The sequence below is a fragment of the Acinetobacter brisouisimilis genome, from assembly GCF_000368265.1.
GTDB lineage: Bacteria > Pseudomonadota > Gammaproteobacteria > Pseudomonadales > Moraxellaceae > Acinetobacter.
Genome location: NZ_KB851219.1, coordinates 197591 through 255261 on the forward strand (window position 1 = coordinate 197591; position 57671 = coordinate 255261).

The 57671-nt window shown below is 39.7% G+C and carries 51 protein-coding genes and 3 pseudogenes (2 of these 54 running past the window's edge); 35 read left to right on the forward strand and 19 right to left on the reverse strand.

Going from position 1 to position 57671, the window contains the following annotated elements:
• Nucleotides 1-1403 carry the 3' portion of a glucose/quinate/shikimate family membrane-bound PQQ-dependent dehydrogenase gene (locus tag F975_RS04620; RefSeq protein ID WP_004750850.1) on the forward strand. Its footprint begins 1033 nt before the window's first position, so the window shows 1403 of its 2436 coding nt (coding positions 1034-2436); its start codon lies off the left edge, out of view; it ends in the stop codon at nt 1401-1403.
• Between the two features lie 360 nt (nt 1404-1763).
• Here the strand turns inward: F975_RS04620 and F975_RS04625 are convergent, their stop codons facing one another.
• On the reverse strand, nt 1764-1961 hold the full coding sequence (locus F975_RS04625) for a heavy-metal-associated domain-containing protein (RefSeq protein ID WP_034426131.1): 198 nt from the start codon (nt 1959-1961) through the stop codon (nt 1764-1766).
• A 193-nt stretch (nt 1962-2154) separates the two neighbouring features.
• Between F975_RS04625 and F975_RS04630 the strand changes: the two genes are divergently transcribed.
• From F975_RS04630 to F975_RS04640, 3 genes are all read left to right on the forward strand, one after another.
• Nucleotides 2155-4632, forward strand: a complete 2478-nt coding sequence (locus F975_RS04630) for a heavy metal translocating P-type ATPase (protein WP_004750854.1) — start codon at nt 2155-2157, stop codon at nt 4630-4632.
• A complete protein-coding gene (gene cueR / locus F975_RS04635; protein WP_004750856.1) occupies nt 4629-5027 on the forward strand; it encodes a Cu(I)-responsive transcriptional regulator in 399 nt (132 codons plus the stop codon). The genes F975_RS04630 and cueR overlap by 4 nt, the downstream gene beginning before the upstream one ends.
• A 79-nt stretch (nt 5028-5106) precedes the next feature.
• Nucleotides 5107-6306: an amino acid aminotransferase gene (locus F975_RS04640; RefSeq protein ID WP_004750858.1), complete on the forward strand. Its 1200-nt coding sequence runs from the start codon at nt 5107-5109 to the stop codon at nt 6304-6306.
• Between the two features lie 269 nt (nt 6307-6575).
• On the opposite strand, the gene F975_RS04645 is transcribed toward F975_RS04640, so the two are convergent.
• Nucleotides 6576-7754 (reverse strand): YbfB/YjiJ family MFS transporter, encoded by a 1179-nt coding sequence (locus F975_RS04645; protein WP_004750860.1) that lies wholly within the window; start codon nt 7752-7754, stop codon nt 6576-6578.
• A 170-nt stretch (nt 7755-7924) separates the two neighbouring features.
• Between F975_RS04645 and F975_RS04650 the strand changes: the two genes are divergently transcribed.
• Both F975_RS04650 and F975_RS04655 read left to right on the forward strand, forming a co-directional pair.
• On the forward strand, nt 7925-8986 hold the full coding sequence (locus F975_RS04650; RefSeq protein ID WP_004750862.1) for an RNA-guided endonuclease InsQ/TnpB family protein: 1062 nt from the start codon (nt 7925-7927) through the stop codon (nt 8984-8986).
• 182 nt (nt 8987-9168) lie between these two features.
• Nucleotides 9169-9747: a DJ-1/PfpI family protein gene (locus F975_RS04655; protein ID WP_004750863.1), complete on the forward strand. Its 579-nt coding sequence runs from the start codon at nt 9169-9171 to the stop codon at nt 9745-9747.
• 88 nt (nt 9748-9835) lie between these two features.
• Here F975_RS04655 and F975_RS04660 read toward each other — a convergent pair whose 3' ends face one another.
• Nucleotides 9836-10501 carry a hypothetical protein gene (locus tag F975_RS04660; RefSeq protein ID WP_004750865.1) on the reverse strand — a complete coding sequence of 222 codons (666 nt, stop codon included), beginning with the start codon at nt 10499-10501 and terminating at the stop codon, nt 9836-9838.
• Nucleotides 10502-10652: 151 nt separating this feature from the next.
• Entirely contained in the window at nt 10653-11558 is a 906-nt protein-coding gene (gene lpxO / locus F975_RS04665) for a lipid A hydroxylase LpxO (protein WP_004750867.1), read from the reverse strand.
• A gap of 664 nt (nt 11559-12222) precedes the next feature.
• Here lpxO and sbmA point away from each other — a divergent pair.
• Nucleotides 12223-13419, forward strand: a complete 1197-nt coding sequence (gene sbmA / locus F975_RS04675; protein WP_004750870.1) for a peptide antibiotic transporter SbmA — start codon at nt 12223-12225, stop codon at nt 13417-13419.
• Between the two features lie 140 nt (nt 13420-13559).
• Here sbmA and F975_RS15810 read toward each other — a convergent pair whose 3' ends face one another.
• From F975_RS15810 to F975_RS04685, 3 genes are all read right to left on the reverse strand, one after another.
• Nucleotides 13560-13703 carry a hypothetical protein gene (locus F975_RS15810; RefSeq protein ID WP_004750872.1) on the reverse strand — a complete coding sequence of 48 codons (144 nt, stop codon included), beginning with the start codon at nt 13701-13703 and terminating at the stop codon, nt 13560-13562.
• Between the two features lie 84 nt (nt 13704-13787).
• Nucleotides 13788-14309, reverse strand: a complete 522-nt coding sequence (locus F975_RS04680) for a chromate transporter (RefSeq protein WP_004750874.1) — start codon at nt 14307-14309, stop codon at nt 13788-13790.
• Nucleotides 14306-14860, reverse strand: coding sequence for a chromate transporter (locus F975_RS04685; protein WP_004750876.1), 555 nt, complete (start codon nt 14858-14860; stop codon nt 14306-14308). The genes F975_RS04680 and F975_RS04685 overlap by 4 nt, the downstream gene beginning before the upstream one ends.
• A gap of 101 nt (nt 14861-14961) precedes the next feature.
• On the opposite strand from F975_RS04685, the pseudogene F975_RS04690 reads away from it, so the two are divergent.
• Together F975_RS04690 and F975_RS04695 are read left to right on the forward strand one after the other, a co-directional pair.
• Nucleotides 14962-15875 (forward strand): annotated as a pseudogene (locus F975_RS04690) (LysR family transcriptional regulator).
• Nucleotides 15876-15925: 50 nt separating this feature from the next.
• Nucleotides 15926-16432, forward strand: a complete 507-nt coding sequence (locus F975_RS04695; protein WP_004750879.1) for a hypothetical protein — start codon at nt 15926-15928, stop codon at nt 16430-16432.
• A 345-nt stretch (nt 16433-16777) separates the two neighbouring features.
• Here the strand turns inward: F975_RS04695 and F975_RS04700 are convergent, their stop codons facing one another.
• The 4 genes from F975_RS04700 to gatC form a co-directional block, all read right to left on the reverse strand.
• The gene (locus tag F975_RS04700) at nt 16778-18487 is read right to left on the reverse strand and encodes a DUF262 domain-containing protein (protein WP_004750880.1); all 1710 of its coding nucleotides are present in this window, start codon (nt 18485-18487) and stop codon (nt 16778-16780) included.
• A gap of 72 nt (nt 18488-18559) precedes the next feature.
• Entirely contained in the window at nt 18560-20035 is a 1476-nt protein-coding gene (gene gatB, locus F975_RS04705; protein ID WP_004750881.1) for an Asp-tRNA(Asn)/Glu-tRNA(Gln) amidotransferase subunit GatB, read from the reverse strand.
• Nucleotides 20035-21513, reverse strand: a complete 1479-nt coding sequence (gene gatA, locus F975_RS04710; protein ID WP_004750882.1) for an Asp-tRNA(Asn)/Glu-tRNA(Gln) amidotransferase subunit GatA — start codon at nt 21511-21513, stop codon at nt 20035-20037. The genes gatB and gatA overlap by 1 nt, the downstream gene beginning before the upstream one ends.
• A gap of 92 nt (nt 21514-21605) precedes the next feature.
• Entirely contained in the window at nt 21606-21917 is a 312-nt protein-coding gene (gene gatC, locus F975_RS04715) for an Asp-tRNA(Asn)/Glu-tRNA(Gln) amidotransferase subunit GatC (protein ID WP_004750883.1), read from the reverse strand.
• A 131-nt stretch (nt 21918-22048) separates the two neighbouring features.
• Here gatC and F975_RS04720 point away from each other — a divergent pair, with 131 nt between their 5' ends.
• From F975_RS04720 to F975_RS04745, 6 genes are all read left to right on the forward strand, one after another.
• The gene (locus F975_RS04720; protein ID WP_004750884.1) at nt 22049-23095 is read left to right on the forward strand and encodes a rod shape-determining protein; all 1047 of its coding nucleotides are present in this window, start codon (nt 22049-22051) and stop codon (nt 23093-23095) included.
• Between the two features lie 14 nt (nt 23096-23109).
• The gene (gene mreC, locus F975_RS04725) at nt 23110-23967 is read left to right on the forward strand and encodes a rod shape-determining protein MreC (RefSeq protein ID WP_004750885.1); all 858 of its coding nucleotides are present in this window, start codon (nt 23110-23112) and stop codon (nt 23965-23967) included.
• Nucleotides 23954-24445, forward strand: coding sequence for a rod shape-determining protein MreD (gene mreD / locus F975_RS04730; protein WP_004750886.1), 492 nt, complete (start codon nt 23954-23956; stop codon nt 24443-24445). The genes mreC and mreD overlap by 14 nt, the downstream gene beginning before the upstream one ends.
• Complete coding sequence (locus tag F975_RS04735) at nt 24433-24999, forward strand: Maf family nucleotide pyrophosphatase (protein ID WP_004750887.1); 567 nt, start codon at nt 24433-24435, stop codon at nt 24997-24999. The genes mreD and F975_RS04735 overlap by 13 nt, the downstream gene beginning before the upstream one ends.
• A 38-nt stretch (nt 25000-25037) precedes the next feature.
• On the forward strand, nt 25038-26492 hold the full coding sequence (gene rng / locus F975_RS04740) for a ribonuclease G (RefSeq protein ID WP_004750888.1): 1455 nt from the start codon (nt 25038-25040) through the stop codon (nt 26490-26492).
• Between the two features lie 127 nt (nt 26493-26619).
• Nucleotides 26620-26799 carry a PA1571 family protein gene (locus F975_RS04745; protein WP_004750889.1) on the forward strand — a complete coding sequence of 60 codons (180 nt, stop codon included), beginning with the start codon at nt 26620-26622 and terminating at the stop codon, nt 26797-26799.
• A 57-nt stretch (nt 26800-26856) separates the two neighbouring features.
• On the opposite strand, the gene F975_RS04750 is transcribed toward F975_RS04745, so the two are convergent.
• Together F975_RS04750 and F975_RS04755 are read right to left on the reverse strand one after the other, a co-directional pair.
• Entirely contained in the window at nt 26857-28254 is a 1398-nt protein-coding gene (locus F975_RS04750) for a WS/DGAT/MGAT family O-acyltransferase (protein ID WP_004750890.1), read from the reverse strand.
• Between the two features lie 169 nt (nt 28255-28423).
• On the reverse strand, nt 28424-29161 hold the full coding sequence (locus F975_RS04755; protein ID WP_004750891.1) for a phosphoadenylyl-sulfate reductase: 738 nt from the start codon (nt 29159-29161) through the stop codon (nt 28424-28426).
• A gap of 589 nt (nt 29162-29750) precedes the next feature.
• Between F975_RS04755 and F975_RS04760 the strand changes: the two genes are divergently transcribed.
• Nucleotides 29751-30941, forward strand: coding sequence for a sugar transporter (locus tag F975_RS04760; RefSeq protein WP_004750892.1), 1191 nt, complete (start codon nt 29751-29753; stop codon nt 30939-30941).
• On the opposite strand, the gene F975_RS04765 is transcribed toward F975_RS04760, so the two are convergent.
• Entirely contained in the window at nt 30942-31490 is a 549-nt protein-coding gene (locus F975_RS04765) for a helix-turn-helix domain-containing protein (RefSeq protein ID WP_004750893.1), read from the reverse strand.
• A gap of 121 nt (nt 31491-31611) precedes the next feature.
• Between F975_RS04765 and F975_RS04770 the strand changes: the two genes are divergently transcribed.
• Entirely contained in the window at nt 31612-32523 is a 912-nt protein-coding gene (locus tag F975_RS04770) for a DMT family transporter (RefSeq protein WP_004750894.1), read from the forward strand.
• Between the two features lie 174 nt (nt 32524-32697).
• Here the strand turns inward: F975_RS04770 and F975_RS04775 are convergent, their stop codons facing one another.
• Nucleotides 32698-33330 carry an arylesterase gene (locus tag F975_RS04775; protein ID WP_004750895.1) on the reverse strand — a complete coding sequence of 211 codons (633 nt, stop codon included), beginning with the start codon at nt 33328-33330 and terminating at the stop codon, nt 32698-32700.
• Between the two features lie 38 nt (nt 33331-33368).
• Here F975_RS04775 and F975_RS04780 point away from each other — a divergent pair, with 38 nt between their 5' ends.
• Nucleotides 33369-34058, forward strand: a complete 690-nt coding sequence (locus F975_RS04780) for an ABC transporter ATP-binding protein (protein ID WP_004750897.1) — start codon at nt 33369-33371, stop codon at nt 34056-34058.
• Nucleotides 34059-34062: 4 nt separating this feature from the next.
• A complete protein-coding gene (locus F975_RS04785; RefSeq protein WP_004750899.1) occupies nt 34063-36531 on the forward strand; it encodes an ABC transporter permease in 2469 nt (822 codons plus the stop codon).
• Here F975_RS04785 and F975_RS04790 read toward each other — a convergent pair.
• The gene (locus F975_RS04790; protein WP_004750901.1) at nt 36528-37340 is read right to left on the reverse strand and encodes a rhomboid family intramembrane serine protease; all 813 of its coding nucleotides are present in this window, start codon (nt 37338-37340) and stop codon (nt 36528-36530) included. The two genes, F975_RS04785 and F975_RS04790, sit on opposite strands and share 4 nt — an antisense overlap.
• Nucleotides 37341-37409: 69 nt before the next feature.
• Here F975_RS04790 and mtgA point away from each other — a divergent pair, with 69 nt between their 5' ends.
• The 6 genes and pseudogenes from mtgA to F975_RS04815 all read left to right on the forward strand — a co-directional run bounded on the left by mtgA (nt 37410) and on the right by F975_RS04815 (nt 43474).
• Nucleotides 37410-38087 carry a monofunctional biosynthetic peptidoglycan transglycosylase gene (mtgA, locus tag F975_RS04795; protein WP_004750902.1) on the forward strand — a complete coding sequence of 226 codons (678 nt, stop codon included), beginning with the start codon at nt 37410-37412 and terminating at the stop codon, nt 38085-38087.
• Between the two features lie 99 nt (nt 38088-38186).
• Entirely contained in the window at nt 38187-40295 is a 2109-nt protein-coding gene (gene ppk1, locus F975_RS04800) for a polyphosphate kinase 1 (protein WP_004750903.1), read from the forward strand.
• Between the two features lie 370 nt (nt 40296-40665).
• Nucleotides 40666-40824 (forward strand): hypothetical protein, encoded by a 159-nt coding sequence (locus tag F975_RS15990; protein ID WP_228127408.1) that lies wholly within the window; start codon nt 40666-40668, stop codon nt 40822-40824.
• A pseudogene (locus F975_RS04805) lies at nt 40825-41377 on the forward strand (NAD(P)H-dependent oxidoreductase).
• Between the two features lie 193 nt (nt 41378-41570).
• Nucleotides 41571-42598, forward strand: a pseudogene (locus tag F975_RS04810) (ArsO family NAD(P)H-dependent flavin-containing monooxygenase).
• Nucleotides 42599-42709: 111 nt separating this feature from the next.
• Entirely contained in the window at nt 42710-43474 is a 765-nt protein-coding gene (locus F975_RS04815) for a DUF4184 family protein (protein ID WP_004750907.1), read from the forward strand.
• 29 nt (nt 43475-43503) lie between these two features.
• On the opposite strand, the gene F975_RS04820 is transcribed toward F975_RS04815, so the two are convergent.
• The 3 genes from F975_RS04820 to F975_RS04830 are packed head-to-tail and all read right to left on the reverse strand — an operon-like array spanning nt 43504 to nt 47272.
• Nucleotides 43504-45711: a polysaccharide biosynthesis tyrosine autokinase gene (locus F975_RS04820; RefSeq protein WP_004750908.1), complete on the reverse strand. Its 2208-nt coding sequence runs from the start codon at nt 45709-45711 to the stop codon at nt 43504-43506.
• 18 nt (nt 45712-45729) lie between these two features.
• Entirely contained in the window at nt 45730-46164 is a 435-nt protein-coding gene (locus F975_RS04825) for a low molecular weight protein-tyrosine-phosphatase (protein ID WP_004750909.1), read from the reverse strand.
• A 7-nt stretch (nt 46165-46171) separates the two neighbouring features.
• The gene (locus F975_RS04830) at nt 46172-47272 is read right to left on the reverse strand and encodes a polysaccharide biosynthesis/export family protein (protein ID WP_004750910.1); all 1101 of its coding nucleotides are present in this window, start codon (nt 47270-47272) and stop codon (nt 46172-46174) included.
• An 863-nt stretch (nt 47273-48135) separates the two neighbouring features.
• Here F975_RS04830 and F975_RS04835 point away from each other — a divergent pair.
• The 10 genes in view from F975_RS04835 to F975_RS04880 are tightly spaced (at most 42 nt apart) and all read left to right on the forward strand, a layout consistent with a single transcriptional unit that may run on beyond the window.
• Entirely contained in the window at nt 48136-49677 is a 1542-nt protein-coding gene (locus F975_RS04835) for a lipopolysaccharide biosynthesis protein (RefSeq protein WP_004750912.1), read from the forward strand.
• Between the two features lie 42 nt (nt 49678-49719).
• Nucleotides 49720-50715 carry a glycosyltransferase family 2 protein gene (locus F975_RS15270; RefSeq protein ID WP_004750914.1) on the forward strand — a complete coding sequence of 332 codons (996 nt, stop codon included), beginning with the start codon at nt 49720-49722 and terminating at the stop codon, nt 50713-50715.
• A gap of 1 nt (nt 50716) precedes the next feature.
• Complete coding sequence (locus F975_RS04845) at nt 50717-51766, forward strand: polysaccharide pyruvyl transferase family protein (protein WP_004750916.1); 1050 nt, start codon at nt 50717-50719, stop codon at nt 51764-51766.
• 1 nt (nt 51767) lies between these two features.
• Nucleotides 51768-52847 carry a glycosyltransferase gene (locus F975_RS04850; protein ID WP_004750918.1) on the forward strand — a complete coding sequence of 360 codons (1080 nt, stop codon included), beginning with the start codon at nt 51768-51770 and terminating at the stop codon, nt 52845-52847.
• A 37-nt stretch (nt 52848-52884) separates the two neighbouring features.
• Complete coding sequence (locus F975_RS04855) at nt 52885-53922, forward strand: EpsG family protein (RefSeq protein WP_004750920.1); 1038 nt, start codon at nt 52885-52887, stop codon at nt 53920-53922.
• Entirely contained in the window at nt 53922-54818 is an 897-nt protein-coding gene (locus tag F975_RS04860; protein WP_004750922.1) for a glycosyltransferase family 2 protein, read from the forward strand. Before F975_RS04855 ends, F975_RS04860 begins: the two co-directional genes overlap by 1 nt.
• Nucleotides 54815-55933 carry a glycosyltransferase gene (locus F975_RS04865; protein ID WP_004750924.1) on the forward strand — a complete coding sequence of 373 codons (1119 nt, stop codon included), beginning with the start codon at nt 54815-54817 and terminating at the stop codon, nt 55931-55933. The genes F975_RS04860 and F975_RS04865 overlap by 4 nt, the downstream gene beginning before the upstream one ends.
• A gap of 19 nt (nt 55934-55952) precedes the next feature.
• Nucleotides 55953-56558 carry a sugar transferase gene (locus F975_RS04870; RefSeq protein ID WP_004750927.1) on the forward strand — a complete coding sequence of 202 codons (606 nt, stop codon included), beginning with the start codon at nt 55953-55955 and terminating at the stop codon, nt 56556-56558.
• Nucleotides 56551-57207 (forward strand): NeuD/PglB/VioB family sugar acetyltransferase, encoded by a 657-nt coding sequence (locus F975_RS04875; RefSeq protein ID WP_004750929.1) that lies wholly within the window; start codon nt 56551-56553, stop codon nt 57205-57207. Before F975_RS04870 ends, F975_RS04875 begins: the two co-directional genes overlap by 8 nt.
• A 26-nt stretch (nt 57208-57233) precedes the next feature.
• Nucleotides 57234-57671 carry the 5' portion of a DegT/DnrJ/EryC1/StrS aminotransferase family protein gene (locus tag F975_RS04880; protein ID WP_004750931.1) on the forward strand. It continues 738 nt past the right edge of the window, so only the first 438 of its 1176 coding nucleotides appear in the window; the start codon lies at nt 57234-57236; its stop codon lies off the right edge, out of view.

The window sequence follows — 57671 nt, forward strand, 5'->3', positions numbered from 1 at the left end:
GTTTTGAGGTCACTTCCGCTCCGACACTGGCAGGTACAACACTGGTTGTGGGTAGCCGTATTGCCGATAACGTTGCTGCAGACATGCCAGGGGGCGTAATCCGTGGTTATGATGTGATCACGGGTAAATTACGCTGGGCATTTGATCCACGTAACCCGAATCCAAACTATGTGTTAAAACCAGGCGAAACTTATAAACGTAGTTCAGCAAACTCTTGGGCGCCAATGTCTTATGACCCGAAAATGAATACTGTGTTCTTGCCAATGGGCAGTTCATCGGTAGATGTTTGGGGTGGTAACCGTAATGCACTAGATCACAAATACAATACTTCTGTGTTGGCGCTTGATGCGACAACAGGGAAAGAAAAATGGATTTACCAAACTGTACATAATGATCTTTGGGACTTTGACTTACCAATGCAACCAAGCTTGGTCGATTTCCCAATGAAAGATGGTACAACTAAACCTGCTGTCGTGATTGGTACTAAATCTGGTCAGTTCTTTGTTCTTGACCGTGTCACAGGTAAACCACTGACTAAAGTCATTGAGCAACCTGTAAAAGTTGCAGACATTCCAGACGAGCAGTATTCAAAAACTCAACCGCGTTCAGTGGAAATGCCGCAAATTGGCAATCAGACTTTAAAAGAGTCTGACATGTGGGGTGCAACACCATTTGACCAGTTGATGTGTCGTATCAACTTTAAATCTATGCGTTACGATGGTCTGTTCACTGCACCAGGGACTGATGTTTCACTCAGCTTCCCAGGCTCTTTGGGTGGTATGAACTGGGGTAGTATCTCATTTGATCCGACACATCGTTATATGTTCGTGAACGACATGCGTTTAGGTTTATGGATTCAGTTGATTAAACAAACACCTGAAGACATCAAAATTCAGGCGAGCGGTGGTGAGAAAGTCAACACAGGCATGGGTGCTGTACCAATGAAAGGTACGCCGTACAAAGTCAACAAAAACCGCTTCATGTCGGCTTTGGGTATTCCATGTCAAAAACCGCCATTTGGTACCATGACTGCGATTGACATGAAAACTCGTCAAATTGCATGGCAAGTGCCATTGGGTACAGTTCAAGACACTGGACCTCTAGGCTTCAAAATGGGCTTGAAAGCACCGATTGGTATGCCAACCATTGGTGGTTCAATGGCAACTCAAGGTGGCTTGGTGTTCTTTGCTGCAACACAAGACTACTACTTGCGTGCCTTTGATTCATCAACAGGGAAAGAGCTGTGGAAAGCCCGCTTACCTGTAGGTAGCCAAGGTACGCCAATCAGCTACATTTCACCAAAAACAGGAAAACAATATATCGTGATTTCTGCGGGCGGTGCGCGTCAATCACCAGATCATGGTGACTACGTGGTGGCTTATGCGTTGCCTGAGAAAAAATAAGTGATGTGCTGTTGTCGAGCTGCATGTTGCTAGACAACAGATACTGAACAAAAACGGGCTGATCATTTGGATTAGCCCGTTTTTATGTATATAAAAAGCGAATTCGTACAGCCAAACGTATAAATCCTCATTTCAACAGAAAAGGTAAAACACAGGATTAAGCACGCGAGTGTAAGAAGAAAAGATGTGTTCGAAGCAGACTAGAATAAGTAAAGATCAGCGAAAATCGCACACGTATCCCATAACAGATCATTTGGATGAAATAAAAAGGCGCCAGAAAAAGCATTTTTATTTGTAATGAAAGGCTTTATTAACATTAAACACTTTGGGTATGAGGTATCCCATACCCAAAATCAAGGCTTATGCTTTAAGAACAGGTGGAAAACCATCTTCTGTTAAAGCTTCAGTCAGTTGTTCAACACTGGCACTGGTTTGGACTTCAACCAGTTTGCTTGCAACATCAATATTCACCTGTGCATTTGGATCAAGATCTTTAATGGTTGCTGTAACGCTACGTGCACAGCCGCCACAAGTCATATTGGCAATTTCAAATTTCATGATTGCTGCCTGATTTAAAGAAGAGAATTGCATTGTAAAGCTTACCCTCATGGTAAGGTCAAGTGGCTTTAAATCAGAATATTTTAAATCTGTATCTTGACCTTGCTCTTATGTCAAGGTTTAAGCTGAACAGTATAAATGATCATCAACAGAACTGTAGACGCACTGCTTGGTTGCAGTACAAGGAGGCAGTATGAGCCAGTCACAACATCCTTATCATCAATCACTTGATATTGAGGGCATGACGTGTGCCTCGTGTGTTGGGCGGGTGGAGAAGGCATTAAAAAAAGTGGATGGTGTCGCAGAGGTTGCAGTCAATCTTGCTACCGAAAAAGCCGTGATCCATAGTGATAAGGCTGTGCCACGTGAAGATTTAGTGCATGCAGTCGAGCGGGCAGGCTATGAAGTTCGTACGCAGCCTGAGCAGCTATTTGAATTGAATATTCAGGGCATGACCTGCGCTTCGTGTGTCGGGCGCGTAGAAAAAGTCCTGAAAAAAGTTGAAGGCGTGAGTGATGCAACGGTCAACCTTGCTACCGAAAAAGCTGTGGTTCATGCACATTTAGCCGATGCCAATGCATTAATTGCAGCGGTACAAAAAGCAGGTTATGAGGCACAGTTACAGCCACAGCATGTAGCACAACCTGGCAATGAATTGAGCGAACGCCGTGAACAGGAAGCCAGTCAGTTAAAGCGCGACTTATTGATTTCAGCATGTTTAAGTTTGCCTGTGTTTATTCTGGAAATGGGTGGGCATTTGATTCCAGCGTTTCACCATTGGGTGATGCAGCACATTGGCATGCAAAACAGTTGGTGGCTACAATTTGTCTTGACCACGTTGGTACTGTTCTTTCCAGGGCGTCGTTTTTATCAAAAAGGCATTCCAGCCTTACTGCGTTTTGCCCCTGATATGAACTCACTGGTTGCGGTGGGAACACTGGCAGCCTATGGTTTTTCCTGCGTCGCCACCTTTGCCCCAACGTGGCTACCTGAGAACAATGTAAATGTGTATTTTGAATCGGCTGCGGTGATTGTGACCCTGATTCTGCTTGGGCGTTATTTGGAAGCCAAAGCCAAAGGACGAACTTCACAGGCGATTCAGCACTTGCTCGGCTTACAGCCAAAAACTGCACGCATTATTGTCAATGGGCAAGTGCAAGAGGTCGAAATTGCCCAAGTGCAACTCGGCATGCAATTACTCATTCAACCAGGGGAGAAAATCCCTGTCGATGCTACAGTGATTGAAGGGCAAAGTTTTGTCGATGAATCCATGATCACGGGTGAGCCGATTCCTGTGGCGAAAAATCTAGGCATGACCGTGGTGGCAGGCACAATCAACCAGCAAGGTTCGCTGACCATTCAGGCCACTGCCGTTGGTGCGAATACGGTTTTGTCACAAATTATTCGTTTGGTAGAGCAGGCGCAAGGTTCCAAGTTACCGATTCAGGCTTTGGTGGATCGAGTGACCATGTGGTTTGTACCTGTAGTGATGGGTTTGGCACTCCTGACTTTTGTGGTGTGGTTTTTCTTCGGCCCTGAACCTGCGCTAAGCTTGAGCTTGGTCAATGCTGTAGCTGTGCTGATTATTGCCTGTCCATGTGCAATGGGATTGGCAACACCAACTTCGATCATGGTCAGTACAGGGCGTGGTGCAGAACTGGGAATATTATTTAAACAAGGGCAAGCCTTGCAGCAATTGCAGGAAACCCAGATTATCGCTGTTGATAAAACAGGCACAGTGACCGAAGGTAAACCGACACTGACCGATTTTGTGGCGCTTGATCCAAATCAAACTCAACACATATTACAGGTGGTCGCTTCAGTTGAAGCCAAATCAGAACATCCTATTGCAGTGGCAATTGTGCAACATGCGCAGCAACAAGGTTTAGCCCTGCTTCCTGTTGAGCAATTCCAAGCCTTGACGGGTTATGGTGTTGAAGCAACGGTCAATCAGCAGCAGATTCATTTGGGTGCAGCACGCTTAATGCAACAGTTAGGTTTAAGTGTCGAGGTCTTTTCCGAACAGGTACAGCAGTTGGCAGAACAGGGTAAAACCCCGATTTATGCAGCAATTGATCGAGAGTTAATGGCGATATTGGTGGTATCTGACCCAATTAAGCCAAGTAGTTACAGTGCGATTCAAAATTTGCACCAACTGGGTTTAAAAGTCGCCATGATCACAGGTGATCATCATGTGACGGCGCAGGCGATTGCCAAGCAGTTGGGTATCGATGAAGTGATTGCTGAAGTGTTGCCAGAAGGGAAAGTCAACGCCGTGCAGGCTTTGCAGCAGAAATATGGCAAATTGGCTTTTGTGGGTGATGGTATTAATGATGCCCCTGCGTTGGCAGCAGCCGATATCGGTATTGCCGTGGGAACAGGAACGGATGTCGCGATTGAATCTGCCGATGTGGTGTTGATGTCTGGCAACCTGCAAGGGGTGAGCAATGCAATTGCCTTGAGCCAAGCCACCATTCGCAATATTCGCCAAAACCTGTTTTGGGCATTTGTCTATAACGCAGCACTTATTCCTGTAGCAGCAGGGGCGTTGTATCCAGCTTATGGCATTTTACTGTCACCCATGTTTGCAGCCTTTGCCATGGGCATGTCTTCAGTGTTTGTATTGGGGAATGCCTTGCGCTTGAAACGCTTTCGGGGAGTTTTTGCATGAATATCGGGCAAGTTGCCAAACAGACAGGGCTGTCGAGTAAGATGATTCGTTACTACGAAGAAGTTGGGTTGCTGTCCAATATTCAGCGAACGAGTGCGGGTTATCGAGTTTATACCGCGCAAGATCTTCAAGCCTTGCGTTTTATTCGCCATGCCCGAACACTGGATTTTTCAGTGGAACAAATCAAGGAATTACTCAGTTTATGGCGCAACCAGTCGCGGCAGAGTGCAGAAGTCAAACAGTTGGCACTGGCACATATTCAGCAGTTACAGCAGCGTATAGCAGCATTGCAAAACATGGTGGAAATTTTGCAGCATACCGCAGATTGCTGCGCGGGGAATGAAACCGCAGATTGTCCGATTCTTGAGCAGATTGAACATGGGAAAATGGATTGAATAGTTGGCTAAAAAATCAGCGCCAAAATGGTGCGATCTGTGTTTATAATGCTAAGGCAACCATCAGGATAGATAGTCTATGTTTCAGCATGTTGAGCCTTATGCAGGCGACCCGATTTTAACTTTAATGGAAAAATTCCAAAAAGATGAACGCAACAATAAAGTCAATTTAAGTATTGGTTTATATTACACCGAAGAAGGGATTGTGCCGCAGTTAAATGCTGTGAAACAAGCTGCACTGCGCACCAATCAAGACGTGGATAAAGCCAAACTGTATTTGCCAATGTCAGGCTTGAAATCTTACTGTGACATTACTCAAGAATTACTTTTGGGTGCAGACAGCCAAGCGCGTGCAGAACAACGTGCGGTGACCATTCAGACTTTGGGTGGTTCAGGTGCATTGAAAGTTGGTGCAGACTTCCTGCATAAATATTTCCCAAGCTCTAAAGTTTGGGTGAGCCGCCCAACATGGGAAAACCATATTGCGATTTTCCAAGGTTCAGGCTTTGAAGTCGCTGAGTACCCATACTTCGATGCCAATACCAACGGCGTGGCATTCGACGACATGCTGGCTTGCTTAAAACAAATTCCAGAGCAAGACGTTGTATTGTTGCACCCTTGCTGTCATAACCCGACAGGTGCAGATTTGACTCCTGCGCAATGGGATCAAGTGATTGCGGTATTACTGGAACGTAACCTGATTCCATTCCTGGATATTGCTTACCAAGGCTTTGCAGAAGACCTCGATAAAGATGCCTATGCAATTCGTGCGCTAGACCGTGCAGGTGCAAAATTCTTACTCAGTAACTCATTCTCAAAAATCTTCTCGTTGTATGGCGAGCGTATTGGTGGGTTGACTGCGATTTGTGAATCGACTGAGTCGGCTGAACATGTCTTGGGTCAGTTCAAAGCGACTGTTCGTAAAATCTACTCAAGCCCACCAACGACAGGTGCGGTTTTAGTCGATACCGTTTTGCGTGATGATGCACTACGTCTGGACTGGCAAGAAGAGTTGCAAGAGATGTGTGACCGCATTACCAAAATGCGTACCATCTTGCGCGATGAGCTAACCCAACGTGTACCAGGTCGTGACTTTAGTTACTTGGTGAAACAGCGTGGCATGTTCAGTTACACAGGCTTAACAGGCGAGCAAGCTGACATTTTACGTGACGAATTCGCGATTTATTTGCTTCGCAGTGGTCGTATCTGTGTGGCAGGTTTGAACCAGAAAAATGTGTATTACGTTGCTGAATCTATTGCAAAAGTTTTGACACGTTAATCGGTGTGAAAACCAAAAAAGATTAAGTTATTATGCCAATCAGTTGAAAAATTGATTGGCATTTTTCATATTTAAGATGGCAGATGTGTCATGGAAATGTCATGCGCTGTTTGAGGCAGCACGATCTTTAAAAATATGCTGTTTCTGCGATTTATTTGCTCAATGAATAATTTTGCCAAGTTTTGCGGTAGGTGGATTTCTTGCGAAGCTCAGCTTCTTATTTGGCGAAACGAAAGAACGGATGAGCTTCCAAAGTATATCTAATATTGTTAAATCGCTATTTTCTTTGGGGTACGCCATGTCCAAAACAGTCCCCAAATAAAAGCCAATAAACCCACTGCAAAACTTTGTTGCAATGAACCGCCATGTTCAATCCAGAGTTTTGCCAACCACGGGCCAAATAACTGCGCGCCTGCATAAATGGTAATCATGGCTGCGGAAAGTTTCGGCCCTTGATGCGGCTGGAAAAAACGTGCCAAACGCTGGGTACACATGACTGAGCCAAGAAATCCAGCACCGACAAAGACAGCACAGCCTAAAACACCCCAAATATTTGGCATAAGTAAAATCAGTAACACGCCGAGCGCTTGTATCCAGTATGAACCGAGCAATGCCTGACGATCTCCCCAACGTGCGCCTAAACTGTTCCAGATGGGAATAAACAGCGAACAGGACAGCGAGGTCATCAGCCAGACATTTTTCACCAAAAATGTATGTTCACCACCCACCTGATGTGCTAAAGCTGGCAAAAAGGTCATCGGTAAAATATAGCCCAAACCTGCACCAATATAAGAAATAAATAGAGGTGTGCTGTTGGTATCAAACAGCTTTTGGTTTGCATGTGCTGTTTTAACTTGCTGGTGAATCTGGATTTTTGAGATTTGATACAGGCTAAAGACCAACAGGGGAATGCAAGCGATGGCAATCGGTAACCAGCGCCATTGCCCAGTAAAAAACGGAGCTGTCCAGTCCACCAAAATACCGCTGACGATTAATCCCAAACCTACACCAAAGTACACGAGGCCGCTTAAACGCGTCAGTTGATGTTCACTGAGCCATTCCAAAATTAGGGCAGGCGCAAGTACAAACACCAGACCATTACTCATGCCATTGGCAAGGCGTAGCAATAACAGGGGTGTATAAGCAGCGCTCAAACATTGCAGTATGGTTAGTGTGGCATTGATCACTAAACCAAAGCATACATAACGTTTCAGTCGATCAGGTCGGTTTAAATAGACCGCCATTAATGCCCCAATCAAATAACCTAGATAATTACTGGTTGCGAGGTCTGCACCTTGGTTAATGCTGATGAGATGATCTTGGATGAAATAGGGTAATAGTGGGGTAAAGGCAAAACGCCCAATGGCATGCACAAGCATTAAACTGCTAATCCCTGCAGCAATATAACCATAAGCCTGATAACGCAGTGAATGATCGACTGATGCCATTGCTTATCCCTCAGCATTTATGTGATTTTTCCTATTTTTTATCGTTTGAAGCATAAAACCTTGAGGGTAGTTCAAGGATATAAGCTACTGCTGCAAGTCATGCGACACAATATGACGTTTAGCTTTGTTATAACAAGGGTTATGTTTTTTGCTTCAGCTATAATCTCTGTATGAAAACACTCAAATTACGCATAAAAGACAAACATTGCAAGGTGCTAGACCAACTCGCATCTGAGGTAAATTTTGTCTGGAATTATGTAAATGATTTGTGTTTTAAACATCTCAAAAAGACAGGTCAATTCTTTAGTGCCTACGATATTGCCAAGTACACTAAAGGCACTTCCAAAGAATGTCATTTGCACAGTCAAACCATTCAGGCTGTAACGGAAGAATTAATTACCCGTAGAAAACAATTCAAAAAAGCCAAACTTAAATGGCGTGTCACCAGTAAGAAATCAGCTAAATACTCATTAGGTTGGATTCCCTTTAAGAAAGTAGCAATTAAATACCAAAATGGACAAGTGAAATACGGTAATCACTGGTTTAGCCTTTGGGATAGTTATGGACTGTCGAAATATAATGTTAAAACAGGCTCATTCGTAGAAGATAGTCGAGGACGTTGGTATGTTTGCTTAGTTGTGGATACCCTTGAAGCAGACAAGAGTACAGCCACTAAGGCGATTGGTATTGATCTAGGCTTAAAAGACATTGCGACTTGTTCAGATGGCACAATTATTTCTAATCCTAAGTTCTATCGTCAGTATGAGCAAAAGCTTGGTATAGCCCAAAGAGCAAAGAATAAAAAACGCGCTCGTGCATTACATGCCAAGATTGCAAACTGTCGTAAAGACTACTTGCATAAAGCAAGCACTCAGCTTGTGAAAGAAAATGCACTGATTATAGTAGGTGACTTAAGTGCTAAAAAACTTGTAAAAACTAAGATAGCAAAATCGGTTTTGGATACAGGATTTTCAGCGCTCAAAACAATGCTCAAGTATAAATGCGAGAACGCAGGAGTATTGTTTGAAGAAGTCAATGAAGCCTATACCACCCAGATTTGTTCGTGCTGTAAGAAAATATCAAGCAGTAGTCCGAAAGGTAGGATAGATCTTGGAATAAGAGAATGGCAGTGTGTGGAATGCGGTACATTCCACGATAGAGATATAAACTCAGCACTGAATATTCTCGCGCTCGGACATGAGCGTCTAGAAGTAGGAATTCTCAGTCTTTAGCTGCGTTAATTGCAGCTCAAGACTGAGGAGGATGTCAAAGCATACGGTAAATAATTAAAGAAAAGAACCAGTATAAAAAATGGACAGGATCAACATTACATAAAGATATACAGGCAAAAATCCATTTTTCAGTGCAGTATGCTATTGTCTAAAAATTATCAAAAAACAACACGGAGAATAATATGAGCAAGCAGCTACTCATGCTCGTTGGCGATTATGCAGAAGATTATGAAACCATGGTGCCTTTTCAGTTTTTAACAGGACTCGGTTATGTGGTGCATGCCGTTTGCCCAAATAAAAAATCAGGAGATCATATCGCGACTGCGATTCATGACTTTGAAGGTGAGCAGACTTATAGTGAAAAACGTGGGCATAATTTTGCAATCAACTATGACTTCGATGCAGTTAATCCTGAGGACTATGTTGGTTTAGTCATTCCAGGTGGGCGTGCACCTGAATATTTGCGTATGTATGCACGTGTAGTCGAAATTGTACAAGCATTTGATGCTGCTCAAAAACCGATTGCAGCGGTCTGCCATGGGGCACAGTTATTGGCTGCTGCAAATGTATTGCAAGGTAAAACCTGTTCTGCGTATCCTGCCTGTGCGGCTGAGGTCAAACTCGCAGGTGGAACCTATGCCGATATTGCAGTAACAGACGCCGTAACCGATGGGCACTTGGTGACTGCACCTGCGTGGCCTGCACATCCTGCTTGGTTGGCGCAGTTTGTGAAGTTACTCGGTGCTGAAATTCGGATTTAAACAAGCGATCTTGAAAAAGATAGGATTGAAAAAACAGGCTGCATTGCAGCCTGTTTTTTATCGCAACAAATTGCCATTCTATTTTAAATTAAGGTTGTTGTTTTTTAAGCTCACGAATTAACTGGGCTTCATAATCATCCAGAACCTGATTGATATTGGCAATCCATTTGCTGCCATTGGCAATTTGGCCAGAATTGGTCACTTTACTATAAATATGAATGGGTTGGAATGATGTTTTATTATTGAGCACATCGCTGTCAATTTCAGAGTGAATTTTAATCGAGGTAAAACCAGGTTGAAACCAAGACCAGAACTTATTAATTTTTACAGTAAGAACCAAATTTGCAGTGGCTTTATTGGCGTCGGTATTTGGGAGTACCTGATAGCCTGATTGGGTTAAGGCACGTTCTACACGTGTTTTGACCACATCTGTCACTGTTCCTTGTTCTAATAAAATATCTCCAAGTGCCATGCCATAACCATTGCGCTTACGTGCAACTGCACGGGCTTTTTCATCTTGAGTTGCTTGTGCCAGACCACCTTTTAATGACGGGATATCTGGGGTTTTTGGGGCTTCTTGAAAAATACGGTCATCTTCAACCAGTGCAATCACTGCCGTATGTTGACTGCTTTGTTGTGGCGCTATTACTGGGAGAGGTGGCGTTGCTGGCAGTTGAATCAGTCCGCGTGACGTAGCACAGCCAGTGAGTGTTACAGACAAGAGCAAGGTCAAATTTAAACATATTTTTTGCATAATGATTTTCCATTGTTATTAAAATTGTAGATTAATTAATCATAATATATTTAAGCTGATCGATGAAACACGATTGATTCGTTATTTTCTGACAATAGAATATAAAAAACCGCATCTTTCAATGCGGTTCAAATTTATGTATTTTAAATGCTTACAATAAACTTGGTAATAAAATTGCACCAATAATCACTAAAAACAAAATCCATTTGATTAAATAATACATGCGACGGTTTTTAGCTTTAAGCTCGCGGCCTTTGGCATGAATTGCATAAAAATATTTAAAAATACGGTTAATAAAACCTGTCTGGTCTTGCGCATCGTTGGGTGACGCTGATGCTGACATCACATTGCGACCAAACCAGTGATTGAAGTTTTGTGCCCATTGCCATTTCATTGGGCGTTCAATGTCACAAAACAAAATAATACGGGTTTGCTCAGCCTTGTTTTGTGCCCAGTGTACATAGGTTTCATCAAATACAGTTGCTTCACCATCGCGCCAGCTATAACGCTCCTGATCAACTTCAATAAAACACTCATCACTATTGGGTGTGCTTAATCCCAAATGATAACGTACTGAACCTGCATAGGGGTCACGGTGTTTACCCAAGTAGCTGCCTGAAGGTAATTCGGCAAACATAGCGGCTTTGACTGATGGAATTTTCTCTAAGATTTCGACAGTTTTAGGGCAAAGTTGTTGAGCTGAAGGATGGCTGTCTTGATACCATTTGAGATAAAAACGCTTCCAGCCACGTTTAAAGAAGGTATTAAAACCTGCGTCATTATTACTTGAAGCCGCTTTAATTTGGCTTTGTAATGCAATGGCTTCATCACGAATGACCTGCCAGTTATCCTGTAGCGGTTTCAGCTCAGGAAAATCCTCAACAGGATAGAACGGTTGGGCTGGTAAACGGGAAAAACCCGTCATAAACATATTGACTGGACCTAAGAAGGTTGAATGATCAAATAGTTGGCGTGACAGCTTTAGGCGCTCTTTCCCCCGAAAATAGGTATAGAGCAAGCTAATCACAAAAATCGTTACAATAATAATCGCGTACATAGAGAAGAATCACCACCATAATCACAATCAATCCAGATTGTATTTTAGTTCATTCTAGCAGAATCAGGTTGTTGGCGGATTTTAAACTGAATTCGTCAGAATCATCATCGATAAATTGTAAAAAAATAATCGATTTTTTGATTAAATACAGCCATAAACTTGCAAAACAATGTCCTAAAAATGACACGGCATTTGCAGCAAGGTGAAGATATGTTGTGTTATAAAGCGACAAGCAAGAGACAGAATGATAAAAAGAATTCCGTTTTTTAGGCTTATTTTTATAGACCACACCAATCTGATACACACTACATTTAATTTTTCATGTAGATCATGGCGTGAATCCGATAACATCCAGAATCTAAAAGTAAAATAGACTTCGTTGATTAAGCTATTTTATTGCTCTTGCACTTCATTGAAATAGACTTGAATTGCTTAGAGAGAAAAACAAAGAGGCTGTATGTAAAGCCTGACGAAAAAATCGAATATGCTTTAAATTGTTCATGGATAACTAGGAACATATTTGTGCTTTTTTGATTGAGGTTTACAAAAAATAAAAACATCATGCCTAAGCGTTACTTACACTGTTTTTGCAACAGGCCCTCAGCTTAAACAGTTATAATCAGCTCAGGCAGAATTTCAAAATTAGATGGAATATCCCCACAGCATGTTTAAATCGTTTTTTCCTGCACCGCGTGCATTTTTTCTTTCAGTTGTCGCATGGCTGTCGTTTAACCTGATCTTGTGGTACTCAGGTGGAAAGGCGTGGGGCACTTTACTGGGCTGGGCACAGGGGTATGCAGAAGCGCCGTCTGCGATTGGCGTGAGTCGCTTTTGGTCACCTGCATTTCTATGGTTTTATATATGGTTCTTTATTGCAACCGCCATTTTTGCAGGTTTTTGGCGTTTTTTCTCAGACAATAAATGGCAACGCTGGTCAGTCTGGGGATCAGCCCTCATTTTGTTTAATATCTGGTTTGGTGTGCAAGTCAGTGTCGCGGTCAATGCATGGTATGGTCCATTTTGGGACATGATCCAGAAAATGCTGGGAAGTGGCGGTGGCGACATCAAAGACCTGTATATGGGGACATTAACGTTCTTATACATTGCCATGGTTGCAGTAACATTTGCAGTATTGAACTCATTTTTGGTGAGTCATTACATTTTCCGTTGGCGTACTGCCATGAATGAATATTACAGCGAGCATTGGTTAAAATTACGCAATATAGAAGGCGCATCACAGCGGGTACAAGAAGATACCATGCGTTTTGCAACCACAATGGAAGATTTAGGTGTCCGCTTTGTCAAAGCGATTATGATCCTGATCGCGTTTTTACCGATTTTATTTCAGCTTTCAGCACATGTTCCCGCACTGCCAATCATTGGTGAAATTAAACATTCTTTAGTGTATGCAGCAGTGGTCTGGGCGGCTTTTGGTACATTCTTGTTAATGTTTGTCGGTATTAAATTACCTGGCTTAGAATTTAATAATCAAAGGGTTGAAGCCGCTTACCGTAAAGAACTGGTGTATGGTGAAGATTGTATTGAACGTGCAGAGCCTGCGACACTCAGAGAGTTGTTCGGTCATGTCCGTAAAAACTATTTCCGTCTGTATTTTCACTACACTTACTTTAACTTGGTGAGTACGTGGTACATGCAGCTCGATGTCTTGTATAGCCTTGTGGTGCTGTTCCCATCGATTGCCGCAGGAAAAATGACTTTGGGTTTACTCAACCAGATTGGCAACGTATTCGATAAAGTACGTGAGTCATTTCAGTATTTGATTAGCTCATGGAAAACCATTATTGAACTGCTCTCGATTTATAAGCGTCTAAAAGCCTTTGAGTCGATTTTGCATAAATAAGGTTTTAAACGCCTAAATGAAAAAACCAGTCAATCAAAATATTGACTGGCTTTTTTTTGTGGAATCGGTGATTTATGGTCAGTATATTTTTAGTATTTTATAAAAGGCCATGATCATCAATCAGATGCATTTTGCATGCGTTAAAGGTGAAATACTTCACCTAAAAAATGTGCGATAGGGCGAAAAATACCCATCACCAAATTGGGAAGAAACTCAAAACATATATCGACCAGAAACTCTATCAAAGAGGATGGTTTATCTTTATCACGTTCTGACTCTTGCATAAATATCACCTAAATGATGAGTGAAGAATAAACAGTATTATCGTTTTAAGGATGATAAATCATGTTCATCAGTGTGACATAAACTTATAAAAAACACACGCCCAACACCGCACCCAGCAACATAACCCAAAGCGGATGCACTGTTTTAAATAAGCCAAGTCCTGCTGTTGCCAAAATAATCACAGTCAATAAAAGATTTTGTGCTGATGCTGAACCAATCAGCCATGCACTAACCAAGACCAGTCCAACTGTCACAGGTTTTAGGGCTTTTTCAAAGCGTGAATGTAAAGGATGATCTTTGACTTGTCGCCAGAACTTGAGTGCATAAACCGTAATCACTGAAGATGGCGCAAACATGGCAATCGAGGTCACCAGTAAACCTGCAGTCCCTGCAACATGCCAGCCAATCAAAGGGATAATCATCATGTTTGGGCCAGGCGCTGCTTGCGCCATTGCGAACAGGGCACTAAATTCTTCAGCAGTCAGCCAATGGTGGACATAGACCACCTGATACTGCATTTCAGGCAAAATTGCATTGCCACCGCCAAATGCCAGTAAAGATAATTCTGCAAATACCAATGCCAGTGACCATAACACCCAAATCATGCGCGTTTTGCTCCCAAACTTAAAACCCACATATTCAGACCCAGCAAAATGATCAGGGTAAATAACAATGGTATTTTCACCACGACCATGAGCATAAAGGTCAGCACAATACTGCTGGCCGTCAAATAACTTTTGGCAATCGGTTTAAGCATTTTTAAACCTGTGGAAAATAACAGACCTGCTGCCGCTGCAGCCAAACCTTGAATCGCATGCTGTACTGCAGGTAAAGTTTGAAACTGGCTATAAATCTGATAAATCAGCAATACAATAATGGTAGGCGCACAGATTAATCCTAAAATGGCACAGAGCGCACCCTTGACGCCATGAAACTCCATGCCAATCGCCACAGACATATTAATAATATTGCCACCTGGTAAAATCTGGCAGACTCCAAGCAGGTCGGTAAACTGAGCTGTACTTAACCAGCGGTTTTCTTCCACAATCATACGATGTGCAAGTGGCAGAACACCGCCAAAACCCATCAATCCCAATTTTAAGAAACCTAAAAACAATGCTTTGCATGTTGGTATGTTGAGTACTTGTTCGCTCACCAGATCACCTTAACCTGTCCCAAGATGTATATAGCATGCAGCGCTTATGCTATATTGACAAATGCTATTTTTACCTTAAACCATGCCTAAAAAGTATAGCAATGATTGAGATTCATAAACTTAATGCCTTTGTTGCCGTGGTTGAAGAAAGTAATATTTCTAAAGCTGCAAATCGTTTGTATATGCAGCAACCGCCTTTAACACGATTGATTAAAAGTCTGGAACAAGAACTTGGAACGGTATTGTTTAAACGCTTGCCGCGTGGGGTAGAAGTCACTGAGGCTGGGCGAGTATTGTATCAAGAGGCCGTGAGCATCTTGGCGCATGCACAGGCGATTCCCAAACGGGTGCAAAATATCGCACAGGGTCTGGAAGGGCAGCTTCATATTGGATTTACCCACTCAGTGGGTTTGCATCCTTTTTTACCTACGTTACTTCACCAGTTTCGTGAACAGTTTCCTGCAGTCACGATTCAGCTAGAAGAAGAAAGCAGTCGTGATTTAATTGATGCTGTTTTTAATGAAAAACTGGATCTCATTTTTTGCGTAAGCCCGCGCCACTTCGTGCCGAGTTGCAGAGTGTACATGTGCTGGATGAACCATTAATTGTAGCGCTGCCGAGTAATCATCCTCTGACAGAAAAAAGTGGGGCAATTCGCTTGCTCGATTTAGAACCCTATGAGTTTGTCTTATATCTGCGACTGGCAGGACAGGATTTATTCGATAATATTTTGGCGCATTGTTATCAGGCAGGTTTTAGCCCCAATATTGTTCAGGAAGCGCCGCGTTTAACCTCGAGCCTAAATCTGATCGCCGCAGGGATTGGCGTGTCGATTGTACCTGCTTCAATTCAGGACTTTTGGAATAAACAGATTGTATATAAGACCCTTAAAGCCGAGTCGCCGTGTATTGCCCCGATTTATACGGTGTATCGGGCAGATGCAAATGTTCGGGTACAGCACGTACTAGAATTGCTAGCTGCACCTGCCAGATCGATACAGAGTCATAACACCTAAGCATCATATCGTGTGCTAAAAAGAAGCCAATGACTGAATGGAGTTTAAGAATGTCCACACAACGTAAACATGTATCTTTGAGTCGAGCACTTTTGATGGCAGCTGCTGTCTTTGGCACAACCCAAGTCACGATGGCAAGCCCAACCGTTGATCGGCTCAGTGATTGCTTGATGAAATCTACTACTGCAACCGATAAAACTGCAGTGTTGCAGTGGACGTTTGTGTCTTTATCGAACCATCCTGATTTAAAACAGTTTAGTCATGTGACAGACGAGCAAAAAACTGCATTGGATAAAAACGTGGCGCAGGTATTGCAGCGCATTTTGGTCGATCAATGTCCGACACAGACCAAAGCAGTAATTCAGGCGGAAGGCGTACAAGCGGTAGGAGAGAGCTTCCAGCAGTTGGGGCAGATTACGGGTGAGGAAATTATTAAAAATCCTGAGGTGAAGCAGCAGCTCAATGGTTTGTTGCGTTATGTGGATGTAAATAAGCTGGTCGTGACGTTTTTGACGCCTGATATTTGGAATCAGTTGGGAACGATTCGAGGGAAGTAGTTTTAAATCCTCTCCATAGCCCTCACTTGCGCTTCGTCTTAAAGCAATGCTTTAAAACTTGCTCAGGAGAAGGGGATATTCATTATTAAATTGATTCCAGCATTTAATTTATAATGATTGCTCCTTCTCCCACTGGGAGAAGGCGGGGGATGAGGGTAACTATAAATCACGCATAAAAAAGGACTTTGAAAGTTGGATGCATCCTAAGTCTTCAAGTTTGGTGATTGAGGATACTTTTTTGATGGTCATATTGTTTTTGGTGTGAGGTATTTGAATAGGTTTTAGATTCTCCCTCACTTAAAAAGCGAGAATAGAGAATCTTATGACGATGTCTACAAAAGTAAATTAAATTTTCCAAATTTCTTTTGCATTTTCATATAAGAAAGATGCCCGTTCTCCTATATTTTGCTCATTCCATTTGTCTTCTGATAGATATTGGCTTATTGTTTCAAGTCCTGCAGCATATGTGTTCAAGCCTTTTTTATCAGCTTTACCCGCACGTTTAATTGCCCAATTCGCATCTCTGATTGTTGAGTTCAAAGCTTGCGTAATAATAGCTAAATTCCCTAAAGTGAGCAGTTTTCGATTGCGATTGATTTTATCTTCTTGTGTGGAAAGTTTATCCCAGTTGTTTTCCCATTTTTTTGGCATTAAATGTTCTAAGCTATATTTGCTAATTCCTAACAGTTGAGTTGATTGTAAACTTCTATTGCGGATTTTAGATTCTATAAAATATAGAATTCCAGCAGCTTGTTTATTGACTAAACACGAACTGTTAAATCCTTGTTTTAGTTCTTCATCCGAAGGTAAAAAATTTACTTTGTCAGCTTGCCCTTCTAAATACTCTAAAAACTGCTTTTTAGATAGAATTTCATTATTTATTAATCTGTCTGTAAAAAGTTGGTTATAATTTTTTGTATTAGCATGAACAACCATTCGTCGAAAAATATATGTTTCAATAAAATCAAACAGCTCATTTCGATAAGTATCATTTGGTACATTTTTCAAAATGTAAAGGGTATAAGGGATTAGGGTGGATGTATCTAAACCAAAAATTATTGCATTAATTCTTTCAATGCCTGACTGGGCTGTAAGCTCATTTTCAATAGTACTGAAATCAAAATTCTCTTGAAAGATTAATGCATACTCTTTAATTTCTTTAAGAATGCCATTTTTGTCATTGCCTAGATAGGTTTGGATAATTTTTTTGTAAGACTCGAATAAATTTTCAACTTTTGAGAACTCTATTTTATCCTCAGTTTTTATATTTAGTGCTTTGTCTTGAATTTTTATTTGTAAATAAGAAAAGAAAAATAAGTCAATGAAAGCTCTTTTAATGCGCCCAGTTGTTATTTCTCTGTCCCAATATTGCTTAGTCTCTTCATTTTTCTCGAAAATATTTTTCCAATAAACTTCATAAGTTGAAATCTCATTACGGTTGAAAAAATAGTTCTTCAAAAGTTCGGCAGTGGTTAATGTAACGCCTAATGAATTAATGGTGTCAAAAATTTGTTGCTCATCTTCATTTTCACTAAGATCAATGCCTACAAACAAAATTTTGGAAAGAATATTGTTTATATTTAATTTTTCAGGCTTTATATTTTCTTTGAAATAATGGTAGGCATTTGTGATGTTGTCGCAACCTTTAAGATTTTCTAATTCAATTAAATTCATTACTTTTTCATAAGCATCAATATCATTGTGATTATGCTGAATAGCAATCAAATCTCTTAACTTGAACATTCGATTAAATTCATAATCATCTTTAGTTTTGAGTGCTAAAACTTTGAAAAAGATTGAAAGAGTGGTTAATCTTTGTTGGCCATCAATTAGAGTTCGTTGGTCACCAACTTTATTTCCTGTGGTTGTTGGTTGTTGTTTAAGGATTACTGAACCTAAAAAATATGGTTTGTTTGATTGGCTTATGCTTTCCATATCTTCCAAAAGCCTTTCCCATTGAGTTTTATCCCAAACGTAAGAGCGCTGAAAAAAAGGAATTTCTAAGATTCGGTTCCCGTTAAAAATATCGTTAATAGTTCTTTTGCCTGCATCCATATTTGTCTCTAATAAAAAACCCCACATAAAGTGAGGTTTTTATATCATGAAATTAATTGACTAGCTAATAAATCAACCAATCAATTTCTTCATCAATTCATTGACTTGCGCAGGATTGGCTTTACCTTTTGCAGCTTTCATCACTTGACCGACAAGACCGTTAAAGGCTTTTTCTTTACCAGACTTGTACTCTTCAACCATTTTTTCATTGGCTGCAAGCACATCTTTAATAATCGCTTCAATCGCGCCTGTATCGGTTTCTTGCTTCAAGCCTTTTTCAGCAATAATGGCATCGGCAGTTTTGCCTTCTTCCCACATAAAACCAAACACTTGCTTAGCGATTTTGCCGTTAATGGTGTTATCGACAATACGCGCAATCATGCCGCCAAGTTGCTCAGCAGATACAGGAGAAGCCGCCAAGTCCAAGCCTGCTTTATTTAAAGCACCTGAGAATTCACCCATGACCCAGTTTGCAGACACTTTACCTTGAGCTGCACCACCTGCCGCCGCAACGACTGCCTCAAAAAAGTCAGACATTTCACGCGAAAGCGTAAGGACATGCGCATCATACTCAGTCACGCCAAAGTCAGCGACAAAGCGTTCACGACGTGCCGCAGGTAACTCAGGCATGGTGGCTTTAATCGCTTCAATTTGCGCATCTGCAATAATCACAGGCAACAAGTCAGGGTCAGGGAAGTAGCGGTAATCGTTCGCTTCTTCTTTAGAACGCATTGAACGCGTTTCCATTTTCACAGGGTCGAACAAACGGGTTTCTTGATCAATCGTGCCATCCCATTCCAAAATTTCCATTTGGCGTTCAATTTCAACATTGATCGCTTGTTCAATGAAACGGAATGAGTTGAGGTTTTTCAATTCACAACGTGTACCAAACGGCTGACCTGGACGACGCAAAGATACGTTACAGTCACAGCGGAACGAACCTTCTGCCATATTACCGTCAGAAATACCGAGCCAACGCACTAAAGTGTGAATCGCTTTAATGTAGGCAACCGCTTCTTCAACCGAACGCATGTCAGGTTCAGACACGATTTCAAGTAAAGGTGTACCTGCACGGTTCAAGTCAATGCCTGACATACCTTCAAACTGGTCATGGATTGATTTACCTGCATCTTCCTCAAGGTGGGCACGAGTGACGCCAATGCGCTTCACTGTGCCATCTTCAAGTTGAATGTCGATATGACCCAAGCCCACAATCGGGTTGTCCATCTGGCTAATCTGGTAGCCTTTTGGAGAGTCAGGATAAAAATAGTTTTTACGGGCAAACACAGACGCTTGGTCGATATAGGCATCGATACCCAAACCAAAACGGATCGCCAGATCAACCACTTCAGCATTTAAAACAGGCAAAACACCAGGCATTGCTAAGTCAACTAGGCTGGCCTGGGTATTTGGGTCTTGACCGAACTCAGTTGAAGAACCTGAGAAGATTTTTGATTTAGTTGCAAGTTGAGTGTGAATCTCAATCCCGATTACCACTTCCCAACCATCAATCAGGTTTGATTTAGGCTTTTTTTGAGCTTGTGCCATTATGCATTCTCCTCAGCAATTGCCGCACGTTGGGTGTGGAAGTCGGTGTTTTGTTGGTATTGATGCACAATCGACAACAATTGTGATTCAGACCAGTAGTTACCAATCAACTGCAAGCCGACAGGCAAGTTGTGATCATCTAAACCTACAGGTGCGTTAATCGCTGGCAGGCCTGCCAAGTTCACAGCAAGGGTGTACACGTCACCCAAATACATTTCTGTTGGGCTAAGGTTCGCACCGATTTTGTAGGCTGTAGTTGGTGCAGATGGCGCGGCAATCACATCAACATTTTCAAAGGCTTTTAAGAAGTCTTGTTGAATTAAACGACGAACTTTCTGTGCTTTGACATAATAAGCATCGTAATAACCCGCAGAAAGCGCATAAGTACCGATCAGGATACGACGCTTCACTTCTTCACCAAAACCTTCAGAACGAGAACGCTTGTACAGGTCCATCAAGTCCACAGGGTTTTCACAGCGGTAGCCATAGCGCACGCCGTCATAACGAGACAAGTTTGAAGAAGCTTCAGCAGGTGCGATTAGGTAATAGGTTGGCACATAAGCTTCAACCATATTAAGGTCAACTTCGACCAAGATTGCGCCCATATCTTCAAGTTTCTTCAATGACTCTTCAACACGTGCTTTAACGTCAGCTGCTAAACCTGCAACATTAAAGTACTGTTTAGGAATACCAATGCGTAAACCTTTCACCGAAGTTGCATTCAGGTTTGCAACATAGTCATCAACCTCTTTATCGACAGAAGTTGAGTCTTTGGCATCGTGACCTGCAATCACATTCATCAGGTAAGCACAGTCTTCAGCCGAGCGTGCCATTGGGCCTGCTTGGTCTAAAGATGAAGCGAACGCAATGATCCCGAAACGAGAAACGCGACCATAAGTCGGTTTTAAACCCGTCAAACCACAAAAAGATGCAGGTTGGCGAATTGAACCGCCTGTGTCTGTACCCGTTGCAAACGGTGCAAGGTCTGCTGCAACTACCGCTGCTGAACCACCTGAAGAACCACCTGGAACATAGTTCAAGTTCCACGGGTTTTTGGTTGCGCCGTAGTATGAGCTTTCAGAGGTTGAACCCATGGCAAACTCATCCATGTTCACTTTACCCAAAGTTACCAGACCCGCTGCTTTGGCTTTGGTCACGACAGTGGCATCGTAAGGTGAAATGAAGTTGTCGAGCATTTTTGAGCCCGCAGAGGTGCGCACACCCTGGGTACAGAAAATGTCTTTATGCGCAAGCGGAATCCCTGCCAGAGCCGTTGCATTACCTGCTTTGATCGCGGCATCGGCAGCATCGGCTTGGCTAAGTGCAAGTTCAGGCGTTACGGTGACATAACTTTTAACCTGAGCGTCAATTTTTTCAATACGCTTTAAATAATGTTGTGTCAGTTCACGAGAAGAAAATTTGCCTTGTTGCAAACCTTCTGATAACTCGCGAATAGAGAGACGATGTAAATTAGTCATAATTTAAAATCTGATCTAAAAAGTAGCACGATTTGGTTATTTCGTTGGAAAGTACGACAAAAGTGCGAGTATTTACAAAATGAAACAAAAGATTATTCGATCACACGTGGTACAAGATACAAGCCATCTTGGGTTGCAGGTGCAACAGCTTGATATTCTTCACGGTGGTTTGTTTCAGTGACCACATCAGGGCGTAAAGGTTGTGGATGGTCAAATGGGCTTTTTAATGGCTCAATACCAGTAGTATCAATGCCTTTTAAGGTTTCCATCATGCCTAAAATTTTATTTAGACTTTGTGCGTACTCTGCAGATTGCGTATCATTGAACGATAAACGTGCAAGATTGGCAATTTGCGATACGGTTTGAGCATTTAGATCTGAATGCTGAGCATCCGATGTAGACATAACATCACCTTGTCAGTATCAAAAAATTTCAAAATATCGTGCTATATGATAAGCGATTGACTTGTTCAAATCATCACATTTAGTTAAAGTTGCGACCTTGCGTCCACATTTGTAAAAACTGAGTACGACCCGTGATTTTAAAACGACTAATTGGCTTGTTTTCGCCAGATCTTGCGATTGATTTAGGTACAGCTAACACACTCATTTATGCACCAGGACGGGGCATTATCTTGAATGAACCGACGGTGGTGGCAATTCGCCACAGTGGTTCACAAAAAATTGTTGCAGCCGTTGGTCTAGATGCGAAACAAATGCTAGGTCGTACCCCTGCCAATATTTCTGCAATTCGTCCGATGAAAGATGGTGTGATTGCAGACTTTGAAGTCACCGAAACCATGTTAAACCAATTTATTGGTAAAGTGCATGAAAAACGTTTATTCCCACCAGCGCCGCGTGTTGTCGTCTGTGTGCCATGTAAATCAACACTGGTTGAACGCCGTGCCATTCGTGAGGCAGTTTACAATGCGGGTGCCCGTGATGTTCGCCTGATTGAAGAGCCTATGGCTGCAGCAATTGGCGCTGGTTTGCCAGTTGAGCAAGCATGTGGCTCCATGGTAGTCGATGTAGGTGGTGGTACGACAGAAATCGCCATCATTTCTTTACAAGGTTGTGTATACGCAGATTCTTTACGTATTGGTGGTGATGTCTTTGATGAACAGATCATTAACTATGTGCGTAAGGCGCATGGTTGTGTGATTGGTGAAACGACTGCTGAACTCATTAAGAAAGAAGTGGGTATGGCAGTTGAAGATGAACACACCAAGAAACTTGAAATTGAAGTGCGTGGTCGTAATCTGGCAGAAGGTGTACCTCGCTCAATTACAGTGACTTCTGAGGAAGTGATGCAAGCGATTGCAGATCCTCTACAAAGCATTGTCAGTGCGGTAAAATCTGCACTTGAGCAAACACCTCCTGAACTTTCTTCAGACATCGCCGAACGCGGCATCGTTTTGACAGGTGGTGGTGCATTACTACGTAACTTGGATAAATTATTGGCACAAGAAACTGGCTTGCCAGTGGTTGTGGCTGAAGATCCTTTAACTTGCGTGACACGCGGTGGTGGAAAAGTCCTTGAGTTCTTTGACAACCCAAACCATGACATGCTTTTTGTAGGATAAAATAGGACAGGGCGGTGCAACCGAATATTTTTTCAAGACAACCGCCATCTTTTCGCTCATTCATTATTGCAGTCATTACGTGTTTGCTAGTGCTTTTCTTTGATTGGCGCATGCCTCATGTAGTGAAACCTGCTAGGGATGTCTTGTACGCAGCATATAACCCCATTTATGCGCTTGCAAGCTATCCAGTCATGTCGCGAGAGTGGCTGAATCAACAAACCAAGTCTGAAGAACAACTGCGTCGTGAAAATACTGCAATGCATGCCGAGTTGTTACAAGCGCAAGTACGTTTGCAAAAACTTTCTGAACTTTCAGCCGAAAACGCCCGTTTACGTGGTCTGCTCGACACGCCTTTAATTATTGATGGTCGTATGGCAATTGCTGAAGTCATCGGGACTGATGTAGATCCATTACGTCATATTATTGTGATTAACCGAGGTAAAGCCGACCGTCTTTATCTGGGACAAACGGTGTTGGATGACCACGGAATTATGGGGCAGATTATTAACGTCTACCCACATAGTGCGCGCGTGCTCCTATTGTCTGATAAAGAAAGCTCTCTATCCATCCGGATTGAGCGCACAGGTATGCGCGCAATTGTGTCGGGTACAGGTGATTCTGGAATCTTGCAAATGCAATATGTTCCAACCAGTGCAGATCTTGTTGTTGGAGATCGTGTCTATAGTTCAGGTTTGGGTGAGCATTTTCCAGCAGGGTATCTGGTGGGTACAGTGTCGAAAATTCAGCGACATAATTCCGGGGAATTTGCCCAGATTGATGTCACACCAGCAGGTCAACTTGCAGGCGGACATTATGTTGTGGTGCTGTTTTCTGACTCACTAGCGAAGGAGCAGCCTTATGCTAGTCGCTAATTATCGCCCTCAGAAACCTAGAGATCCATTTATCTGGATTGTGATTTCGACAGTGTTGGCATCTGTGCTGGTGGTTTATCCATTGGCATATGATGCGTCCGCATGGCGACCATGTATCATGCTGTTGGTGATGCTGTTTTGGGTACTGTGTCAGCCAACATGGTGCGGTGTGTGGTTTGCTTTTGGTCTGGGTATTTTTACGGACTTGCTGCTTGATGCACCGCTTGGGCAAAATGCGCTGATTTATGTGGTGATTACTTTTGCAGCACGTTACTTTATTCGTGAACGTCGAGTTCTCACTTTTCTGAATTTATGGATTATTGCGATTCTTGCGATTTTGGCTTATGTCATTTTTGTTTGGGTGACACAGGTGATGGCGGGTATTAACTATCCTGTCATGCGCCGTTGGCCACCATTAATCAGCAGTGTTTTTGCTTGGCCTGTGTTATATTATTGCTTGAAAAAATGGCGCGCTTGATTTTGGCTTCAAGCTCACCACGTCGTCGTGAGTTGCTTTTACAGCTTGGTTTACAATTTGAGGTATTTAGCCCTGAAATTGATGAAAGCATCTTGGAAGGTGAGTTAGCCTCTGAGTATGTTGCACGGCTCGCACAAGCTAAGGCTCAAGCAGTATTACACAAGTTTTCAGATGCAACCGTGATTGCTGCTGATACCAGTTTGTCTGTCGATCATGAAATTATCGGAAAACCTGAATCAAAAGCACATGCATTTAGCATTTGGCAAAAACTGTCAGGACGTTGTCATGATGTATTGACTGGTGTTTGCGTGGCAAATGCTCAACAGATTTTATATCAAGTGGTGCAGACTCAAGTCGAGTTTCAGCCACTTACGCCGAATGATATGGAAAATTATTGGGCTACAGGCGAGCCTGTGGGGAAAGCAGGTGCCTATGCCATACAAGGGCAGGCAGCGCAGTATATTCCCCGTATTGTAGGCAGTTACACCAATGTTGTTGGACTGCCGTTGCATGAAACAATCAAGCTATTAAAAGCGGTTAATGCATCAAACTGATCGCTTTACAAGAATTCTTATAATGTTTTGAGTTTATTATGTCAGATGAATTGCTGATTAATGTCACGCCGATGGAATGCCGCGTCGCATTAATTGAAAATGGAACAGTAAATGAGCTTTTTGTCGAACGTACGGTAAAACGTGGTTTGGTTGGCAATATCTATAAAGGCAAAGTCGTGCGTGTACTTCCTGGTATGCAGGCTGCTTTTGTCGATATTGGTTTATCGAGAACTGCATTTTTACATATTAACGATATGGTCTGGTCACGTAACCAGCCAACGCCCAATGTTTTTGATCTCCTTCAGCCTGGGCAAATCCTGACGGTTCAGGTGATGAAAGATATGCTGGGAACCAAAGGCGCACGCTTAAGTACCGATCTTTCAATTCCCTCGCGTTATTTGGTCTTAATGCCGTTTGGTAACCATATCGGAGTTTCTCAGCGTATTGAATCAGAACAAGAGCGTGATCGCTTGCGGACACTGATTGAAAAAATCCAGAAAGAGCATCAATTACCGGGTAGTGTGATTGTGAGAACTGCTGCTGAAGGAATTGATGAAGCCTCAATTGCACAGGATATGAATTATCTGGCAAAACTCTGGGAATATATCCAGCGCAAGCAAAAAAGTATTGCGGTGCCTTCCCTTATTTTTGAAGAATTGCCATTACATCAGCGTATTGTACGTGATTTGGCATCTGAATCGACCAGCAAGATTTGCATCGATTCACGAGAAATTCACGCAAAACTCAAAGATTTTATTGATGAGTTTATGCCAGAAATGCAAAGCCGCCTGATTCATTATCCAGGCGAGCGCCCGCTATTTGATCTTTACAATGTTGAAGAAGATATTCAAAAAGCCTTACAAACCCGCGTGGCATTGAAGTCTGGTGGCTACCTGATGATTGATCAGACTGAAGCCATGACGACCATTGATGTCAATACGGGGTCTTATGTGGGTGGACGCAGCCTTGAAGACACTGTATTCAAGACCAATATGGAAGCGACACAGGTGATTGCCCGCCAGTTACGCTTACGTAATTTGGGTGGCATTATTATTATTGACTTTATTGATATGCAAGAAGCGACGCATCGTGATGAAGTCATGAAACAGTTTGAGCGCATGCTTGAGCGTGATCATGCTAAAACCAAAATTACACAGGTTTCCGAGCTTGGTCTGGTTGAAATGACGCGTAAGCGTACCCGTGAATCACTTGAGCACTTGTTGTGTGAGTCATGTCCAACCTGTCAGGGACGTGGTTTTGTAAAAACAGCGGAAACGGTATGTTATGAAATTTTCCGTGAAATTTTACGCTATGCACGCGCTTATCAATCTCAGGCAGGATTTATGGTGGTTGCCAATCCATTAGTGATTGACAGATTGTTAACTGCCGAAGCGCCAGCAGTGGCAGATTTAGAGCACTTTATTAACCGAGTAATCAAATTTCAGGTGGAAAACCTCTATACGCAAGAGCAATACGATATCATTCTTAGTTGATTTTGTAACAGAATTTCGCATAAGCCTTGTTACAACTCGCTGTTTACTTTCATTGAACATTTCCCAATACTATAAACTTAAGTGAGTAGCCAAAGACCTTAGTCTTAGCCAGATGGGGAATTGAAATATGCATATGCGAGAAGATAACAATTTGACAAATAATACTCAAACGAACAAAGAACATCGTCCTGTTAAAAACGATTGTTATATGGTCGATGAACAGGGTAAAGAAGTCCAGATCACCACTTCAATGGTGCAAGATATTTGTATTAAATTGCTTGAGCAATGTCGTACAGTCAGAAGTTAAAATAAAAGGGCGAATCATACGCCCTTTTATTTGTGTTAGAAAATTCAAAAGTTGGATTTAACCAACGTGTTTTAAATGTGCTTTCTGCTCTTCAGAAAGATATTCCGTTCCAAGATGGCGTTCATAATTTTGAATTTCTTGTTCAAGAAGCATGAGTAAACTTTGTACTTTAGGTAAAGTATTACGGCATGCCACAATTCCCACTTCAAGTTTATCTAAATAACTCGTCAGCGTAATATTTAATGCCTGTCCATCAAAGACGACAGATGCAGGATACAACGCTTCTAGTTTCGCTCCATTCCAGTACAGTGGTTCACGTGGACCTGGAACGTTGGAAATCACGAGGTTAAATGCCTGATGCTTAGGCATCAGCCCAGAAATAATATTTAAACCCGCAGCGGCATATACAAATGCGCTATAGCCTAAAATTTGGTCTTGGGTCATGCGTTTAAAGCGGGTTTTGGCGTTACTGACGCTACGTGAAATAATTTTTGCCCGTTCAATCGGGTCACTGATATGCGTTGCCAGATTGGCAAGAATCATGGTGATGCGGTTGCTGGTATCAGAGTCATTATCTGAACGGATTGAGGTCGGTACCATTGCAATGAGGGGCTTGGCAGGCAGGCTGTTCAAGCTCATCAAGTATTCACGTAAAGCACCTGAGCAGACCGAAAGAATCACATCATTTAAGGTAATCTGTAAGGCTTTGGCAATATGACGGAAGCGCTGCAGGTTAAAAGATTGTGCTGCAAAACGTCGAGATGCACTGATACGCTGGTTTAAAATACAGGCAGGGGCCTGAAAGCTTGAGACGTAGTCAGGGTCATGGTGGCGGTCATATAGAGCTTGGGTTAGTTCATGATATACGCCAGGCACAATATTCATTTGTTGTTTTAAGTGAGTCAGCTTACTACTTAAGCGGCGAACGGGGTTTTTGTTTTCTTGTTGTGAGCGGCGCTTTTCAATACACCACGGCGGTACGATGCTGTGAATATTTGGATCTTTGGCAAAAGATTTTTCCATCAGACGCATACTGGCCACACCATCAACCATGGCATGATGAATTTTGAAGTACATCGCAAAGCGGTTACCTTCAATACCTTCAATGATAGTACATGTCCACAGTGGTTTGGCTCGGTCAATTAAAGCACCATGTTCTTGTGAAATGTAAATCAGCAACTCACGAATACGTCCAGGATGAGGCAGAGCAATATGTCGAAAGTGATGGTCAAGATCAAATTCGTCATCTTTATCCCAAAATAGGCCATTGAGGGTGTTGTTGAATGGTGCAACGGGCTTGCATTTTGAATTACGAATATCAGTAACCAAGTCCTGAATAAAGGTTGAAGGAGAATTCTTCGGAATTTGAAATAGAAACAATCCCCCTACATGCATAGGCTGCTGTCTTTTTTCTAAAGATAAAAAAATAAAGTCGATTGGGTGTAATGGTCGCATTACGATGTGCCTCACTGCCTATGCCTATTTATCCAGTATATGACTGATTGTCATTCTATTTTTGCTTGCTTTTGTTATAAGTATATACTGAAAAATCAGTCGTCTAAACTATCAGTATAAATAAATAACCACTGCAAAGCAGTGGTTATCTGTAAAAGTCTACAACAAATCATTTCTTCAAGTTGCCAGCATGCAAACCGCATTCTTTATGTGTAGCTTCTTCCCACCACCAACGACCTTCACGTTCGTGCTGGTTGGGTAACACAGCGCGTGTACAAGGTTCACAGCCGATGGATATAAAACCACGCTCATGTAGTGAGTTATATGGGATTTCCATCATGCGAATATAATTCCATACATCTGCACTTGACCAGTTGGCAAGCGGGTTGTATTTGATGAGTTGTTTGCCTGGGCCTGAAAAGCCTACATCGGCTTGAATCACTGGAATTTCATTACGTGTCCCTGGACTTTGGTCTTTGCGCTGACCTGTAATCCAGCCATCGAGTGTTGCCAGTTTTTTGCGAAGTGGTTGCACTTTACGCACACCACAGCATTCCTGATGCCCATCTGTAAAAAAGCTAAACATGCCTTTTTCAGTCACCAGTTTTTGTACAGCTTCAGATTCTGGGAAGCAGATTTCAATATCGATTTTATAAAATTTGCGAACGGCTTCTAAAAATTCATAGGTTTCTGGATGTAAGCGTCCTGTATCTAAGCTAAACACGCGAAATGGTTTGCGCAGGCGATAGGCCATATCAATCAGCACGACGTCTTCTGCACCTGAGAAGGAAATGGCAACTTCGCCCTGTTGGTTTAAAGCAAGCTCAAGAATTTCACTTGGTGATTTATCTGCATATTCGGCAGCAAGTGCATCAATCAGATCAATAGAGGGAATGGTGTCGGTCATGGTTATTCCTGGCTGTCAGCTTGGATGCTTATTAATAAGACAGAGATAAAGTCAAAATGAAATAAAGTAAAGCATAAAATCAGGAGATAAATAAAAGGTAAATACTTATAAGTAAAATCGATTTAAGTAATATCATCCAATTCGTCAGGTCTGGTGCTATGATCCTCAAATTTTGAACAACGAGCAATATGAGAAAAGATCGATAGAAATCATTCGCCTTGACCTGAATAGTGATTCATTTTGCTTGGAAGAAGCATATAACTTGTCATATTCCAAAGCATGGCATGTGGGTCATGTAACACTTAAATGGTTTAAAACTGCATGATTTATTATTGAATGTTTCAACAATATAATTTAGCAATTTTCAGATATTTATAAAGATGAAAAGTTAAAAGATATCGTGCATTGAGTGTCATCGCATACGATGCTGAACTAAAATGCGAAGGTGAAGAGCATCCGTGTCTTGTTCGTATTTTGCAAAAATCCAACTAAAATAATCGAAATTTTATTGAAATGACGCATACCATTTTTTACTGAGCAGTATAATCATGGCGTTGTTTTTCTTTCTCTCCCAAACTTTAAGATGGTTATGTCTATATCTACTCAACCAGCGCAGCAAGGAAGCTGGATTAGTGTGATTGCACTCGCTTTAGCCGCTTTTATTTTTAATACCACGGAATTTGTGCCTGTTGCATTGCTCAGTGATATTGCGCAAAGCTTTCAGATGCAGGCTGAACAGGTCGGCATTATGCTGACGATTTATGCATGGGTGGTGGCGCTGACTTCATTACCGATGATGCTAATGACCCGCAATATGGAGCGAAAGGCATTATTACTGTCGATTTTTTTACTGTTTATGATGAGTCATTTGCTGTCGAGTATTGCCAGTAATTTTACGATTCTTTTGATCAGCCGTATCGGAATTGCTTTTGCACATGCTATTTTCTGGTCAATTACCGCATCATTGGCGGTGCGTGTTGCCCCCGTAGGAAAAGGGGTGCAGGCACTTGGATTACTTTCTACAGGAACGGTACTGGCACTAGTACTGGGGATTCCATTTGGTCGGGTGATTGGTGAATGGTTTGGCTGGCGTAATACCTTTGCCCTGATTGCAGGCTTGGCGCTGTTGACCATGCTTATTCTTTGGACAACGCTACCTAAATTACCAAGTCAAAACTCGGGTTCATTGAGTAGTTTACCTGTCTTGCTCAAACGTCCTGCATTGCTCTTATTGTATCTTGCAACGATTGTGGTGATTACCGCGCAATTTACTGGTTATAGTTATATTGAACCTTTTACCTTGCATATTGCACATTTTCAATCGACACAAACCACGTCACTATTGTTGGTTTATGGTGGTTCAGGAATTTTGGCGTCAGTTTTGTTTAGCCGATTTAGTCGTAAATTACCAAAAACTTTTGTGATGGCATCTAGCCTGGGAATCAGTATCTCAATGTTGCTGTTGTTGCCATTGGCAACTCATGTGATGGGTTTAATGACGCTTACCGTATTTTGGGGGCTGGCAATTATGAGTTTTGGTCTGGCATTGCAGTCCAAAGTTTTGCAATTAGCCCCTGATGCCACAGATGTTGCCATGTCATTATTTTCAGGGCTGTATAATGTCGGAATTGGCGGCGGTGCGTTGCTCGGCAGCATCGTCAGTTTGCATTATGGTTTACAGTCGATTGGAATGATTGGTGGGGTTTTGGGCTTAATCGGTTGTGTGATCTGTTTTGTGATGATCAAACGACCTGATTTTATGCCAAAAGCACGACATTAATTAATAAGCAACTGTACGCGTAAAGAGTAACGGTTCAGTTCCCAAATTGGCATAGCTGTAGGGAACTGAGCTGGCATAGACAAAAGATGAACCCGCGTTGAGCTGATATTGCACACCATCTAGCGTCAGGGTCAATGAGCCTTGCACAATATATAGCAGTTCGCTCCAGCCTTCGGGATCGGCTTCTGCCTGATAAACATCACCACTGGCAAGTGACCATGTCCATAATTCAACCTGTTGCTGGGCAGGGGCAGAGCAGTGTAGCTCGGCAAAACTATTGCCATTTGTACTTTGCCAAGTTTTGACGCGATGAATATGTGGATTTTTTGCAGTAGGTGAGCTGACTAACTCGGCAAAAGAAACCTGTAAAACACTGGCAACCGCAGCCAGTTTGGTCAGGCTAATATTCATTTCGCCTGATTCCAAGCCTGCAATGGTACGCCGACTGACCCCAGACTGATCTGCCAATTGTTGCTGGCTGAGTTGGTGTTGTTCACGTAAGCGTTTCAGGTTGTCACTGACATATTCTAAAATTCCCTGTTGAGTCATGCATGAACACCATAAAACTGCAAATTAACCGTGGGGAAGATTAGCATATTTGTGCAATATATTGCGCACAAAACTTAATGATTATATGATGTGCAGTATATTGCACAATTTGTTCAAAATCATGCCTAAAACCTTTTTGCATACTTATGCGCCGCAGCTCTCCTTAATCTTGATCACTTTGATTTGGGGCAGTACATTTCTCATCGTCCAGCATGCATTGAGTGCCAGTTCGCCGATGTTTTTTGTGGGTTGCCGTTTTGCAGCAGCGGCGGGCATTATGACGGTATTGTCTTGGAAAGTACTGTCTGGCATATCGCGCTATGATGTTATCGCAGGTGGATGCATTGGGATCATGATTGCGATTGGCTACGGTGCACAAACCATTGGTCTGCAAACCATTTCGAGTAGCGAGTCTGCCTTTTTAACCGCGCTTTATGTCCCGATGGTCCCCATTTTACAGTTGTTGATCTTTAAAAAAGTACCCAAACCGATGATGTGGTGCGCAGCAGCTTTTGCATTTATTGGCTTAATTTTATTGACTGGAAATAATAGTTTTTCAAACATTCAGCTGAATGTGGGGCAAATGATCACTTTATTTGGTGCGATTGCGATCGCTATGGAAATTATTCTGATCGGTTACTTTGCAGGGCGGGTCAATACGCAATGCGTCACGGTTATTCAGTTATTGATTGCTTCAGTTTGTGCATTTGTCAGTATGCCAATGGTCGGGGAAGTGAGCATTCCACATTTTAGCTGGACCTTATTCTTTACGGTCACTGGATTAGGCCTTGCGAGTGCACTGATTCAGTTAACTATGAACTGGGCGCAACGTTCGGTTGACCCTTCACAAGCGGCGATTATTTATGCGGGTGAACCTGTCTGGGCGGGGGTCTTTGGGCGCTTGGCAGGTGAGCGCTTAGGGGCAATGGCATTGCTGGGTGGATTGTGTGTGGTTTTTGGAGTGATCTTAAGTGAAATGAAGTGGAACCGAAAAAAGAAGCCTTCTAAAGTTGCTTATGAAGATCACAGTTAATATAGCGAATCATTGAATTGAGTCCAAATTATTTCGCTATTAAAACCAATAGCTTCTTTCATCATTTTTACTCGCCGCTGTTCTCTCTAAGCAACATTGAAATTTGAAGCACAAGAGAAATCAAATCGACTGATGAGAGAACATCTATAGAGTATCCATGGCAATCTGTATTTTTTATTTAAGAGCAGATTGAATTAGTGGATAGGCATTATTCAGCAATATACTCTGTGCTTTTGCATTGGGGTGAACCAGATCTTTTTGCATGAGTTGATTATTGCCTGCAATGCCTTGCATGAAAAATGGCAATAACTGAACTTTGTATTGTTGGCTCACCGTACGGTAACTTTGTTCAAAGGCTTTACTGTATGCCGTGCCGTAATTGGGTGGAATTTTCATACCCAGTACAATCACCTTGGCATGAGCTTGCTGACTCAGTTGAATCATTTTTGCCAGATTTTGCTGTAACGTTTGCGGGGGTTGCCCACGTAAACCATCATTGCCACCCAGCTCCAAAACCACAACATCAGGGCGATGAGTTTTTAAGGCTAAAGGAAAACGTGCCAGCCCGCCTGAAGTGGTTTCGCCACTCACACTGGCATTGACCACGTTGTGTTTTTTCGGATACTGTTGTTCAAGACGTTTTTGTAATAAATGAACCCAGCCTTGTTCGGGGTTCAAACCATAACCAGCACTAATACTATCGCCATAGACCATCACAGTTTTTGCTGTTGCTGTATGTGTACCCAATATACCTGTGCCAATCAATGCAAGCACTGAAACATAGACCGCGTGTTTGTTATTTTGCATTTGGCTTGTCCTATGATTTTTTATGGATGTTTCGCATCATGCCACAACCGATTCTTCGCGCCCAGCATTTAAGCCAGCAAATTCAGGTTCAAAACAAAACCCTGCAAATCTTACAAGATATTCAGCTTGAAATTTTTGCAGGAGAGCAGGTTGCGATTACGGGGCGTTCGGGTTCAGGCAAATCAACTTTATTAGGTTTGTTGGCAACGCTGGATCAAGCCAGTTCGGGGCAGCTCTGGCTATGTGAGCAACCTGTACATGAGCTAAATGAAGAACAGCGGGCAAAATTGCGTTTGCAATACACAGGGTTTGTTTTCCAGTCTTTTCAGTTACTGAGTCATTTGTCAGCACTGGAAAATGTGCTGTTACCTTTGCGTTTACAACCCAATTTTCATTATGCCAGCGCGGTTGCCAAAGCTAAAAACCTGTTGCAACAGGTAGGTTTGGAACGTCAGATTGATCAGACACCGCAAGTGTTGTCGGGTGGAGAGCAGCAGCGTGTTGCGATTGCTCGGGCACTGGTGGCAGAACCGAAAATTATCTTTGCCGATGAACCTACTGGAAACTTAGATGAACAAACAGCGCAAGAAGTAGAGCAGCTGTTATTTCGCCTCAATCAGGACATGGGCGTAACGCTGGTACTGGTGACGCATGACATGAATCTGGCATCGCAATGTCAGCGGCATTTTATTTTGCATGATGGACAGCTTTGTGAACAACAGGGGTAAGCCTATGAATCATTTGATTAAACCCTTATTACAGCAGAGTTTTCGCAGTCAGGGTGTGTGGCTGCTGATCGTGGCTCTCAGTCTGGCGATTTCTGCCACAACTGCCTTGAAATTTAGTAATGGGCAAATTCAGCAAGCGATTTTATTGCAGGCAGCGCAATTGCTGGGTGGTGATATGGCGATCACAGATACCAAGCCGATTGCTGCCGAATATATCCAGCAGGCAAAACAACAGCAGTTGCAACAGGCTCAGGTGACGGTCTTTAGCAGTATGGCACATACGCAAGATCAGTTTGTGATGGTTACGGTCAAAGCCATTGATCAGACATTTCCGTTGCGAGGCAATTTACAAATTCGTCCTGCTACACGACAGATTCAGGCAGGAGAGGTCTGGCTGAGTCAACGTGCCCAAGACTTGTTGCACGTCAAACTGGGCGACGCGGTGTTTATTGCCGATGCTGAATTTAAATTTACAGGGCTGATTGTTCAGGATAGCAATCAGGAAACAGGCTTTTCGGGTTTCTCACCAACAGTGATGATTAATCAGCAAGATGTGGCACGCACACATGCCATTCAGGCGGGCAGTCGGATTGAATACCGCTTGTTACTGGCAGGTCAGCCTCAGACAGTACAGGATTATCAGCACTGGTTTAATTTAAAGAATCCACATGCCAGTGACTCACAGCGTGATCTTGCCAATGCCGATAATAATCTGCAATTACGTACGGCAAAACAGGGCAATACCCGTTTACTCAAACCGCTAGAAAATCTGGATACTTTCCTGCAACTCACCAATTTGCTGACGATTTTACTCTGTGGTGTTGCGATTGCCTTGTCGAGTCGCCGTTATGTACAACAAACTCAGGATCAGATTGCATTACTGCGTTGTCTAGGGGCCAGTCAGCGTCAAATCATGGGTGCAATTGCGATTTTACTCTTAATTGTCATGCTGATTGCTTCAGGCATTGGAGGTGTTCTAGGTGGGTCATTGGGTATCGGGTTATTACAACTGATGCTGCAATTTGTGCCGAGCCTTCAGATGCAAATTGAAGTGCTTAGCAGTATTTTACAGCCATTACCGATTGGTTTTTTAACCAGTGCCATCGTCTTGCTTGGGTTTATTTTCCCCAATATTTATCAGCTCTTGCGGACACCGCCAATTCGGGTGATTCGCCAAGTACCCGCTTTTGGGCGAGTTTATATTTGGACATTTTTGACAGGTCTAACCAGCCTGATTTTATTTAGTGTGTTGTTGACGCATGCGATTCAACTGACCTTGCTTGTGCTGCTGAGTGTTTGTGTCGTCGGGCTGTTGATGTATGGCATGTTATGGCTGGTTTTGCGTGAGATTAAACGCAGCCAAAGTAACTGGGCAATGTATGTGCGTGTACCATCGCAAACAGCGTTACAAATGACGGCGTTGGCACTTGGAATTAGCCTGATTTCGGTGCTGATGGTGCTGCGTACAGACTTGTTGTCCCGTTGGCAGCAGCAACTTCCAGCCAATACGCCGAATCAGTTTATTTATGGTTTGCCGCCGATGGACAAGCCAAGTTTTGAGCAACAACTGCAACGCTATGGCTGGGGAAATACGCTACTCTATCCAAATGTACGTGGACGCTTGATTGCACATAACGATCAGGCATTTACCCCACAGCAGATTGAACAAAATAACAGTTTACGCCGTGAACTTAATCTGACCCAGTCTGCAAGCTATCCTGCCGATAATGTTATTACGCAAGGCACAGCTCAACTGCAAAAAGTAGGGGATGTCTCTGTCGAAGAAAAAACTGCGCAAAGTTTGGGAATTCGGGTGGGTGATCGCTTAACTTTTGCATTGCCTGAAGGCGAACTGCATGCCAAAGTGGTGAATTTACGCCAGGTTGACTGGCAAAGTTTCAGTCCGAATTTTTTCTTTATTTTTGCACCGAAAACTTTGGATGAAAATGCAGGTAGCTACCTTGCCAGCTTGTATGTACCAGATCGAGACAAAGCTAAGTTATTACAGTTAATTCAGCAGCATAGTACGACAGTCTTTATTGATGTAGGCATGATTCTGGAGCAAATCAAACATCTGCTCAATGTCATGGTACAGATTGTCACTTTACTGGCAATTCTGGTGGCAGTTTCTGGGATTTTGGTGCTGCTGGCCTGTCTGAACTTGCTCATGGATGAACGCAAGAAAGAAGTAGCGTTAATGCGCGCTTTTGGTAGTTCTCAGGCACAAATCAAAAATATGTTGACCCGTGAATTTGCCATGATGGGGCTGCTATCGGGTTTGGTTGCCTGTTTGTTTGCCGAGGTGATTAGTGCGATTGCCAGTTCGAAGTTGCAGTTAAGTCTGCAACTTCATGTAGGTTTGTGGCTGAGTTTGCCTGTCGGTATGGCGATCTTGTGTGCGTTGGTCGGGCGTTATCGTCTAACTTATCTGACACGGATTAGCCCGTTAAAAAGTCTGCGTGAGCAAAGCTAGGCAGGCATATCAAACTGTTTCAGGATCAGGTGCCATAAGGGGAGTAAGCCTGCTTGGACAAGATGCTGACAGTACAGATAACTGGCGATTAACAGCATTATCCCAACGCTCAGCCCGAGCAAACTGCCAAGGGTATTACGTCCGTGAACGGTACAGCGATACCAGATCAGGCTTTGCACGACGCCCATGATTGCACCGCCCAAATGCGCGGCATTGTTAATGTTGGGAATCAGCATGCCCAAAGTGAGGTTGATTCCCATAATGAGCAACAAACTGCGTTTCACCAGGACAAAAGGCACATTGGGCAGGTTAGGAAATAATGACAATACAGTCAGGGCACTGCCCAAGCCCATAATTGCGCCCGACGCACCTGCATTGACGCTCGGTAGCAGGGCAGTATTGGCGGTTTCTAAGTACAAATAACTATGATGAATATTTAACCAGCTACTGAGCAAGCTGCCTGCTAAACCACAGCAAATATATATGCCTAGAAAATAAAAACGTCCGAAAATCTGCTCGGCAAGACTGCCAAAAATATACAGCGCCCACATGTTGAGTGCCAAATGCAGAAAACCAAAATGAAAAAACATGCTGGTAAATAACCGCACAGGCTCAGACAAAAAGGTCAATGGTGCAAAGTCTGCTCCCCAAGCCAGTGCAGCATCAATGCTTGGTTGACTTGGATTGACACCGACTGCAATTTGCCATAAATATAACCCAACATTGATACTGATTAAGGTGGCTGTAATCCACCAAAGTTGAACATCAAGGTTGCTGCGATAAAACGGAGGCTGTTGCATCTCAGACATGGTATGCTGTGTCGATTTTTTAAAAACTCAGCTTAACATATCGGGTGAGATTGGGAGTAGTTGCACATCATGAAAACATTGTTCATGCGTATTTTTTTGATTTTAATGACTTTGTTTATGTTGGTTCAACTCTGGGTCTTTGCCAGTTTATTGTGGTGGCGAACGCACCCCGTAGACCGCAGCATGTTTATGCGTATCGATGCATTTCAGTATCCCGATGAAACGCTACAACATAAGTGGCGTGATTATGATGAAATCAGCAATCAGTTTAAACATGCTGTCGTGGCAGCGGAAGATGGTAAATTTTTGCACCATCATGGTTTTGACTTTGAAGGGATGCAGGTTGCCTTACATCGTAACGAAAAAGCAGATGAAATTGTGGCGGGTGGTTCGACCATTTCTCAGCAACTGGCAAAAAACCTGTTTTTGTTTAATCAGCGTTCTTTCGTTCGCAAAGGGCAAGAAGCCATTGCGACATGGATGATGGAACGTATGTGGTCAAAACAACGCATCCTTGAAGTGTATATGAACTCGGTAGAACTGGGGGCTAACATTTATGGTGTCGAAGCGGCATCACGTCATTATTTTCATAAAAGTAGCAAAAATCTGACACGTGAACAGGCGATTTTCTTAGCGGCTTTATTGCCGAATCCACGTTATTATCAGCAACATCCAGAAGATGAAAAATTTAGATTCCGTAAGCGCTTCATTGCGAAATACATCCGATATAGCCAAATTCCAACATAGACATATTCATTTGCATAGTTTATGTTCAAACTTTATGAAATCGTCATAAATATGCAGCATACTGTTTAAATAACATGAAAAATACGTATGGAACGACATATGAATACCGAAGTATCTCCTGCGCCGACACCAGCACCTGTTGCTAAACGTGTAACTGCCGCGGATTATGCTTATAACGACCGTTATATTAATCGTGAACTCTCGATTTTAGATTTCCATTTACGGGTGCTTGAACAAGCTGTAGACCCATTACACCCATTACTTGAACGCTTAAATTTTTTATTGATTTTTTCACGCAATCTCGATGAATTTTTTGAGATTCGTGTCGCGGGTGTCATGGAACAACTGACTTTGGGTAATGAAAGCCATAGTCCAGATGGTTTGACTCCCAAGCAAGTTTTAGAACAGATCTCAAAAACTGCGCATATTGCGATTGAACGTCAGTATCGTATTTTAAATCAGGAAATTCTAGCGCGCTTACGTGAAGAGGACATTTGCTTCTTGCGCCGTGGGGAGTTAACTCCTGCGCAAACAGCATGGATTAAGAAGTATTTTCAAGAACAGGTTGCGCCTGTACTCACGCCAATTAGTTTAGATCCGGCGCACCCATTTCCGCGTTTGGTCAATAAAAGCTTAAACTTTATTGTCACTTTAGAAGGTAAAGATGCCTTTGGTCGTCAAATTGATCTGGCGGTTGTACCTGCGCCACGTTCATTACCGCGAGTAGTTCGCTTGCCTGATGAATTGACCGATGGTAAAGAACACCATGTCATGCTGTCAGCGATTATTCATGAGCATGTTTCAGACTTATTTCCAGGAATGACGGCAACAGGCTGTTACCAGTTTAGAGTGACCCGTAATGCCGATCTTGAATTGAATGAAGATGTTGATGATTTAGCAAAAGCACTCAAAGGTGAACTCAGCTCACGTCGTTTTGGTCGCGCAGTGCGCTTGGAAGTGACAGAAAACTGCCCGAAACATATTTATGAGTATTTGCTGAACGAGTTTGAACTGGATGAAGATCAACTTTATAAAGTTGATGGTCCTGTCAATTTGGCGCGCTTGTTGTCGAATTTCAAACGCCCACATCTAAAATATGATGCGTTTACGCCAGTGATTCCAAAGGTGCTAACCAAGTCTGAAAATATCTTTGCGGCAATGCGTAAGCAAGATATTTTACTGCACCATCCGTTTGAATCTTTTGCGCCAGTGATTTCATTTCTGCGTGAAGCTGCACGTGACCCACAGGTTTTGGCGATCAAGCAAACTTTGTACCGTAGTGGAGCAAACTCAGAGATTGTGCAGGTGTTGGCAGAAGCCGCTCGTAATGGCAAAGAAGTGACTGCGGTGATTGAGTTACGTGCCCGCTTTGATGAAGAGTCCAATATTGAAGTTGCTAATGTTTTGCAAGAGGCAGGAGCAGTCGTGGTATACGGTATTGTGGGTTATAAAACCCACGCCAAAATGATTTTGGTTGTACGCCGTGAAAACAATAAATTGGTACGTTATGCGCATTTGGGTACAGGTAACTATCATGCGGGTAATGCACGCATTTATACCGACTATGGCTTGCTGACTACAGAGAAAGAACTTTGCGAAGATGTGCATCGCATTTTCCAAGAACTGACAGGTATGGGGAAAATGGCAAAGCTGAAAAAGCTGCTACATGCGCCATTTACGTTACATAGCCACCTCGTCAGTTGTATTGATGATGAAATTGCAGCCGCAAAAGCGGGTAAAGAAGCAAGAATCATCATTAAAGTGAATGCTTTGACAGAAGTTCAGCTCATTAACAAACTCTATGAAGCTTCACAAGCTGGTGTACAGATTGACTTGATTATTCGTTCAATTTGTTGCTTACGCCCAGGATTACCTGGTTTATCAGAAAATATTCGGGTACGTTCAATTGTTGGACGTTTTCTTGAACATACGCGAGTGTATTATTTTGCCAATCAGGGCAATGCGCGAATTTACTGTTCAAGTGCTGACTGGATGAACCGCAACTTGTTTAATCGCGTAGAAGCCTGTTTCCCGATAGAAGATCCTTCACTGCGTAAACGCATTTATCAGTTTGGTTTGCTTAATTATTTACAAGATAATCAGCAGGCATGGTTGTTGCAAGGTGACGGAGTTTGGGTACGTGTACAGCCAAAACAAGGCGAGCCATTATATAATGCTCAGCAAACCTTGCTTGAATCCTTCCGCTAAATATAAAGCTTCTATTGGGGCTATTTCCCCAAAATGTTTAAATGAAAAGCCTCAATTGAGGCTTTTCTTGTATTTTTCAGATACTGCAATCAGTGTTGTTGAATGCTTAAAGTTTTATTTCGATAGATTCAGTATGCTTACGGACTTTGTGTAGAGTTTTATATAGTTTGGCAGAAATGAAGATGCACTGCATAAAGTTATCTGGAGATAAGTTGCCTATAAAATATTTTAAAATTATATGAAGGAGATCGATGTTTGATGCATAGTATTGAATAAATTTAAGGCATTAGGCAGACTTCGTATTCAAGTTATATCTTAAACTTGATAACGATAATAATTTTTTAATTTGAGCATGCTGATGCAACAAGACATGATGACTCTCCCGAATGTAGATATGAATCTGCTTGAACAACCAACTTTGAAAAAGGTTCAAGCGAAAGAATTGGATCACCTGCCGCGTATTTTACTGTTGTGTGGCTCAAATCGTGAACGATCATACAGTCATTTAGCAGTACTTGAGGCAGGTTGAATTTTGGAACACTTTGGTGCTGAAGTAAAAATATTTCACCCGAAAGGATTCTCTTTACCTGAAGATACAGATGCTGAACATCCAAAAGTAAAAGAGTTACATGCATTATTGACATGGTCTGAAGGCATGGTGTGGTGTTCACCAGAATGCCATGGCGCGATGAGTTCAATCTTTAAATCATAGATTGACTGGATTCCACTTGCAAGTGGTGCGATTCGAGCAACTCAAGGAAAAACGCTGGCGCTGATGTAGGTGAGTGGGGGGCACAATTATTTAACAGCGTGAATCAAATGCGAATTCTTGGTCGCTGGATGCGGATGGGATGATTACAATTCCAAACCAATCTTCAATTCCTAAAGCATCTTTAGAGTTTGAAGAAGATGGAAGAATGAAGCCATCGCCTTACTATGACCGTATCATTGATGTGATGGAAGAGTTGTTTAAGTTTACTTTACTGACTTATGGACAGGTGAACTACTTCACCGACCGCTACTCAGAACGTAAAGAATCCGCAGAAGAACTCTCAAAGCGGGTAAATCAGCGGAGTTTGTAAACTCTAGCAATATAAATGCGATTCAATTTTTGAAAAGTTTCTGCTGTTGAAAATAGCGAGAACAAGTTTAATACTTCAGGTGATTAAGCTTGATTTTTAGTGGTGGGTTAGATTGTTTAGAAGCAATCCTGAATATGATTGCACCGTTAAAATTTTAATTATAAAACGAATAATTCAATAGAGGAGAAAGGCTTTGACTCAACTACAGACTGAGATTGATGTGGTCATTATTGGGGGGCAAACGGCTCTTTCTACAGCTTACTTTTTAAACCGTAAAAAAATTTCATTCGTAATTCTAGATGATCAAAATCAGGCGGGTGGGGCATGGCAGCATACTTGGCAATCATTGCGCTTTTTTCTCCCAACACATGGAGTTCGCTGTCTGGTTGGCTAATGCCAAAAACCGCAGAGGTCTATCCTACACGTGATGAAGTCATACAATATTTGGCTGCGTATGAACAACGTTATCAATTCCCAATTATTCGTCCAGTACATGTGGATCATGTTGAATCAAACGGTGCATATTTAGATGTTTATGTGGGAGAAAAATATTGGAGAGCCCGAGCTGTAGTCAGTGCAACAGGAACATGGAGTCAACCGCATATTCCTGATTATGCTGGTCATGAAAACTTTCAGGGCATTCAGTTGCATTCAGCTCATTACATCAACGCAGATTCATTTAAAAATAAAAAAGTCATTGTGGTTGGTTGTGGGAATTCAGGTGCACAAATTCTGGTTGAGATCTCTAAAGTTGCAAAAACAATTTGGGTCACACCTAATCCACCACAATTTTTACCTGACGATGCCGTCGATGGTTATGTACTCTTTTTAAGAGCAACTGAACGGCTCAAAGCACAACAGGAAGGTCGGGTCATCGATCAGCCGATTGGTGGATTGGGTGACATCGTGATGATTGACAGTGTTAAAGAGGCAAGAGATAGGGGCGTTTTGAAGAGTTGGGCTCCTTTTATATCTTTTACAACAAATGCAGTGATTTGGTATGCTGGATTTAAAGCATCTCTCAATCATTTAAAAAGCCTGAACGTCGTGGAACCAGATGATACAGTCAAAGTCGTAGGTACACATTCTTTAAAAGTGAATAACTTATGGCTAGTTGGCTATGGTGAATGGGTAGGAACAGCCTCAGCAACACTAATTGGTGTATCGAGAACAGCAAAAGCAGCAGTTGATGAAATAGCGGCTTATTTGGCTGATCTATAAATGATTAAAAATACATCATGATTATGCTGGTTTTTGAATTTTTGCAGCATCAGTTTTGATGATCTTAATCTTTTTAATTGTTCAGTGGTTAAAATTCGGATTTTATTAGTTATGCCATTTACTGTTTCACATGCCGTGCTTGCCTTACCACTTGCAAAATTATTTAAACATCAGCTGCCTATGGCGGGTCTTGCAATAGGATGTATGGCACCTGATCTTGCGTGGCTATTCAGTGCGAACGTGCAATCACACCAATGGTCTAGTCTGATTTTTCCCGATTTGTTGGTTGGTTTATTCTTTGCAGCAGTCTGGTATTGGATTTGGTGTCCTATATTTTACGACTATTTTAGAATCAGGGATCCGTTACAGATCATTGGTATAGATGGTTATTGTGATTTCTTTCTTAAATTATCTATAGCAATTATTTTAGGGGCAATTACCCATTTATTGTGGGATGGTTTTAGTCATGATGATGCTAAAAATATTGCTTTCAAGGAGTTTTTGAGTCAGCCGATTGTATTTTTAAATATACAGACTAAAGTTTCTATACTAACGCAGGTTTTATTTTCTATAGTTCCTCTTCCGATCATTTTTTACATGTTATATCGCTATTATAAAGATCATAAGGATGCACTTCAGGCAAGGTCGATATGTTCACTATTCATCATACGGTGTGTTATGGGTGCAATGATCTGTGGCGTAATACATATTGAAAAATTAACAGAAAATCATGTCTATGAAATTATTTCTTGGTTTTCTTATCAAATATTATCCACAAGTGTTTTTAGCTTTTTTAGAGGATTTTTAAGCTATTTTCTACTGACTTCCGGTATTTTAAGATTACTCTATATCAAAGAGTTAGCATGCAATGAATAAAAAAGAGGAGCCGAAGCTCCTTAAATTGGTTATTTACGGGATTTATAATCATAACTATATTGATAGTCATAACCGTAGCCGTAAGCCCCACTTGTTTTATGAATATCGTTAAGAATAACACCATGTACTTCACGACCGCTTTGTTTAAAGCGGTTGATGGTGATATCAACTTCTTTTAAGTGAGATTTTCCAAAACGAACCACCAATAAGTTTAAATCTACAGATTGTGAAATGATCGCTGCATCTGTTACTGCAAGAAGTGGTGGAGTATCAATCACAATATGGTCATATTCTTGTTTTAATTGCTCAATAATAGCAATAAATTTCCCTGTATTTAGCAACTCAGCAGGATTTTTCGGTGACTTACCACGAGCAATAAAAGCCAAGTTTTCAACATGAGTATTTTGAATGACTTTATGTAGTTCAGTAATACTCTCAGTGAGTAAATTGGAAAGACCAAGGTTGTTAGGGTTAGCAAAATATTGCTGTAAGTAGCCACGGCGCATATCTCCATCAATCAACAATACGCGTTTACCACTTTGTGCCAAAATTGCGGCAAGGTTAATTGCAATAAAAGATTTACCAATTTCAGGTGATGTTCCTGAAATTAGAATGACCTGATTACCATGCTCTTTGCCTAGTGCAAAATAAATAGCAGTACGTAAACTTCTTAAGCTTTCTACAGCCCCATCTTCAGCATCTTTGATTGCTAAAATTGGTAACTGGCGCTTTTTCTTCAGCAAATGAGTACGACGTAATTGTAAGTCTGAACGAGGCACAGTTGCATAAACAGAGATATTGAATTCATCTTCAATTTGCGATGCATCCTTAATACCACTTTGCATCATACTACGAAGCAGCGCTAATAATATGCCAATGAAGCCTCCTATAACAATTGAGAGCATCAAGATAATTAGCTTTTGGGGTTTAATTGGTTTTACTGGTTCAATCGCCATATCGACAATACGAACATTGCCAATTTCACCAGCTTTCGCAACATTCATGGTTTGGTAAGTGTTTAAAAGATTGGTATATAATTGATTTTTAACTTCAACATCACGGTAAAATTGTAAATATTTGCGCTGAATTTCAGGTAAACGTTTTAGTGTTGCATCCAATTCCCCCATTTTTTTATTAATCGCACCTAACTGTGCATTAACTTCCTGCATCATTGGATGTTCAGAGGTATATTTAGAAGCAAGTTCGGCTTGTTTTTGTTGTAATTGAATTTTTTGTGTTTCAAGGTCAATACTTTGTTTTAAATACAGTTCAGATTCTTGATTAATATCTACCGTATTATTTGCCTCACGGAAAATATTAAATTTTCTTTCTGCATTGTCTAAGTCTGCTTTAAGTTGAGGAAGCTGTTTATTTAAAAATGCTAAGGTTTGTTCTTTTTCTGCAGAATTCTGTTCTACATTTTGGGCTTTATAGGTTGATAAAATTGTATTGAGTACATGAGTAATATGTAAGCCATCTTGCCCTTTATATGTAATATTAATAATACCTGTTTGCTTACCTGCTTCTGTTGCTGAAAAATTATCTAAAACAGATTTTACAGCATTTGGTAAAGCTTGCTTTGTTAAAGCATAATTTTGATTAAGCGGAGCTTTTGCGAAAATTGAAATGTGCCATGTTCCTTCAGTATTTGACACAATATTATTTTTATTCAGACTTCCTTTAAATACAGTAAGGTCTGTTCTTTTATCGGTTAGAGTCAGTTGATCACCTGAAATGTGTAAAATGAGGGCTTTATCTTCAAAGCTTTCAGGGACTTTTAACTCTCGAATCGTAAAATTATCAGTATAGTTATGTATTGTAACACCTTGTGTAGAATACTGGGTTTGAAAGTCTGGTTTTGTAATAATTCGTTGTAATAAAGAATTTTGTGTTGGGCTAACTTGGATGTCCAAGTTTAAGGTCTGGATTGTTGTACCTAAGACTAACCGTGATTTTAAGATTTCAATCTCAGCTTGAGCTTGCTGTTGCCCTAAACCTGTTGTATCCATGATACTCGATAACTGCTGACCTAAAAGTGCAGCAGAAGCACCACCTTTAGTTGATTCAACTTGTACTAAACCATCAACAGCATATGTTGCTGGTGTTACACGGAGGTAGAGTATTGCACAGATAAGACTGAGTAGTACGCATACAGCAATCAGCTTCCATTGTGCAATCATGGAGAAAAATAATTCTTTTAAATCAATGGTATAATCAGTCTGTTGAGTTGTATTCATTATCTTCACATTCTAAAATTACAAATATTCGTACCAGTCTGTTAAGCAATCTTTAATCATGCTACAGGTTGCGTTAAAAAAGTCTTGGTCTTTTTGATAAGGGTCAAGAATATCTTTATTTCTCCAGTGTCCAAGGCGGAATACTTTACCTTTACTAAACGCCCAAGTTTTTTCTATAAATTGTTGCTGGCTTGCCGTCATAACTAAAACTAGATCTGCTTGTTTAAGCATAGATTCATTAAGTTGTTTGGCAATATGAGATGAAATATCTGTACATGTATGCTGCTGCATCATGCTATGTATAGCTTTATCATCTGCAGGGTGTCCAATCATTGCATGAATACCTGCAGATGATACCTCCAGTGCAGGAAACTCTCGTTTAAGTAAATATTCGACCATTGGACTACGGCAGATATTTCCGATACAAACCACTAAAAGCTTTTGAAACTTCATCGTCAAGTTACTGCCCTAACTGTTTAGTGCTATAGAGTACATTTGAGAACGGAATAATTTGACTGATTACACGTTGCCAACGAGTTAAACCAGTTGGATCAATATATACAATATCATTGCTACGCATTTTAAACTGGTTAGCAAGCCCAAAATTGCCAATACTGCTAAGATTAAGATGGTAAATTGCCATGGTATGGTCGGTGTTATTGCTTCGAAGAACATATATACGTGCAGCACTTGCTGATAAAGGATTAAGTCCCAAACTTTCACCAAGTACATCACTTAAACTCATGCCTTGATCCCGTATAGGAATAGATTGATTTTTACCAGATTCTCCCATTACATAAATCTTTTTGTCCTCACGCGCATTGACATAAATTGTATCATCGGGCTGAATTATGAGATTATGTAAAGATAATCCCTGTTTTTCTAATTCTATGGTATTGAGGTTAAATGTTTGCCCATTGCGAATTAACTGAATAGATGTCGGATCGCCCAACTGCGTGATACCTCCTCCCATGCCTAAAGCGGTATATAAGCTGGTTGGTTGATCATTTAAGAAAAATTGTCCACCTTTGTTGACATTGCCTTGTACATAGTAACGCTTTCCTTGATAAGAAATGATTCTTACAACCAAATCAGGTTGTTTCAGGTAACGTGAAAATGCTGATTTTAGCTCAGTGTTAATTTTAGATAAAGTTTTGCCTGAGGCTTTATATCGACCTACCAAAGGCAGTTGCACATAACCTTGTTGGTCGATAGGGTAACCATTTGCCAACGCTGATTGATCGGAAGAAATGTTATTTGTAGGTGGTGCAATTTCAGGGTAATTCCACAGTTGAATTGATAAAACATCTCCTGATGTTAAGATGTAAGTGTTTTTAGTGGAATGAAATAAACTATAATAATATTTGGGTGAAAATTCTTGAGCAGCCTGTGTTACAGGAAGTGTCTCCTGATTTAGTGCAATGATATTTACCGGCACACCTAAATTTGTCGTGTATGAGCCTTGCTGAGGAAGATCATAGCTTTGTAAACCAGAAATAACCGTACAGCCTGTGGCTGCAAAGCTGAGAGATGTGATTGCAAAAATTAAACTAAATTTCACGTCTTACCCTTTAATTGATTTTTGTAATATCTATCTTACTATTCTCATAATCAAGATATTTTTAAAGCACCTAAATACGATCAGAATATTATATTACACTGAATACTATAACTATGTTAATTCTAGCCAAAATTCTAAATAAGAAGTATATTTGAAATACTGATTACATTCATCAAAATTTTAGCATAGCTTTAAGTCCAATTATATGTTCAATTTTATAGAAATACTCTTATGTTGTTAGGAGCTTTTAAAATTAACTTTCTAAAAGTTTATGTATTTGAAATTAAATTAAATTTTTCATTTAAGGGTTTGGTAAAGAAAGTAGAAGACTCAGTTGGAAGGTATGAGGTTGATTAAAACACACACAAAATTCACAATAATCAAAAGATTGATATTGTGAATACACTAAAGTATCATAAACAATGTCTTATATATCTGTTGATTAGCTTACAGTCTTACTTATCAGAGCTTTAGGTTTTACTTTTCATGTAAAATTTGATTATTGCATGTGCAGATGATAATTTTTTCTCAAAAGTAGTAAGTCTAATTTAGATTATATACAAGAAAGCTTACCGATGTGTATATTTTTTTATACTTATTGTTTACAATCGCTAATTTTTTAAAATGATGGGCTTCTAACTAAGATTTTCAATAGTTTAGTTTTTATCAATTTTTATGTGTTCGTGAATGTGATAAGTAGTGTAATAACTTGTTTTAACTTCTGTAAGGCTTAATAGTAATTTTGTATCTTAATGTATATTATTTTAAGATAAGGTTTTGTTAGTTAAGTTGGTTAAAGATTAAATCATAATACTGTAATCTAGTATAGATATTATATCTTTATATATGCATAGTAGATCAATATGGTTTCACAGGTAAATAACAAGACAATCATACTAAATACTATATTCTTATATATTAGAATGTTGGTTATTATAGGAATCTCTCTATATACTACTAGAGTTATTTTTAATGTTTTAGGTGTTGAAAATTATGGGCTATTTAATTTAGTCAGTAGCTTTGTTGCATTATTTTCTTTTTTAAATTCAGCAATGCAAAGTGGCACACAAAGATTTTTAAATGTGGCGCTATCTTCAAAAAATATAGATAAGGTACAAATTACCTTTAGTACAGCATTAAATATTCATATAGTAATCGCAGCTATTATCTTGTTGACTCTGGAGACAATTGGTTTATGGTATCTTAATTATCAATTGAATATACCTCATGATAAAGTGGTAACGGCAAATATTGTTTATCAATGCGCTGTTGTTATGACTATATTAGGAATAGTTAGTGTGCCTTATCAAGCTATTATCGTAGCTAAAGAGCGTATGAGTTTGTTTGCTTATATTGGTATATTTGAAGCCATAGCAAAATTATTGATAGCTCTAGTGATTGGTTATGCTAGTTATAATTTTTTAGTTTTTTATAGTAGTCTTTTAACAGCTTTATCAATTGGGATGTTTTTATTGTATTTAATGATCACAATACGAAATTTTCGATTGGAAACAAAATATAAATTTAAAAGAGAAGCTGGATTAACTAAAGAAATTTTATCATTTTCTGGTTGGAATTTATTCGGTCAAATCGCAGTTCTAAGTTCTAATCAAGGTGTAACAATTTTATATAATTTGTTTTTAGGTATAACGGTTAATGCTGCATTAGCTATTGGGCAACAAGTGAGAGGCTTAGTTGGTACATTGGCTAATAATCTACAGATGGCTTTTAATCCTCAGATAGTGCAATCTTATGCCTGTGGTGATATTGAACATCATAATATGTTGGTGCTTAATGCATCACGATATTCTCTGTATTTGATATCAATTATTGCGATCCCATTTTTGTTGTACTCGGATATTATTTTACAGTTATGGTTGGGTCAAAATCTACCTGCATATGCAAGTTATTTTGCAAAAGCTATGATTTGGGTGACAATATTAGATTGTGTTTCTGGGCCATTCTGGATGTCAGCGCATGCTAAAGGTAATATTAAGCAATATCAATTAGTTGTTTCAGCGATATTTTTATTGAATTTACCATTAACATATGGACTTTATCAATTTTCACATTCAGTGTATGTGTCATTTTTTGCAACAATTGGAGTAGTAGGCGGGGCATTGATTTATCGGGTGAGCTATTTTTTAAAAGGTAATCATTTACCAAAAAAAATGCTATATTTTTACTTTAAAAATATTAGCTATGTGCTTTGTTTTTTGATATTGCTTTATCCTTTTCTGAAAGAAACTTCGAATATTATTTTATTAGACTCATTTAGTGATCTTTTTTTAATGGTCGGATTTGTGGAGATTGTATTTATTTCATCTGTTATGATTTTTTGCATGAATGGTTTTGAAAGAAATCTGCTAAAGTCTTTTGTTTTAAAAAAAATCAACCGAATTTAATGCGTTTAAAAATTGATCATATAGCTCAGTTGGGTATAAGTAATGTCAAAAGTATCAGTAATTTTGCCTGTATATAATGTTGAGAAATATATTGCTAAATCTATTAGTTCTATATTAGAGCAGACTTATACTAATTTTGAACTTATTATTGTTATTGATGGTTCTAAAGATAATAGTGAAGTCATTGCTAGAGGATTTGAACAGGTTGATGATAGAGTAAGAGTATATACTAAATCTAATGGTGGATTGTCTGATGCTAGAAATTATGGGTTTAGTTTAGCAACTGGTGAATTTATTTATTTTTTGGATTCAGATGATTGGGTTGAACCAAATTTATTGCAAGATAATTTAGAAATAATTTTAGAAGAAGAATTAGATTTTATTGTATTTGGTTTTTTTCAAGATAATGCCAATGTGAATGAAGAAGTTATTGAACAGATCGAGCATATTCCAAAAAATACACATTGGCTAAATGGTGATTCTATTCATTTAACTTCCTATATGCTTAATATTTTGGGTTATGCATGGAATAAGCTTTATAGAAAAGACTATTTAGATAGGTATGGTATTAATTTTACTAAAAGTGTCTCGTTGGTAGAGGATATTTTATTTAATGCTAGAGTTTATCAATATTCCAGTCAGATTGTTTTTAATCAAAAAGCTTATGTACATTATATACAACGACCAGAGATGACTTTGACAAAAAAATTTCATGAAAAAAGTTTTGAATGGGTTAAGCTTAAGCATGTAGCTTTATCTGCATTTATTGATGCTTGGTCATTTAATAATAAACAAGAAATATTGGCTAATAATCTAATAGGTGGGTTGCGTTATTGTGTATTAAATTTATTTAGATATAAAAATCAATTTAACTATATTCAGAAAATTGAGTATATAAAAAAAATGTTAAATGATGCTGATTTAGTAAACTATTCACAATTTTATAAACCTATAACAAGTAGTGATAAAATTTATCATCAGTTTATTAAATATCGTGCCAAATATCTGATTGCTATGATGGCTCAAACTAGAGGTTGATATGAATATTAAGGAAAAAATTCCTTTTGAGTTAAAGTATAAATTTTTATTTTATCAAGCAAAGTTTAAAAATTATGGTTATTTTAACCAAATAAAGCTTGATGCGAGTAGAAAAAAAGCTTTCTTTTTTTTAGCAGCGGATTATGGAAATTTAGGTGATGTTGCTATTACTTATGCTCAGACAAAGTTTTTAGAAAGCCATGGATATCAGGTAGTTGAAGTTCCTATCAGTAAAACAGCTGAGGGTATCTGGTGGGTGAAAAATAATATCCAAAATGATGATATTGTTACTCTTGTGGGTGGCGGTAACATGGGAGATTTATATGAACAAATTGAGATATTGCGCCAATTAGTGATTCAGCAGTTCCCATTTAATAAAATTGTTTCATTTCCACAAACTTTTGATTTCTCTAATACTCTAAAGGGTCAAAAACAGCTCAATAAAGCAAAAAGAGTTTATCGTAGCCATAATAATTTAATTATAGTTGCTCGTGAACAAGTTTCTTATCAATTAATGAAAGAAAATTTTAGTCAAAATAAGGTGATTATTACACCTGATATTGTCATGACTTTGGAGAATATAGCTAAAGTTATACTAAGAAAAGGTGTTGTTGTCTGTTTGAGAAATGATAAAGAAAAATTTATTGATGATAGCACTACGCAATTGGTATTAGGCTGTTTAAAGCAAGCCTTTAATCAAGATATTATTTATCGTGATACACATATTGATGAAAATAATTTGAGTCCTAATGTAAGAGTTAATGCATTAAATGATATATGGCAAACTTTTAATCAAGCTGAACTTGTGGTTACTGACAGATTACATGGGATGATTTTTGCCTATATTACCAATACACCTTGTATTGTATTTCAAAATAATAATCATAAAATCAAAGGAATTTATGATTGGATACGGTATCAACCTAGCATGTATTTAGTAGAAAAATTTGATGCAAATCAAATTGAAACAGTAGTACAGCATATTAAGAATAGTAAATTTTGTACTAAGGATACAGCTCAGCAGTTTAATCCACTGATTGAGGAGCTATAAAATGAAACGTATTTTACATATCATTGGGAAAATGGATCGAGCTGGGGCAGAGACTATGCTTATGAATCTCTACCGTAGTATTGATCGTTCAAAAATTCAATTCGATTTTATTACTTTTACTTATGACAAAGGTGATTATGATGATGAGATTCTAGCATTAGGAGGTAAGATTTTCCCGATTATTGCTAGTAATTCATTAGCTAGGATGATAGAGTTATATAAATTTTTGAAAGCTCATTCGGAATATCAAATTATTCATACTCATGTATTATTGAATAATGCATTTCATCTAACTGCTGCATTAATGGCAGGTGTGAAAAATAGAATTTCTCATTCTCATAGTACCAGTAATGGTGGGAAAAATTATCTTGCGAAAACATATGAGATAGTGGCTAAAAAAGTTATTAATCATTTAGCTACGTGCAAAATAGCCTGTGGTTATGAAGCTGGACAATATTTATATAATAATGTGAAAAAAGTGTTGGTTTTACCTAATGCTGTTAATGTAAGAGAAATACATCATATTGTCGAAATAAGTCGAAAATCATTCATATTTGATAAAGCTAAGCTAAATATTATCCATGTAGCTCGCTTTATGTCAGTTAAAAATCATATATTTGTCTTGGATATTGCTGAGGCATTGATTGAAAGAGACACAAATTTTATTATTTATTTGGTTGGTGATGGTCCTCTACGTTCAGAAATAGAGCAGAGAATTCAATCAAGAAACCTTGGTCAGCATGTTAAATTACTAGGCTTACGTTCAGATATAATAGCGTTAATGGCAAACTCGGACATAATGATTTTACCTTCGTTACATGAAGGTTTTCCTGTTGTACTGGTAGAAAGTCAAGCCGTAGGGCTATCTACCTTAGTATCTGATAATGTGTCTCAAGAAGTAGATTTAGGTTTGGGGATGATAGATTTTTTACCGATTAATCATGCAAAAATTTGGGCAGAAAAAATTGTAGATTTTTCACCTGTTAATTTATCGAATGAACAAATTTTTCATAAGTTATCTAGTCAGGGTTTTGATATTTTTCAAAACTCTCAACGTCTCGAACAGTTATACAGTGTGTAATTAAAGTTAAATATAATATACATTTATAGGGTTGAAGATGATTCCATATCTTTTTATTTTATTATTTGTTATGGTGTGGGTCATTTTTGAAAAATATTCTCTTAATCGAAGAGCATTTTGGATTCCTACACTGGCTCTCTCTTTATTTGCAGGCATACGTAGTTATAGGGTTGGTACTGATACAGGGGCATATGTTTCAAATTATATTAGCAACCTCAATCCAAGCTATTTTCAGTTTCGGGACGATGTTGAAAAAGGTTATCAATTATTCGACTATTTGCTATTAAATATTACACATAATTATTTCTGGTTGTTATTTTTAACTGCATTTTTTATTGTTTTTAGTTACCTAAGGTTTATTAAAAAATATTCACAAGATTATGTGCTGTCAGTAATTATCTTTGTTACTTTTGGTGCTTATACTTTTATGTTGAATGGCTTAAGGCAAGCTATAGCTATGGCTATATTTTTATATGCAATACCTGCATTAATAAATAAAAAATTATTGCAATATGTTCTAATTTGTTTGTTTGCTTCTTTATTTCATATCTCTGCATTAATTATGATTCCCTTTTATTTTTTGGTTAATGTTAATATAAAAAATATTTATAAAATTATGACTGTCTTAGTAGTAGCATTTATTGGTGCATCACCAATTATTAAGTATATGGCAAAAGATAATGCACGTTATGAAGGTTATACTACAAATGATGATTTTAGTGGGTTATTTACATTAGGCCTTTATGTTGTTGTTGCTTTGTTTGTTTTAGTTGTAAATGTAAAATTAAAAATTAAAGATGAACTATTTAATAAGCTATTAACTTTGTATTTATTGGGCATAGCCTTGTTAATACCAGTTTCATTATTGGGTGCCGGGGCTTCAGGACCACAACGTATTTTAAACTATTTCACTTGGACTTTAATGCTTATTTTTCCGATTTTAATAAATAAATTTAAAGGATTTTCTGTTAAGTTGTTTTTTATTATTTTATGTGTGGTTTATTACTATTTGGCTACAAGTAAATTTAGTAATCTTAGCCCTTATATGATTAATTCTACTTTTGAGATATTTTAATGAATATACAGCCGTTAGTCACGATTGGTATACCCTTTTATAATGCAGAATTTTATCTATCTGATGCTATTAAATCGGTGATTGCACAGACATATAAAAGTTGGGAGCTTATCTTAATAGATGATGGTTCTACAGATAATTCATTGTCAATCGCTAAATCATTCGCCCAAAAAGATAGTAGAATTCGTATTATTTTTGATGGTCAAAATAAAAAATTACCTGCTAGGCTTAATCAGATTATCCATGAGGCAAAAGGTAAGTATATAGCTAGAATGGATGCTGATGACATTGTTAGTCCACAACGCCTTGAATTACAAATTGAGTTTTTACAAGCATCTCCTGAGATAGACCTTATTTCAACTGGTATTTTGTCGCTTAAAAATGATTTAACATTAGTTGGCTATCGTGGTACAACTAATCCCAAAAGTATCAATCTAGCAGATGCGATTATGGGTACAACTGGCATTATTCATGCTTCAGTCGTAGCAAAAAAAGATTGGTTTCTCAGAAATCCTTATAATGAGAACAATCGACTTGCCGAAGATTATGAGCTATGGTTAACAGCGTATCTAAAAAATGATTTAAAAGTCGGATTTATCGAAAAGCCTTTATATTACTATCGTGAAGATCAAAGCATCCAGTTAAAAAAATTGCTAACAGCTTACGATAGTCAAATTGATATTATATCTAAAGTGTCAAGCCAATATCTTGATAATAGAACAAAGCAAAAATTTATTAATAAATTTTTGCTAAAAAAAATAATGGTAAGAATATTGTTTTTGACTAAGCAAGAAGGCCTGCTACATAAAAGACGAGTTCAATCTCAAACACCTGATTTTTATATTCAACAATTGCAAAGAGATTTATCCTACCTTACTCAAGGAGATACTAATTGAAACCTAAAGTTGCTCTAATTGTATCAGCACCTGGAACATTTAATGCATTTTACTTAAATCATATCAAATATTTAAATACATTATATGATGTTACTTTGATTGCTAACTTTGCAAAAAATGAAATAATTTTACCTGATGTTAAACATATTTCGTTAAATTTAGATAGGAAACCATCTATTATAGATGATGTAAAAAATTTAATGAAATTAACAGCTATATTCAAAGAACAAAATTTTGATGTTGTTCACTCAACTACACCTAAAGCAGGATTTGTAACTCAGATAGCCGGTTTTTTGTCGGGTAGAAAAGTCCGATTACATACATTCACTGGTCAAGTATGGGCAAATAAAACTGGAATAAAGAGAAATATATTAAAATTAATTGATAAGACAATCGCAATTTTATCAACGCACTTGTTAGCTGATAGTAAATCTCAAATAAATTTTTTAATTTCTGAAAATATTCCTGTTAAAGCCAAAATTCAAGTATTAGGAGCAGGATCAATTTCTGGTGTTAATATTAAAAAATTCTATCCAAGAAATACAGGAATTTTAAGAAATAAGTTAGGTTTTGTAGAGGATGACTTTGTATTTTTATTCATTGGCCGCCTAAATGCAGATAAAGGTATAAAAGATTTATTAAAAAGCTTTGAAATAGTTCATAATCAACGACCAAGAGCTAAACTACTTATAGTTGGTCCTGATGAGGAGAATTTTTTTCCTATTATCGAACAGAATAAATTGTTTGATAATGCTATTTTTTATCAAGGATTTACTAAAACTCCTGAAGAGTATATGGCAATGGCTGATATTATGTGCTTACCTTCATATAGAGAGGGGTTTGGCACGGTCATTGTAGAGGCATCTGCTTGTGGTACGCCAACTATTGGTTCGAATATTTACGGTATTACAGATGCTATTGATGATTGTAAAAGTGGTTACTTATTTCAAGTTGGTAATTCAGAAGATTTGGCATATAAAATGATTTATTGTATTGACAATTCTCAGGAGCTCAATAAAATTTCTTTATTTGGTATACAAAGAATTAAAGAAAAATTTGATGCAGAATTATGTTCACAATATTTATTAGACTATTATCAAAGTATCTTAGCTTGAGACAATTGGTGATTATATTATGCTAAAACAAACCTTTGATATTATCATTTCAGCTTTCGCTTTAATCATTCTTGCACCTATTTATGCGGTCATTGCTTATAAGGTTAAAAAAAATCTCGGTTCACCCGTATTTTTTCGTCAAACTCGCCCAGGATTACATGGTCAACCTTTTGAAATGATTAAGTTTCGCACCATGAAAGATGCAGTGGATTTAAAAGGTAACCCTTTACCTGATTCTGAGCGTTTAACATCTTTTGGAAAAATGCTGCGTTCGACCAGTCTAGATGAATTGCCCGAATTATGGAATGTATTAAAAGGTGATATGAGTCTTGTTGGACCGCGTCCTTTACTTATGGAATATTTGCCACTTTATAGTGTTGAGCAGGCAAAGCGTCATCAAGTTCGCCCAGGAATAACGGGCTATGCTCAGGTTAATGGCCGTAATGCGATTAGTTGGGAAGAAAAATTTAAACTCGATACTTGGTATGTTGAGCATCAATCGTTTTGGCTAGACATAAAAATTTTAATAAAAACTGTAAAAAAAGTACTTTTAAAAGATGATATCAGTGCTGATGGTGAAGCTACTATGAACAAGTTTACAGGTACATCTAAGAAAAATGACTAAACTTTATGCAATTTATGGTGCTTCAGGTTGTGGTCGCAGTCTAATGCCTGTAGCACGTCAGCAATTAGCGCGTGGGGATAATTCCTCAGAGATTATTTTTATTGACGATGCACTTACGCAGACGATGATCATTAATGGTCATCGTGCTATGAATTATACAGCTTTTTTGAATGAAGCAGCAGAGGATAAAGCAGTACAGATTTCAATTGCAAATAGCTATATTCGTCAAAAAATTGCTAACATTTTAGAAGCTGATAAAATAGCATTATGGTCGATATTTGCTGATAATATGGTTTTAATGGACCAAGTGGAAATTGGGGTTGGTGCTGCTTTAAGTCCATTTGTTACAATTACTTCGAATATCAAAATTGGTAAATGTTTTCATGCTAATTTATATAGCTATGTCGAGCATGATTGCGTGATTGGGGATTATGTGACTTTTGCACCGAGTGTAAAATGCAACGGCAATATTCATATTGAGGATCATGTTTACATTGGGACTGGTGCAGTGATTAAACAGGGTACTCCAGACAAACCATTAGTGATTGGTAAAGGTGCTGTCGTGGGTATGGGGGCGGTAGTCACCAAAAGTGTGCCATCAGGTGTGACTGTGGTAGGTAACCCCGCACGAATTTTAGAAAAAAGATAAGCTTCAATTTTAGTTTAGGAAAGATCATGTTAAACACTGCATTTGAGCCATGGCCAAGTTTTACCCAACAAGAAGCCGATGCTGTCTCTCGGGTTTTACTTTCAAATCAAGTGAATTACTGGACTGGGCAAGAATGTCGTGAGTTTGAAAAAGAATTTGCCCAATTTACTAGAACGAAATATGCGGTTGCCCTTGCTAATGGGACTGTCGCTCTAGATGTTGCATTAAAAGCCTTAGGTGTGTGTGTAGGTGATGATGTCATTGTGACCTCACGTACGTTCTTGGCTTCAGCCAGTTCAATTGTGACTGCAGGGGCAAATCCAATTTTTGCTGATGTTGAACTTGATTCACAAAATATTTCACGTCGTACCATTGAAAAAGTTTTAACTCCGAATACTAAAGTAATTATCTGTGTACATTTGGCAGGCTGGATGTGTGATATGGAGCCAATCATGCAGCTTGCT

What these genes read in the sequence shown, in the direction of transcription:
- F975_RS04695 (WP_004750879.1), top strand. Translation starts at nt 15,926, where the DNA reads ATGTCCACACAACGTAAACATGTATCTTTGAGTCGAGCACTTTTGATG.
- gatA (WP_004750882.1), bottom strand. Translation starts at nt 21,513, where the DNA reads ATGACTAATTTACATCGTCTCTCTATTCGCGAGTTATCAGAAGGTTTG.
- F975_RS04760 (WP_004750892.1), top strand. Translation starts at nt 29,751, where the DNA reads ATGTCTATATCTACTCAACCAGCGCAGCAAGGAAGCTGGATTAGTGTG.
- F975_RS04825 (WP_004750909.1), bottom strand. Translation starts at nt 46,164, where the DNA reads ATGAAGTTTCAAAAGCTTTTAGTGGTTTGTATCGGAAATATCTGCCGT.
- F975_RS04755 (WP_004750891.1), bottom strand. Translation starts at nt 29,161, where the DNA reads ATGACCGACACCATTCCCTCTATTGATCTGATTGATGCACTTGCTGCC.
- gatC (WP_004750883.1), bottom strand. Translation starts at nt 21,917, where the DNA reads ATGTCTACATCGGATGCTCAGCATTCAGATCTAAATGCTCAAACCGTA.
- gatB (WP_004750881.1), bottom strand. Translation starts at nt 20,035, where the DNA reads ATGGCACAAGCTCAAAAAAAGCCTAAATCAAACCTGATTGATGGTTGG.
- F975_RS04845 (WP_004750916.1), top strand. Translation starts at nt 50,717, where the DNA reads ATGAATATTAAGGAAAAAATTCCTTTTGAGTTAAAGTATAAATTTTTA.
- F975_RS04750 (WP_004750890.1), bottom strand. Translation starts at nt 28,254, where the DNA reads ATGCGACCATTACACCCAATCGACTTTATTTTTTTATCTTTAGAAAAA.
- F975_RS04650 (WP_004750862.1), top strand. Translation starts at nt 7,925, where the DNA reads ATGAAAACACTCAAATTACGCATAAAAGACAAACATTGCAAGGTGCTA.
- F975_RS04655 (WP_004750863.1), top strand. Translation starts at nt 9,169, where the DNA reads ATGAGCAAGCAGCTACTCATGCTCGTTGGCGATTATGCAGAAGATTAT.
- F975_RS04870 (WP_004750927.1), top strand. Translation starts at nt 55,953, where the DNA reads ATGCTAAAACAAACCTTTGATATTATCATTTCAGCTTTCGCTTTAATC.
- F975_RS04860 (WP_004750922.1), top strand. Translation starts at nt 53,922, where the DNA reads ATGAATATACAGCCGTTAGTCACGATTGGTATACCCTTTTATAATGCA.
- F975_RS04745 (WP_004750889.1), top strand. Translation starts at nt 26,620, where the DNA reads ATGCATATGCGAGAAGATAACAATTTGACAAATAATACTCAAACGAAC.
- lpxO (WP_004750867.1), bottom strand. Translation starts at nt 11,558, where the DNA reads ATGTACGCGATTATTATTGTAACGATTTTTGTGATTAGCTTGCTCTAT.
- F975_RS04680 (WP_004750874.1), bottom strand. Translation starts at nt 14,309, where the DNA reads ATGATTTGGGTGTTATGGTCACTGGCATTGGTATTTGCAGAATTATCT.
- F975_RS04735 (WP_004750887.1), top strand. Translation starts at nt 24,433, where the DNA reads ATGGCGCGCTTGATTTTGGCTTCAAGCTCACCACGTCGTCGTGAGTTG.
- sbmA (WP_004750870.1), top strand. Translation starts at nt 12,223, where the DNA reads ATGTTTAAATCGTTTTTTCCTGCACCGCGTGCATTTTTTCTTTCAGTT.
- F975_RS04660 (WP_004750865.1), bottom strand. Translation starts at nt 10,501, where the DNA reads ATGCAAAAAATATGTTTAAATTTGACCTTGCTCTTGTCTGTAACACTC.
- F975_RS04645 (WP_004750860.1), bottom strand. Translation starts at nt 7,754, where the DNA reads ATGGCATCAGTCGATCATTCACTGCGTTATCAGGCTTATGGTTATATT.
- F975_RS15810 (WP_004750872.1), bottom strand. Translation starts at nt 13,703, where the DNA reads ATGCAAGAGTCAGAACGTGATAAAGATAAACCATCCTCTTTGATAGAG.
- F975_RS04790 (WP_004750901.1), bottom strand. Translation starts at nt 37,340, where the DNA reads ATGTCTGAGATGCAACAGCCTCCGTTTTATCGCAGCAACCTTGATGTT.
- F975_RS04625 (WP_034426131.1), bottom strand. Translation starts at nt 1,961, where the DNA reads ATGAAATTTGAAATTGCCAATATGACTTGTGGCGGCTGTGCACGTAGC.
- F975_RS04775 (WP_004750895.1), bottom strand. Translation starts at nt 33,330, where the DNA reads ATGCAAAATAACAAACACGCGGTCTATGTTTCAGTGCTTGCATTGATT.
- F975_RS04630 (WP_004750854.1), top strand. Translation starts at nt 2,155, where the DNA reads ATGAGCCAGTCACAACATCCTTATCATCAATCACTTGATATTGAGGGC.
- F975_RS04785 (WP_004750899.1), top strand. Translation starts at nt 34,063, where the DNA reads ATGAATCATTTGATTAAACCCTTATTACAGCAGAGTTTTCGCAGTCAG.
- ppk1 (WP_004750903.1), top strand. Translation starts at nt 38,187, where the DNA reads ATGAATACCGAAGTATCTCCTGCGCCGACACCAGCACCTGTTGCTAAA.
- F975_RS04770 (WP_004750894.1), top strand. Translation starts at nt 31,612, where the DNA reads ATGCCTAAAACCTTTTTGCATACTTATGCGCCGCAGCTCTCCTTAATC.
- F975_RS04855 (WP_004750920.1), top strand. Translation starts at nt 52,885, where the DNA reads ATGATTCCATATCTTTTTATTTTATTATTTGTTATGGTGTGGGTCATT.
- F975_RS04850 (WP_004750918.1), top strand. Translation starts at nt 51,768, where the DNA reads ATGAAACGTATTTTACATATCATTGGGAAAATGGATCGAGCTGGGGCA.
- F975_RS04700 (WP_004750880.1), bottom strand. Translation starts at nt 18,487, where the DNA reads ATGGATGCAGGCAAAAGAACTATTAACGATATTTTTAACGGGAACCGA.
- F975_RS04765 (WP_004750893.1), bottom strand. Translation starts at nt 31,490, where the DNA reads ATGACTCAACAGGGAATTTTAGAATATGTCAGTGACAACCTGAAACGC.
- cueR (WP_004750856.1), top strand. Translation starts at nt 4,629, where the DNA reads ATGAATATCGGGCAAGTTGCCAAACAGACAGGGCTGTCGAGTAAGATG.
- mreD (WP_004750886.1), top strand. Translation starts at nt 23,954, where the DNA reads ATGCTAGTCGCTAATTATCGCCCTCAGAAACCTAGAGATCCATTTATC.
- F975_RS04780 (WP_004750897.1), top strand. Translation starts at nt 33,369, where the DNA reads ATGCCACAACCGATTCTTCGCGCCCAGCATTTAAGCCAGCAAATTCAG.
- F975_RS04640 (WP_004750858.1), top strand. Translation starts at nt 5,107, where the DNA reads ATGTTTCAGCATGTTGAGCCTTATGCAGGCGACCCGATTTTAACTTTA.
- rng (WP_004750888.1), top strand. Translation starts at nt 25,038, where the DNA reads ATGTCAGATGAATTGCTGATTAATGTCACGCCGATGGAATGCCGCGTC.
- mtgA (WP_004750902.1), top strand. Translation starts at nt 37,410, where the DNA reads ATGAAAACATTGTTCATGCGTATTTTTTTGATTTTAATGACTTTGTTT.
- F975_RS04820 (WP_004750908.1), bottom strand. Translation starts at nt 45,711, where the DNA reads ATGAATACAACTCAACAGACTGATTATACCATTGATTTAAAAGAATTA.
- F975_RS04835 (WP_004750912.1), top strand. Translation starts at nt 48,136, where the DNA reads ATGGTTTCACAGGTAAATAACAAGACAATCATACTAAATACTATATTC.
- F975_RS04875 (WP_004750929.1), top strand. Translation starts at nt 56,551, where the DNA reads ATGACTAAACTTTATGCAATTTATGGTGCTTCAGGTTGTGGTCGCAGT.
- F975_RS15990 (WP_228127408.1), top strand. Translation starts at nt 40,666, where the DNA reads ATGATGACTCTCCCGAATGTAGATATGAATCTGCTTGAACAACCAACT.
- F975_RS15270 (WP_004750914.1), top strand. Translation starts at nt 49,720, where the DNA reads ATGTCAAAAGTATCAGTAATTTTGCCTGTATATAATGTTGAGAAATAT.
- F975_RS04815 (WP_004750907.1), top strand. Translation starts at nt 42,710, where the DNA reads ATGCCATTTACTGTTTCACATGCCGTGCTTGCCTTACCACTTGCAAAA.